Genomic DNA, 56,493 nt, shown 5'->3' on the forward strand with positions numbered 1-56,493 from the left:
AGCCCGCATTCTGGGGGACTTCCGGGGATTGGCTCCCCCAGAATGCGGGCTGGGGGGAGCCAAAAGCAGTCAGCCTCAGCTCAACTGCAAGATCTGGATTGACTCACAATTTCAAGCTTGACGCTGTACTAGGCTTATGCGAAGACCAAATCCGTGGTGGCAATCACAGAATCGTCAGCATTGAAGCGGACAAATTCAATGTCGATAAGCGTATCAGTGCCAATACGACGACCTGATACTGTGAAGCTATCGGCAGCACCTATGAAGGTATAGTCACTTTGAGATCCCCGGTATTCAACCACATCGGCTGTGACCTTATATGCGTCACCATTTAAGGCCATAAATTGAGTTTGACGATTGCGACGTCCCACTTCACCTTGACCATCAAAGACATTGTCCTTGCGATCGCCAATGAAGCGATCGTTGCGCTGTGTACCCGTTACATTCTCAATACTTCTGACGGTATCCAGCCAGGTCAGCGCATTGTTGGTTGAAGAGTGCTTAATCTTACGACTCATTAGATTGGCATCCAGACCCGCAATAGTGCCAAATACGCCTTTGATAACAAGGTCAGAGTAATCAGCAGTATCTATGCCGCCGTTACCTATTAGCCGATCATTGCCAACTCCACCATTCAGGAGATCATTGCCACCTCCACCTTTTAGTTCATCATCGCCGTCTTTGCCCAAAAGCTGATCATCATCAGATCCACCGTTGAGGAAATCTGAGTTGTTGCCGCCAATCAGCAAGTCATCTCCGGAGTCGCCAAAGATTTTACCGCCATCGCCGCCAAAGTCTTGGAAGCGATCAACTCGGTCAGCCGCTAGCACATCATTTCCAGATCCGCCTCGAATAATGTCGCGACCCCAACCGCCTTCAACAACGTCGTCACCACCACGGGCGCTGATATTGTCATCACCGTTCTTGCCAACAATGAAGTCAGCATCATTCGTTCCTCGTAATCTGTCATCATCAGCTGTTCCTTCAATCCGGTTCGGCTCTGTGGGAGCTAGCGTGATGCTGGCTAAGAGGGGATCGTGGTCGCTGGCGCGGCTGTCCGTCTCAGCAAACTCAGAGTTAACGTGAACGATGTCAAACTCGGCAGTGTCGGCGAGTCCTTCGCTGACTAGGATGTGGTCAAGGGCCTGGGAATTGCCTTGGAAGATAAAGCTGTAGCGCTCATCTTCAGGTAGGGTGTTCGTCAGGTTAGTGAGGTTGGTATTGTTCTCCAAGTCCTCTACGGGGGAGACAAACTCAAACTCGTTAAAGTCACCCACAACAACTACATTGGCATCAGGACTCAAGCCATTGACAAAATCTTGCACCGCTTGAGACTGGCGCTGGCGCTCATCCAGAGAACCGTTAACAGAGACATCTTCCTGACGCTCGTCAAACGGCTGTTCGATACCCAAAATGGGAGCGCTGCCACCCTTAGAGGAGAAGTGGTTGTTCACCACGGTAACATCCTGACCATTGAACTCGAAGGTTGCCACCAGGGGCAGACGGGCACCTTCGAACGCCTCTCCCGATCCCTGTCCACCAATGGTTTGAATCGAGTTCTCATCGACGCTGACTCGGTCAGGATTGTAGAGGAAAGCTGTGCGGATGTTGCCGCCAGGCTGACCACCACTCGCTTCGTCCGTGATGAACGTGTTGTCAATGAACTCGTATTGAGGACCACCAGCCGCCACGATCGCGTCAATCAGCTTCTGCAATGTGATATCCGCTGCAATCACATCGTCGACAATCTCGCCCCCCGTGTTGTCCTGAATCTCTTGAAGACCAATGATGTCAGGAGTGTTCAGGTTATTGACGATCTGCTGGGCGATCGCGTCAAAACGACCGTCACCCTCATCGTCATCGACATTGCGAGCTTCGCCATTGTTAGTCTTGGCCTGATCTTCAACGATGGGGTCGAGGTTTAGAACGTTGTAACTGGCAACCGTCAGCGTATCGTCATCTCCAGCAATGGTTGTGATTTCAGGCTGGAGATCTGACGCCGTGATATTGGCAGTAAAGTCCTCTGTCGGCAGAATCTCGAAATTACCAAAGCTGTAGCTGACAACCCCTGTAACGTCTCCTAAAACCGCACCTGCATCGACCTCTGGGAAGTCGAAGTTGAAGACACCGGAGTCTTCATCAATCTGAACTTTTTCAGGATTGAAGTCGTCGGGGCTGATGTTCAAAGTGCCGCGATCGCTGATACCTGTAGCATCAGTGCCACCGTCAACAACGGTGAAGATCTCACCAAAGCGGTTAGTGCCCGATACCGCTACAGCATTCTGCGCGGTTACCCGCATGGCCTCAAGCGATTCAAAGAAGTCAATACCGTCAGTGGTAGGCTCGTAAGCGCCAAAGGTATCATCATCAATGTTTTCGCTAGGGGGAACACGACCGCCTGCCCCGAGAATCACTGCGTCAGGCAGCGCATTGCCCGTGCTGAGAGTGGTCACAGTAGGACTCGTGAGTTGAGTCAGCGGCAGGTTGCGAGTGTCCGTGTCGCCCGGGAAGAACTCAGCAACGGTCCCCGCTACTTGCAATTCGTCGCCAACATTAACGCCAGGATTACTATCCGTGAAGACAAAAATGGCATCAGAGGTGGCAATGTTGCCGTCGCCTGTTGCGTCTTGCAGATAGAAGCCGTTGGTGTCTACCGCAGTCACAATTCCAGTCGTCGTGACATCTTCGCCGCTGATGTTGAAGGTCTCAGCAGGCAGCGTGTCAAAGAAATTCGCAACCGTCTGACCATTGGCTAAGACAAACGGAGAAACCTGACTTTCGCCCTGAATCTCGTAGATGCGAGTAATTTCAACAGGGCCAATGGGGTCACCATTTCCAGGTGATCCGACAGCAGGCTCATCATCGTTGAGGCCGCCAAAGACAGTCGTGGTGACTGCACCGTTTTGACCGGCAACGCTGAAGGCACTCAGAGCAACATCATAGGAAGCACCGCTGAACCCATCTGTGTCAGGGTAGGCTTCAGTGTCTGCAATGGTGTTAGGTGCAGGAGTGCCGACAAATAGGTTGACAGCATCGCCGCCTTGACCCAAACCAGCACCATCGGTAAAGCCAATCTCAACGTCAGCCAAGTCAATGACTTCACCCCAAACCGTCCGGAAAGCATCAGCATCGGCTGCGTTACCGACAACGACGATCGCCGCTTCACCTGGATCAAGTTGAGTCAGACCCAAGATAGGGTCAGCCGCTGCTGGATCAGCTGACTCATCATCATAGAAGAGGTCAGGATCAACGCCAGAAACCCAGGCATCAGCCCCCTGGTTAACGATTTCAAACCAGTCTTCAGTGACGTCAGCACCTTCCTGACCAGGCCAGATCTCCGTGATTTGCAGGTCAAAATCGTTAGTGGGGAAGGCATTCAGTTCACCTGGTGTATCCAAAGTCTGGTCGCCGAACTCTAGCGTCTGGAAATCGCCAGTGCCGTTGGGAATACGGGCTAAGCCAGCCGGTGGGAAGTTGCCGCTCGGGCCAAAGACCGTCTCGCTGTAGGAGAAGTCTGCGTTGCCATCTCCGTCAATTAGGGAGACAGAGTCAAGGACTGAATTCCAGGGCGTCGCGTCTAAAACGCCGTCATTGTCAGCATCCAGATCTGTCCCTTGCGACCCCGTGAAACCGTCGACCAGCAGGAATGTGGATGGGCTGCCGAAGAAGTCGAGGTCAGACAGCAAAACATCACCGCTGTCAGTAGCCGCAGCAGTACCATCATCAGCCACTAGCGCAATACCGTCGCTGTCGGTGGAACCGCCTGTCAAGTCAATTGCAAAATCAACCTGACCTGGCTCAAATTCACCAGAGATAACAATGACCGATAGCCCATCCAAAGCCGTGTTAGCATCGCCGAAGATTTCAACGAAGTTGCTCGTATCGTCGCTGCTGCTGGGGGAAGAAATTCGCAACTCATTGAGGACAAAGGACGGAGTTGGAGGCAATAAGGTACCCCCCGGAGAAGCAATGTCACTGCCAGAGTTGCCACTTTCTGCCGCACTCACGTAAGCGTCACCGGCAGGCGTCGTTGCGCCCTCTGTACTAAGTGCCCAGTTGGTACCGTCGTTGCTGTCAGCCGCTAGGTCAGTCAGGTAAATGGACGCTGCACCATCGTCGGTCGGCCAATCTCCCGCGTCGTCGTAATCTACGCGGGCAACGACATTGGCAAAGGTGGCCTCGTCACCACTGTAGCTAGCAAAGCTGTCCCATAGGGCAACGGTATCACCACCGTTATTGAGCTGTAATGAACTCCAATTCGTGACCCCGATTAGATTAATGCCCGTTCCCCAAGCTGCTTCGAAATCAGCTGCGCTGACATCATCGGCATTGTAGAGAATTGCGGTTTCGCCCGCTGCGATGGAGCCGCCAGCAATGTTCGCAGTGGTTTGGAGAACAGTGTTGCCATCATCCAGAACGTAGCCGGATAGATCAATAGCGCTGTCACCAGCGTTGAATAACTCAACCCACTCCCAGTTATCTTCAGTACTGGCAGGGTTGTACATGATTTCCGAGATGACCAAGCTGGATTCATCGGCGGTTCCCTGCACGTCGTAGACCGTCGTGGTGCCGCTGACTTCGTTGGAAACGACCAGTAGAGGCTTCCCGTTAGGGCTGTCCGCCGCTGCGATGAAGGTTAATCCTTCAGGACCCAGGTCACCCGCCGTGCCAGCCGCTGCATCGCCGCTGAAGTCGCGGTTGTTGACGTACTCAACGAAAGCAGCGTTAGTCGGGTCGGTAACGTCGTAGACCATGATGCCGCCGACGCGCTCTAGACCAACGAAGGCGTAGATTTTGCCATCCACTTCACCGATCGCCACGCCCTCTGGTTCAGGACCTTTGGCATCGCTGCGGCTGTCGAAATCGTTCTCGTCGTTGTTCGCGTTGAAGTTCGCGGGGAAAGCCGCTGCGGTGATCTGCTCAAAGTCGTCACCACTGTCGAACACCACATTACCGCTGGTGTCGAAGATAGTGAAGGAGCGAGAGCCATAGGCAAAGAGCTGATCGTAGTCGCCGTCACCATCGGTATCGCCGTCAATGGTGGACACTTCCAGTCGGCCTAAGTTCTCATCTAGCTGGAGAGTGGCCGCATCGGGGAAAGCCGTTGGATCAAGCACCAAATCCTTAATGCGAGCGTCTTCGTCACGGGCGTCGCCTTCATTGGCAGTAACGATGTAGGTCTGACCGTTGGCTTCGTAAGTGGCGATCGCGTCCGGCATGTACAAACCCAACACAGGCTGAGTCTGGATATTGATGGCGTTATCGTCATCGCTGGCGTCAAAGCCATTACCGGCTTGACTGTGGTCCTTAGTGCCCAAGGGAATGATGTCAGTGACGGTTGCAGTGGCGAGGTCAACCACGGCGATCGCATTGTTCTCTTGCAAGGAAACATAAGCCGTCGTGTTGTCCGCAGAAATGTATTCCGGCTCAACATCTTCAGCAACAGTCTTGCCAGGGAAAATACGAACCCCATCCGCCCGTTCGGTAGCCGCATCAAAACCAGTGAACGTTGCGGTTTGAGCGGTGAATGTTGCTATATCAATGACGCTGACCGATCCCTCAGGATCAATACCGCCATCCGGCTCCCCTTCGTTGGCAACAATAACCTTTGTACCATCAGGGGTAAAGGTCACCATGTCGGGCAGCGCTCCTACTGTGACCGTAGCAACCACAGTAGGCGATGCAAAATTAGTTTCGTTGGCGTTGAAGAATACAACGGAACCAGGATCCGTAACCGTTGCATTTTCAATCGCGACTGCAATCAGACCGTCTTTGATGGCGATGCTGTTGGCTCCGGCTCCAAACAGGGTCGCGTCAATTTCACCAGTCTTGATTGGATTGGCAGGATCGCTCACATCAAGAACATCAATCGTCACAGCGTTTGAATTAATCACGAACAAACGCTGTGTTGCCGGATCATAGGCGTTAATCTCCGCCGCTCCATCATCAAAAACACCTGTGGAAAACGTTCCAATAGGCTTTAGGTTTGTGGGCATGTTTAAAGTCCAAAAGGAATGACATTAAAAGATCGTCAAAACGGCTCTCCAGCTCGAATCGGTGAATGATCGGTGGTAGAAACCGTTCGAAATCGCTAACCAAGAAGTCGCGATCGCACCAGCGATGGTTACCGCCGGAACACTCTAAAGGAAGGTATCATTGGTCACATTGACAAGGCATGTCGCTTAGCCGACAACTGTCGTAAAGACTCAGTAAAGAAGTGTCTATGGAGCACTTCGGATATCCGTAATGTCAACCCAGTCAATCTGTTTTTGAATACTGTGTTTCAAAAGCGATACCGTTTCTCCACAGACTTCATCTATAGATAGCCCTGTAGAGAAACGGTCCAAGATCCACCCCGAGTCTTCGAATCACTACGCCGCTTCAACGGAATTGACAGTGAACACCAAGTCGTTAAAGTCAAAGTCGGTTAGGTCTTCAAAGGACCAGACATTGTCATCTCGCTGAATGCGACTGGAACCCATAACTGCGTCGTCAATTGTCGCTAAGTTGTTCTCATCGCCCTGAATCAGCAGCGCCGGAGCATAGTAGACGCCGCCTGCAAGCACCAACGTATCGTCCACACTCTCCAAGTTTTCAACGAGCAGAGAAGAACTCTCTAGCAGCACCTCGCGAACCGCATCCTCGTAGCCCTCTTGTCCTGGCAGAATGCCGTTCACAGCGCCGTTAGCGTCTGTCTGATAGAACTGCAGGATGTTGTCGTAGGCAGCCTCTCGGCTCAGCGTGACGCTGGCAGTCACCTCTCCGTCAAAACCAGTCAGGTCAAGTAATTCAGCAACTGGAGCAGCAGTCTCCATTTGGTAGACCGCGAGCGTACTGCTTTCCTCATTGGAAACCACCAGCAGAGTTTCACCATTGGGGCTATCCTCGGCACTGATAAAGGTGAGTCCCTCAGGGGCGATATCGGCATCATCGCGAATGTACTGGATAAATTCAGGCGCAGTCGGGTCCGTGACATCGTAGATTAGGACGCCACCACCCGCTCGCTCCAGTCCTACAAAGGCGTAGGTCTTGTCGTCAACCTGACCAATAGTGATAGCCTCGGGTTCAGCACCTTTGTCATCGGAGCGATCGTCAAATTCGTCAGGACTGCCGTCGTTGGCGTTAAACAACTCAGGAGTTAGCTCTGCGGTGATTTTGGCAATATCGTCAGAACTATCAAAGACTAAGTTGCCATTCTGATCCCAAATGCTGAAGGAGCGTCCACCATAGCTGTAGAGTTGATCAAAGTCGCCATCACCGTCTAGGTCGCCTAGCGTATTGGTGATTTTAAGCCGACCTAAATTCTCTTCAAGCTGAAGCGTAGCTGCATCTGGGAAGACAGTGGGATCAAGAACAACATCTGCAATCCGGTCTTCCTCATTGAAAACTGCTCCTTCCTCAAGAATGACGTTACCGTTTTCATCCTCTAAATCACCATCAGGACGAATGCGAGCATCACCCTCATTCGCAGTGATGTAGTAGGCATTACCCTCAAACTCATAGCTGGCGATGGAATCTGGCTGATACAGACCAAAAATGGGCCAATTTTGTAACTTAATTGCTCCATCTTCATTGCTGGCATCAAGCGTGTTGCCAGTCGCAAAATCGATGATGCCTAACTCAACGGCCTCTGCACCAGGTTCGAGTCCAAAGTCGTTGTCGTTGAGAACAGCTAGCCGTCCATCGGGTAAATAGGCCAATCCTTCTGGTTTGTCGGAAGGCAGATAGCCGATAGAAGGCAGATTGGTGACCTTGACCTTGTTGACAGGGGCGATACCCATTGCCGCTAGGTCATCTGGTGTCTGCTGCTCCAGAGTTTCTTCACCAAAGTCCATCCCTAAGACATCAGTGACCCCAGTGAGGTTCACCTCGAAGACAAACTTCTGCGCAGTTGGCTCCAGAGAGGAATCACGCTCCATCACGAAGAACTGACCATTGCCGGCATAAACCGCATCGCCAATCTTATCGACGTTGCCGCCCACATCAGGCTTTTGCAGCAGGTAGACATACTCGGATACAGGTTCCCCGGTGGCCGGATCAATTCCCAACATGCGAATAACGCTGGAGGCATCTCCGTCTGCTCCACTGGGATTGTTGAGGGGAGTTTGAATGAAGGCATAGAGAATACCCATATCAGTATCCAAGGCCATACCCTCGAACCCTCGGTTGCGACGGCGATTAAGGTATTCCGCGGGGAGAGTTTCGGTACCAAACGTGCCGGGGGCAAAGTCAGCACCAGGATTAGCTTCATTGGCGCTGTTGACCGTTCCTTCAGGCACAAAACGATTGATCAGGGTGCCATCGGGATTGAAGTGATAGATAGCAGGGCGATACTCGTCTACCATCCAAAAGGTGTTGTCAGGAGCGCGGACGATTCCCTCTAGGTCAGCACCGAAGGGATCATAATCGGAGCCAAACACAGAAGCGTCTAGCTGAGTCAGTTCTGGCAGATCGACAGACTGCTCCAAAGCATCAACGGCACGGCGATCGTCGTTGGGAATATTGGGTAGTCCCGTGATAGGTGTGCCGTCTGCTTGAGTCAAAAACAGCTCGTCAGTGAGGGTAACTTCACCGCTAGCCTCATCCAATTCGAGAGACACCACCCGAGCTTGGTAGTCGGGCAGTAAAAATGCACGGGCTTCGGTAGATCCGTCCCCATCCAAATCGAGCGGGTCACCGTTGGGACCGCGATCAGGGACCGCTAAGAACTTGAGATTGCCATTGTCAGCCACACCGTCGTACCACAAGCCAGAAAATCCACCTAGCTCAATCGTCTCGCCTGTTGCCGTGGTTAACGGGTCGCCACCATTGGTGATAGCTCCGCGATCGCTAATCACATAGGACGTCAGTGCCGGCTGTCCCTTGCTAAAATCCTTGACGCCTAAGGGAACAATGCTCTCCACAGTGGCCGTAGCGATATCAACAATGGCAACGGCGTTGTTTTCCTGTAGCGTGACCCAAGCCGTATCTCCATTGGGAGAAACCGCAATATATTCAGGCTCAACATCCTGAGCAACCGTAGCGTTGAGGCCAAAGAGTTTGACACCATCCGCTTGTAAGTCGGCTTTACGATCATTAAATACGGTGAAGTCAGCGGTTGTGACACTTGCACTCTCAACACCCGCACTAATATCAACGACGCTAACTGATCCCTCTGGATCGATGGTGTAGTCATCGTTGGGTTCACCCTCATTGGCAACGATGACCTTGGTGCCGTCTGGGGTAAACGTGAGCATATCCGGTAGAGCGCCCACAGTCACGCTACCCATGACACCGCTAGCATCCAAAAAAACAACGGCACCGTTATCGCCTGTGTTCTCAGCCTCAACAGCCAACGCGACCAAACCGTTATTGACGGCAACGCTGTTAACACCGCCCCCAAAGTCGCTTAAGTCAACGGTGAGTATAGCAACCGGGCTAGTGGGATCGCTAAAGTCAACAATCTGAACTTCGGGATCTCCAGAGACGACAAAGAGCTGCTGAGTCAGTGGATCAAATGCGTTAATCTCAGCACCGCCGTCTAAAACGGCATCCCCGATTTTAGAAAAAGAAACCATTCTTGAGTTCTCCTGAATTGTCCGACGTTGCTGAAGTTAGGAAAGGAGTTGGTCAGATAGTGAACTCGGTTGTTCCCCCCAAAAATCCTCGATCCTTGGAAAACTTCAAGCAACGCTAATTGTCCTAATCAGTGACAGCACGCTCGATTGAAGCAAACGGGGCGATCGCGGCTTTGCGTTCACAATTCGCCCTTGCTGACTCAAGCGCAGCGCTCTGCTGATCGATACCTCTGCGGAAAAATGTAGACTGTCAAAGCAACAGCCCCCTATTTTTGTCAAAACAGGAGACTGAAAACCCAGCAGAGTGCCGTCACTTGCTCTGACACTCTGCTGAATCTTGGTTTAAGTTGCTGCCGCTTCAGCAGAGTTAACGGTGAAGACCATGTCGTTGAAGTCGAAATCCTTCCAATCTTCGAAGGACCAAACGTTACCCTCACGCTGAATGCGGCTAGAGCCGACAACGGCATCACTGATCGTCGCGAGATCATCTTCGTTACCGCGAATCAACAGTGCCGGTGCATAGTACACACCACCTGCCAACATCAAAGTCTCGTCCAGGCTCTCCATGTTCTCGACAAACAGAGACGGACTCTCCAGCAGTACCTCACGAACGGCGTCCTCATAGCCGTCTTGGCCCGGCAGGATACCGTTCACGGCACCGTTAGCGTCAGTCTGATAGAACTGTAGGATGTTGTCGTAGGCAGCCTCTCGGCTCAGCGTGACGCTGGCGGTTACCTCCCCGTCAAAACCAGTCAGGTCAAGTAATTCAGTCACAGGACCGCCGCCACCCGTGGAACCCTCCAGAACGGTGTCATCGCGGAAGGCCAAGTTCTGCAAGCGAGTATCTTCAGCCCGTCCGGTGTCAGCTTCATCAAACGCAGTTTCAAAGAAGTTGTCGAACAGATATTCAGCCAAAGCATCCTGCTCAGAACCGTCTGGTGCAAAGGTCGCTTCACCTGTCCGAGGGGCGTCCTCTTCCTGCTCCAAATCTTGATAGTTGGTGCCAAATTGAGGGAACGGATAACCGTCGCCACCCAGTCCAGTGGGATTGCCGAGGTCGTCAGTCCGCTCATTCGCCAAAAAGCCCAAAGTGACGATCCGAACAGTCTCGTTGGGGTCACCCACCAATTCGCCGTTCTCGACTAAGACATCTAGAATGTTGCCGTCTTCGTCCTTGATAGCAGCAGATTGGATGCGATCGTTCGGCTCCGCAGTCAAGTCAAAGCTAAACTCCACACCGCTAACTTGAGGAAAACGACCCTGAGTATTAGAGTCGTCTGGACTGCTAGCTGCAACACCGTGCTCTAGGACAGCAACCAAGCCCTCGCGAGTAATATCTAATACGGTTAGACCGTTGTTGAAGCGCAGGGTATTCGCGATATCCGTTTCCGAGATGCCACCCTCAGGTTTTACACCGGGAATTTCTTCGTTGGGCAGCTCTTCAGCTTCTGTACCACCGGCAGGAACAATCACCCGGCCAATATCATCCCGGATGCCACCGCCGTTCTTAATCGAAACGAGGATGCTGTCATCACCAGTAATTTCTTTGGCAATCTCTAGGTTGGCATCAGCCGTCAAGTTGCCCAAGTTGGTTTCCTGGGTCCGCACGCTGCCGCGAGTACCGTCGAGATAAACCTCACTGATACCGAAGACATTGCTTTCTTTAGCTTCGATCACAACGCGCAGTGCGTCTACGATTTCCTGAATTTCAGGGTCAACTAAGTTTTCTGCATTTAGATCAGCAACTCCTTGCGCGTCTGTGGCATAGGCACCGCTGATTTCAGGATCATAGCTGTCAGGTTTGATGACGCCGTTCTCATCAAAATCGATGACCAGACGACCGACATACCTATAGTTGCCGTCGGTGTTAACAACCGCAACCGGATTGCCATCAGCGCCCGTTTGGATGATGGGATAAACGCCTTGAGCGGTGTCACCCTCGCGGAGGCGATCAGTCTCGTCTACCAAACGAGTATTAGAGCCACCGGCAACGATGATATCAACATCAGTTAGACGATTGGCTAACTCCTGCTCGATCGCAATCTGCTGCATGTGAGACAGCACAATCACTTTGTTGATACTGGGGTCAGTCGCCAATAGAGCGTCTACATCAGTCTGAATTTCAGCAGCCAAAGCGTCCAGCTGCTCAGGCGTAGGATTGCCATCGAAATCCCCGGGTCGAACAGTGACATCGTCGGGGCTAGCGATCGTGGTAATCGTAGGCGTGGTTGCACCAACTACACCGATCTTTTCGCCGTTAACGTCAATGACGGTGCTGGCCGCGATGCTGTTGGGTTGAGGAGCCGCTGCATCGGAGACCACCAAGTCAGCCAGGTTGGCATCCGTGCTGAAGTCAAGGTTGGCGCTGAGGTAAGGAAAAGCCGTACCGCCATAGGTTTCATCAATATCCGGCGTTTCAGGGTCGTCTTCCCCACCTGCAACTAAATCACGAATTAGCCCAGTACCAAAGTCAAATTCGTGGTTCCCCAGAGCGATCGCTTGAAACCCAAGCTCATTTTGAATCAAGATGTCAGCGCGACCTGGACCCCCATAAACCTCCTCAGACGCTGTGAAAAAGAGTCCGGGTAAAATCGCATCACCAGAGGACAGAATCAAAGTGTTATCTTCAATCCCATCTGCACCAATATCTTGTGCCTGTAAAGCATTCAGCACAGCCGAAAACTGAGGCGCATCGTCTAAAGCCGGAATCCCTGCTTCTTGGTCAGCCGTATGCAGTAGTTCAAGCGTAAAGTCCATATATCCCTCGTATAGTTGAGAAGCAGACAGCACAACAAGTCAGGACCGACTAAAATCGACACCCGTCCTGAAGTATTGACGAAACCAAATCAGCGCACAGCAATCAAAAGCCAGCACTACCCGGGGTGGAACCGAGACCTCACTTCAACGGCGCTCTTTAAAGCGACATTAGGCACACGCCGACTGGAGACAGCGAAAGCATCTCCCTCGCGGCCCTTAGCCAGAACCCTGGGCAACTATAAGACTTCCAATTGTGTTCACCAGTAACCTTCTCAGACGAAAGTAAAGCGACGGTAAAGCCACACTTAAGACTTCGTATAAACACGGAGCATTCATCATCGCTTTATAACTTTTGGAAGCAACTTGACGTGACCTTCACGAAGTTTCCCTATGGAAGACCATCAACTTTGCGAAGGTTAGCTATGACAACGTTACTTTCCTTGATGAATTGCTCAGGAATCCTCCTGTGTTTAGAAACAGTCTTTGCAGTAGATGTGACGAAGATTACTCTTACATAGCTGGCTGAGGTTAAGCCCTGATTAGCCAGTAGTCAATCTATAGCTTTAACTATCTAGTGGTCTGTCGCTCAGATTCAACCCCTTCTGCATGCCCATGCTGTGGCATCTCTTTGTGTACCAGAGGCGGGTATGTTCACAGAAACTATTTTGGGTAAAAAATGTAACGATTTAGGATCCGTGTGCGATCGCAAGATTCAGCATCTTTACCACAAAATTTTCTTGGAGATAAGGTCTCAAAAAGTCCCTTTTCACGAGGACATTCAATAAAAAAGTCAATCCAGTCAAGATTTAGAGGGATTAGAGACCAATTTCTTTAAACTTGCTTCACAGTCAAACTGCTACCGTTTGAATCGAAATAGCAGCTAGTACGGCTAAGTAATTTTAAGACACTCCACCCTGCGTCTCTACACGGACTTTTGTAAACCGATGGGCCATCTCACATTCACCTTTATTAAAGGCCACCCCTTATGTCTTTTACCCCCACAATTAACCTTTCAGATTTAGACGGTAGCAACGGCTTTGTCATCAATGGCGTTGATAGGGATGACCGTTCGGGTCGTGCTGTCAGTGACGCCGGAGACATCAACGGCGATGGCATTGATGATTTGATCATTAGCGCTCCCAATGCTGACCCCAGCGGTCGGTTTGAGGCTGGAGAGAGCTACATCGTTTTCGGCTCCGGTAGCGGCTTTGGAGCTAGCTTAGAGCTGGCTGTGCTCGACGGCAGCAACGGCTTTGTCATCAATGGCATCGATAGCAGAGACTTTTCCGGGGGGGCCATTAGCAGTGCTGGTGATGTCAATGGCGACGGCATTGATGACCTGATTATCGGTGCGCGGGCAGCTGACCCTAACGGTATTGATAGTGCCGGAGAGAGCTACGTCGTTTTCGGCTCTAGTAGCGGCTTTAGAGCTAGCTTAGAGCTGTCTGAGCTCAACGGCAGCAACGGCTTTGTCATCAACGGCATTGATAGCGAAGACTCTTCGGGTGATACCGTCAGCAGCGCTGGAGACATCAACGGCGATGGCATTGATGACATCGTCATTGGCACATCCTCTGCTAACCCCAACGATATCGATAACGCTGGCAAGAGCTATGTGATTTTTGGCTCCACAGCAGGGTTCGGGACTAGCCTCGAACTGTCTGAGCTCGATGGTAGCAACGGCTTTGTTATCAACGGCATTAATAGTTATGACTCTTCGGGTGTTGCTGTCAGCAGCGCTGGCGATGTGAATGGCGATGGCATTGACGATCTGATTATCGGCGCACCTGGGGCTGACCCCAATGGCAATAACGGCGCTGGAGCAAGCTATGTTGTCTTTGGCTCCAGTAGCGGCTTTGGGGCCAGTTTAGAGCTGTCTGCGCTCGACGGCAGCAACGGCTTTGTTATCAACGGCATTACGCCGTTGGACAGTGTAGGTACTTCTGTCAGCAGCGCTGGCGATGTGAACGGCGATGGCATTGATGATCTGATTATTGGCGCACCCGCCGCCGACCCTAACATTGATGTTATTATTCCATTTCCCAGACCTACTCCAAGCATCGGAGAAAGCTATGTTGTCTTTGGCTCTAGCAGCGGCTTTGGGGCCAGCTTAGAGCTGTCTGCGCTCAACGGTAGCAATGGCTTCACTGTTATCGGTGAGGGGGGCAATGATTTAGGTCTGTTTGTCAGTGGTGCCGAAGACGTAAACGGCGACGGCCTTGATGACCTGATTATTGGTGCCCGTGGAGAGAGCTATGTGATTTTTGGCTCCACGGAAGGCTTCGGAGCCAGCCTAAAACCCTCTGATCTGAATGGCAGCAACGGCTTTACCATCAGCGGTTACTCTACTGCTTTAAGCGGCGCTGGAGACGTTAACGGCGATGGCTTCAACGACCTGATTATGGGCTCATCTGGAGCTGACATCAATGGTGTTGACTCTGCCGGACAGAGCTATGTGGTCTTTGGCGCAAGCCCTGAGTCGATATTCGCTTCGAATTTGGTATTCACTTTTGAACAGTTTGTTCAGTACCAGGCCATCGATGAAGGTTCCACTTTGCCCTTCAGTGAAGACCTCTATTTACTGGCTAACCCTGACGTTCAGGTGGCTGTGGATCAAGGAGGCTTCACCAGTGGCTTAGAGCACTTCACGCAATTTGGTGACGCTGAGGGACGAGCAACATTGCCGTTGGATCTTGAGGTTGGCGGTCTTCGACTATCGGCGCTCTTCGATGAAACTTACTATCTCAGTCAGCATGGTGATATTGCGATCGCGGTAGAACAGGGCGTCTTCAGTAGTGGCTTTGAGCACTTTGTCCTATCCGGTGTGGCCGAAGGACGTAGCCCCAGCAGCTACTACGATGAAGCGATCTACTTCGCCAATAACACCGACGTGGCCGCTGCCGTGAATAACGGCACGATTACCAGCGGGCTGATTCACTACTTAACCACCGGCCACATCGAAAACCGTACTGCTAGCGCACTGTTCAATCCCCAAGACTATCTGCTCAACAACGGTGATGTGCAAGCGGCGGTGGAGGCTGGCGCTTTTGACAGTGCCTTTGATCACTTCATTGAGGCCGGAGCCGAAGAAGGTAGAGTCTCGCCCCTGCTGTTTGAAGAGGCGTTTTACCTCTCTCAGAATCCTGACGTCGCGGCGGCTGTTGATGCGGGTAGCTTTGCTTCCGGCTTTGAACACTACGTCAGCATTGGGCAAGGAGAGGGTCGCGACCCCAGCATCTTTTTTGATGAAAGTACTTATCTGGAGGCCAACCCAGACGTGGCTGAGGCCGTTGGCAATGGTGCTTTTTCCAGCGGCATGGAACACTTTTTCCGCAGCGGGCGGGCTGAAGGCAGACCCCTGGGATAAAAAAACTGCTCTCTAGACAGCTGAACCAAGAAGGTAGCAGCTGATGGAGCCTCCTCTAATCTCAACACGGCCATCTCATACAGAATCACACATTCAATGGGTCGTCTCACGTATCCCTCTATCAAAGGTCAATCCTTATGTCTTTTCCCTCCACAATTAACCTTTCAGAGTTAGACGGCAGTAACGGCTTTGTTCTCAACGGTCTCGGTAACGGGGATAGATCAGGCACTGCTGTTAGCAACGCCGGAGATATCAACGGCGACGGCATCGACGACCTAATTATCGGTGCTCCCCAAGCTGACCGAATGTTTGATGTAAAGACCGGCAAGAGCTATGTCGTCTTTGGCTCCACGGACGGTTTCAGCGCTAGCCCAGATCTCTCTGCACTCGACGGCAGCAATGGTTTCACGATTCAAGGTTTTAACATCATTGACTCTGCTGATGACTTTAACTACTCCGGTTATGACGTCAGCAACGCTGGAGATATCAACGGCGACGGCATCGATGATCTGATCATTGGTGCCCCTCAGACTGACGTCAATGACAACCGCAATGCTGGAGTGAGCTATGTGATTTTTGGCTCCACAGCTGGCTTCGAAGCCAATCTGGAATTGGCTGCACTCAACGGCAGCAACGGTTTTGCCATTAACGGCATTGATGGCTACGACTACTCAGGACGTGCAGTGAGTGGTGCTGGAGACATTAATGGCGATGGTTTTGATGACCTAATCATCGGCGCAGATTGGGCTGACCCCAACGGTAACTCTGGTGCTGGGGAGAGCTATGTGGTCTTTGGCTCCAGCGGCGGCTTTGGGATTAACTTTGAGCTCTCTGCACTCAACGGCAGCAACGGCTTTATCATCAACGGCATCGACAGCGGTGACTATTCAGGACGTACGGTGAGCGGCGCTGGAGATATTAATGGCGACGGTCTCGATGACCTGATTATTGGTGCCCGTAGAGCTGACCCCAATGGGATCCCCTTGGCCGGAGAGAGTTATGTGGTCTTTGGCTCCACGGATGGCTTCGGCGTCAGCCTAGAGCTCTCTGCACTCGACGGCAGCAACGGCTTTGTCATCAATGGTGCCGATAGGGGCGACTTTTCGGGACGTGCCGTCAGCGGTGCTGGAGATGTCAACGGCGATGGCATTGATGACCTGATTATTGGTGCCGATTTTGCTGATCCTAACAACGTTGACTATGCCGGAGAGAGCTATGTAGTCTTCGGCTCCACGGACGGTTTCGCCGCCAACCTAGAGCTCTCTTCGCTCGACGGCAGCAATGGTTTTGTCATTAACGGGATTGATCGCAGTGACTTTTCAGGACGTGCTGTCAGCGGTGCTGGAGATGTCAACGGCGATGGCATTGATGACCTGATTATCGGTGCCTTCAATGCTGACCCCAATGGGCAAGATCAGGCCGGAGAAAGTTATGTTGTGTTCGGTTCCAGAATCGGCTTCGAGGTCAGCTTGAATCTGTCTGCCCTCAACGGTCGCAACGGCTTCGTCATGAACGGCGTTGATCGCAGCGACTATTCAGGCTATGCCGTCAGTGGTGCTGGAGACATTAACGGTGACGGCCTCGATGATCTGATCGTGGGTGCTTTCAATGCTAGTCCTGAAAATACCTTCAACTTTAGTGGCGGAAAGAGCTATGTAGTGTTTGGCTCAAGAATTGCTCCGGTGTTTACCTTTGAGCAGTTCTTTCTGTATCAGGCCCTTGATGAGGGCACCAACCTGCCCTTTAGTGAAGCCCTCTATCTGCTGGCCAATCCTGACGTTCAAGCAGCGTTAGATCAGGGTGTCTTTGAGAGTGGTTTCGAGCACTTTACTGAGTATGGCGAATCCGAGAGGCGAGCAACAATACCGCTGGATCTCGAAGTCGGTGGTCTCCGGCTCGCAGCACTCTTTGATGAGACGGACTATCTCAGTCACAATGCCGATATTGCTACCGCAGTCAAACAGGGTGTCTTCAGCAGTGGCTTCGAACACTTCGTCCTGTCCGGGCTGGCAGAGGGCCGCAACCCCAGCAGCTACTATGATGAGGCCACTTACTTCGCTAACAATGCTGATGTGGCGGCGGCTGTGGAGGACGGCGCATTCACCAGTGGCCTGGTTCACTATCTGACCATCGGCCACATCGAAAACCGCGTCGTTAGCACACTGTTCAATCCCCAAGACTATCTGCTTAACAACAGTGATGTACAAGCGGCGGTTGATGCTGGAGCCTTTGACAGTGCCTTTGAACACTTCATCGAGGCGGGTGCAGAAGAAGGTCGGGTCTCAACCCTACTGTTTGAAGAGGCGTTTTACCTCTCCCAGAATCCCGATGTTGCAGCTGCTGTCGATGCGGGCAGCTTAACGTCCGGCTTCGAGCATTACGTCAGTGCCGGACAAGGAGAGGGGCGCGACCCCAGCGCCTTGTTTGATGAAAGTGCTTACCTAGAGGCCAACCCAGACGTGGCTGACGCTGTCATAGCGGGTGCTTTTTCTAGTGGCTTTGAGCACTTCTTCCGCAATGGTCGGGCTGAGGGCAGGCCCTTAGCGTAGTTAGTCCGAGTTCGGGATAAGAATTAAAGGGGTTACTAGGAGACTTTAAGGGCCAAATCCCGTCTCGGGGGGGGCGCAGGACGGGGTGAGCCTTTCCGAGGACTTAATCCACCCCGTCAGTCCCTCCCTGAAGAGGAAAGTCACGGGCTTTCTCTTAACCCGGACTGAAGTTAGTTAGAAATGGGTACCGCATTCTGAAGACTGTGCACTTAGTGCTTTGTCAATATCCAAAAGGTGTGTATTCATAGGTTGGCGTAGAACGAAGTGAAACCCAACCTTGACAAGGGTTAGGTTGGGTTTTCTGACGGCAACCCAACCTACAAATTGAAAACTGACAGACCACTAGTAGTCTGTCGAAGCTAAATTTCCGGGTTGAGATAGGGGTAGGGGGATAGTCCCAGGGATCGCTGCATCAAATCATAAGAGGCTGAGTAAACACCCTTTTCCCTCCCTTTTATTCTTGACTGAACACGAGGTGGGTACCCTTGAGGTAGAGTCACCTCGGCCTCTGTTTCCAAGATTTATTTGCCACATTTAAGCTGATTGCCTTTGCCACCATGACCTCAGCATTTCCAACCCCTGCACTAAGCCTAACCGCGTCTCGGCAGTTCACCGCTTGGCTAGCGGCTCAGACTGCCAGCATTGCTTTCACTACCTACCAGGCAGGAAAAGTATTCTTCATCGGCTTACAGCCAGACGGTAGCCTCTCGGTTTTTGAGCGCACCTTTGAGCGGTGTATGGGTTTGGCGATCGCGGGCAACAGTCTCTACATGAGTTCGCTCTATCAACTGTGGCGTTTTGAAAATGTGCTGCTCCCTGGACAAAAATATCAGGGATACGACGCCCTCTATGTGCCCCAGTTCAGCTTGATTACGGGTGACCTGGATATTCACGACATCGTCATTCCAGCAAATCAGCATTCAGCAGAACAGACGCCAACGCCTATCTTCGTCAACACGCTGTTTAGCTGTTTAGCCACCACTAGCAAAACCCACAACTTTAAACCCCTGTGGCAACCGCCCTTTATCTCTAAACTGGCGGCTGAGGATCGCTGCCACCTCAATGGTCTGGCCATTAGAGAGGGACAACCTCGCTATGTCACCACCGTTAGCCGTTCAGATATGGGGGAAGGCTGGCGCGATCGCCGCTTGGATGGGGGTTGCGTCATCGACGTGCAGAGCAACGAGATCATCGCCAGCGGCCTCTCCATGCCCCACTCTCCCCGCTGGTATCAAGATCGGCTCTGGGTGCTGAACTCTGGCTGTGGCGAGTTTGGCTATGTTGACTTGCAGACGGGCGACTTCCAGCCAGTGGCCTTTTGCCCTGGCTACCTACGCGGCTGTGCTTTTGTGGGTGACTTTGCGATCATCGGCATTTCCAAACCCCGCAACAACCAAACCTTCTCTGGATTGCCTCTGGATGACCTGCTGATTGAAAAAGACGCTGAACCCCGCTGCGGTCTACTGGTCATTGATTTAAACACGGGCGATGTCGTCCATTCCCTACGCATTGAAGGCGTAGTCGAAGAGCTATACGACGTGCAGGTGTTAGAGAACATACGCCGACCGATGGCGATCGGTATTCGTAGCGACGAAATTCGCCGCTTCATCCGCGTAGACGATACACCCAGAGTTTGATCCGGCTGTTTCCATCGCTATCTCGCCATCGTCTAGAGTATGCAACTAGTGATCTGAGGGGCGTCGCTGCGCTACTCTATGAAACATCTTGGGGAATTAGCTCAGCTGGTAGAGCGCTGCGTAGGCAAAGCCTAGCCGAAGGCTATTCGCACCGCAAGGGGGCGTCGCTGCGCTACTCTGGTGAGAATCTTGGGGAATTAGCTCAGCTGGTAGAGCGCTGCGATCGCACCGCAGAGGTCAGGAGTTCGAATCTCCTATTCTCCATTCTCTTATAAGTCATATATATCAGAGGTTATATCGCCCATCAATAAATTGATTCAGAGCTTTGCCGAGTGCCTGAGGTCATGAGCAGTTACACCACTTTCGACCATTTTGGTTAGAACTTGGATCGAAAATTGTCCAATCAGATGCAAGCCAGCGGTGATGACCTCTAAGGCAGATTGATATTTCCCAGTGGCAATTTGACGTTGGATGAGCTGTTGAGAAACACTTGCATGACGGCCTGAGAAAGGCAATTTTTCTTGCCTCTGATTCTCAGACGTAGGTTCGAACCAAGGATTATTGCCTGAAACCACCGTTCTCGTTGAGCTGTGACAAGTATGGGCCAAAAAGAGATGGATTAGAATGACGGCATACTGTCATCCCTTTATTTGACCAGATGGTCAGACGGGCGGATAGGCTGACGCCACTACGGACTGATCGAAAATGCCATGATGATTCCGGCTGTCACGCGAGACCTGACCTTTGAAGCGTTCATTGACGTTGAGGATGGTACTGAACTCAATGAATTTGAACTGGTCGATGGGAGGCTGGTGCTCATGCCGGAGCCGGATGATTGGCATGAAGAGATTTTAGAGTTTCTCTCGTTTATGCTTGAACTGCAGTATTGACGCATGAGATTGCGGTACTCGGTGCGAAAGCGGAATGCATTGATGATTGACAACACGAGAGGCCGCCGCCCTGATGTGGCAGTGATTGATCGTCCTGCAACCCGACGGGAAGATCGGCAACCGGGGATTCGCAGCGTTCCTCGGATGATTGTGGAGATTGCCTCGGGAAACTGGAGTACGGACTTGGTGGAGAAGCAGGAGGAGTATGAGGCGCTACAGGTGCCAGAGTTCTGGATTGTGGATTACCGGGGGCAGATTCCAGCGAAGTATTGTCAGCGGGGGAAGGGAAAGAAGGTGATTGTGCTGACGCTGGTGGATGGGGTTTATCGGAAGGCGGAATATGTGGAGGGGGAGGCGGTGCCGTGTCTAACGTTTCCGGAGTTGGAGTTGACGGTGGAGCAGATTTTGGCGGCTGAGGAATAAGTCAAAGGTTTTACAAAGCTGCAAAGTACCGCCAGCAAGAAACTGCCAATCTGGCAAATTCGCTTCCATAGATGCCCTGAAGTCCATTCTCGGCAGCGATAGCGCTTGGAATCAAAAGCTAACTCAGCAGGTGTTTTTATGTGTACTGTATTTCTCTTAAATAATCGTCATCCGATAACCTAGTTCTCTCATGCAACGCAAGTATATAATACCAATGTACTAAATAGGGAGTTCGAGTGTTACATCGGCAGAAGGCGCTACTTGCAATTCTTCAACAGGTGGGGGGACAAGCAACCACCCTTCAGTTGATGAAGTGGGCATTTCTGCTGGGTCAGGAAACGCAATCTCGTGGTGGTAAGACTTTTTACCAGTTCTTGCCTTTTCGCTATGGACCCTACTCATTTACCCTGAACCGTGAAGCAGATACGTTGGTTCGCAACGGCTTTATGGAGAAGGCTGCCGATAGGCTTTGGCAGTTGACGTCTTTAGGAAGTCAACAGGAAGTTAAGCTGCCTAGAGCGATCGCTCAAGACATTACGACTGTCACTCAGCAGTACGGCAGTTTTTCTGGCTCAGCTTTGATCGAGACTGTCTATGCCAACTATCCCTGGTTTACGGTTAACAGTGATTTGCCGGGACAACGCCGAGAACAGCGCCCCATTGCTGATCCGGCAATTTACACCGCTGGTTATGAAGGTAAGACCGTTGATGAGTTTTTGAATCTGCTGATGCGATCGGGTATTCGTCGGTTGATTGATGTGCGTTACAACCCGATTTCCCGTCGCTACGGTTTTCACAAGAGCACGCTACAGCGGTTATGCAACGCGCTGGATATTGATTATCAGCATTTGCCTGAGTTGGGGATTCCGGGGTCAGCGAGAGCCAATTTGTCTTCAACGGATAGCTATGTGGCTCTGTTTAAGGAATATCGGTGTGGGTTGCCGGATCGCTGGGATGACTTGCAAAGGGCAATGTCGTTACTGAAGTCTGAGCCGAGTGTTTTGGTGTGTATGGAAGCGAATCCGGAGTGCTGTCACCGGAATGTGCTGGCTCAGCATTTGATGGGCATGATGGAGTTGCCAATAAAGCATCTCGGATAAGCGGCATGAGCGATCGCCCGATTAACACGAAAGTTCTGATTACGGTGATGACCTATCCTCATCCGTCGCGAGGATATCAAGAACTGGTTTGTACGGCGGGTATTACTGAAAACGATGAATGGGTGAGGCTGTATCCGATTGACTATCGGTATCGACCGAGAAGTCAGCAGTTTCGTAAATATCAATGGGTGGAGATTGACCTGTTGCCACGTGGTGACAAGAACGATCGCCGCAAAGAGAGTCGAAAGCCGTTTTTGGATTCTTTACAGGTATTGGGGGAGCCGTTATCGACCAAAAAAGGCTGGCAGGAACGGCGGGAAATCATTGACCGAATGCCGACTTATACGGTGAAGCAACTGCGGGAGCTACATGAAACTGAACGCATTTCACTGGGGATTGTGCGCCCGACGAGGGTGCTGGATCTCAAAATTGAGCCGGCTGAATCGGAGTGGAAGCCGGAATGGCAAAACCTGTTTGACCAACTGACGCTATTTGGTCCGGTGCAAAAGCCGCTGCGCAAAATACCGTACAAGTTTAGCTATGTTTTTGAGTGCGAAGACAGCCACAGACCGCACAATGCCATGATTGAAGATTGGGAATTGGGTGTGCTTTGGCTGAATGAGGTGGCTCGATTAGGGGATGAAGAACAGGCGGCTTTGAGTGTGAAGCGAAAGTTTTTTGATGAGATTTGTAGCGATAAGAAAGACACACTGTTTTTTATGGGAACGGTGTTTCCTTACAATACTTGGGTTGTTTTAGGTATCTTCTGGCCACCTAAGCAGTCAAAGCCGGATTTTATTCAAGGTTCACTATTTTAACATTTGTAAACTGGCAAAGTGTTTCAAACCTGACATTGCGGCTCTGCAATTTACAGATACAACCTAAGCACAGATACCAGTTAACGGTTGGCGGAAACCCTCGTTTTGGCGTTGAAACCCACATTTCGCAGGTTGAAAAATAGAATTAGGTATTTTATTGGATACCCTGAAACGCTTGCCATGTAAGCATTTTACCATTTTTTGGTTTTTGCATCCCTCACCGCTGAAAACCAGACTGACATTGGAGCAGAGCTTTCGGCCCAACCATCAGTGACACTTACCTTCCAGTCCAATTTGCCAACTACGATCGTGGATAGAAAACCGTGCCAATTGTTCCTGAAACCCACATTTCGCAGGTTGAAAAATAGAATTAGGTATTTTATTGGATACCCTGAAACGCTTACCGTGTAAGCATTTTACCATTTTTTGGTTTTTCCATCCCTCACCGCTGAAAACCAGACTGACGCTGGAGCAGAGCTTTCGGCCTAACCACCAGAGTCACTTAACTCTCAGTCTGATTTGCCGACCGCGATCGCGGTTAGGAAACTGTGCCAATTATTCCTGAAAGCGATCAGATTGATGCAGAAAGTGCCAAACCTGGGATCATCGCGATTCAGACATTATCCTTAAAAGGCTTATGGGACAAGGCTTTCAAAAACCTTTGATCTCCTGAGGGAACCTGCGAAATGTCGGCTGAAAGCGACCAGATCGATGTAGAAAGCGTCAAATTTGGAATCAACGCGATTCAGACACTATTCTTGAAACACTTATGGGACAAGGCTTTCAAAAACCTTCGATCTCTTGAGGGAACCTGCGAAATGTCGGTTGAAAAACAACCGGAAATACTTTCAATAGATCGGGCTGAAGCGCTTATCTGCTACAGCTTACAAGTCTGGACGCGAGAGAAGAGAATCTATCACCCCCAACAATTTCTCCACCTCCCGGTCTTCTCCCTTCAAAAATACTCCAAAACATCCCCCGAAATACGCACGCGCCGGGAGGTGCCCGTCCGGTGCTGTCATGTTAAAAGTGAGATTTGAGTATAACTTCCATTCTGCTCCAATGCTAAGGAAGCCTTTTGAGCGCCATCCTACGGCAACACCAAACTTTTCCCAACTACTACCGTATGAGGTTGGGCTGCCACAGCTTTCCCAAATTTTCTTTTGCACACTAAAGCCAAACTTCCCCTGGCCATATTTCACCCACAGGCGATCAATATTGTGCAAATCCAGGCAAGGAAACGTCTTGATATCTTCATGTCGTAACCAGCCTTTTTTTTGCTGATCCATCACCTCGCACATACGGTAAGCAGTTTCCTGATCGGCGGCTTCCCATTCTTGGGCGGCTAGCAGGTCGCGCAGATTGCCATAGTAGTTAGCACCAAACCGCTCAGAGCTGAGAGTCTCATCCACCTCATTCATTAGGGGCGGTTTTGCACCTGTCAAAACCTGAACAACACGTTGCTGAAAAGCCTCCAGGCTGTTCCACGTTTCTTGAAGCTTGCTGAGATTGGCAAGAGAATAAGCTGTTCCGCCCCCAATAGTAGGTGGCTCGAAACCGATAACGTCTCTTTGATGGGGCAGTTGAGACCAATCTTCTTCCTCTGGCATCCAGACTATTCGTACCCATCGGAAATAACCTGCTTCGTTTTCTCTCACCTCATCATCCAGCATTTCAACGATATGGGTAATCTTGGCAAATTGGTTCAGAAGCATCAGATCGCCTTTTGATGCTGTTTTTGCGCCTCGGCTAGTTGATAACCAAAACAACTCGAAAACTCGGCTTTCAATATCACCGCCTCCATTCTGGATGCGTTCGACGGTGTAGGCCCAGACACCATTTGGATCTCGAACATTTTTGAGAAAAAGAATTTTTGAAGGTTCACACTCACTCAACTCTTTGCGGTTGACTTCCGGTAGCGACGGTTTTTGAGGCTCAACTTCCGCTTCGGAAACAGACGTTTCTGTAGTGTCTAAATCCTTATGGCTTTCGCTTTCGTGTTGTCGCTGGCGTTCGTCCTCCGACTTTTGCCTTTCGGCTTCTTGCTGCAAAGTTGCTTCAATCTCTTGAGCTTCTTCATCACTGAGTCCTAAAGTGCTTTGAAACCGCTGCATCCGACGACGCATAGCTTCGCTAGGTGGATTTTCATGATTCAGGGCATCAGCAAAAACGTTTGTGTATTGCTCAATCGCCTCGGCCTTAGCTTTGTATGGTTTTAATTCTTCCTGTTCAACCGCTTTGGCTTCTTCAAAGGTCAAACCAAAAGTGGTGCGGTAGCCATCTAAAATGCTGCGACTGAAAGGGGAAATTTCGCCTCCATCATCTTGTAAACATAGGCGCACTTCGTCGCGATACTGTTCTAGTTTCTGCCTCACCTCACCATACTGAGACGATAGTCGCGTCACGATGGGGGCAATATCCATTTCGGTCAAGCCCAAAGCTGTCTGCAATCGATCTAGCTTGTTTTGGTTAACGTCACTTAAGGGATATTCCTGCTGAATAGCTTGCTGATAGGCTGCTTCATACTGGCTGAGTTTGGCCTGCTTAACCGCTTTGAGCTTTTGCCGAACATCGTCAGCAGCCTTCTTGATGCCTTCAGCAATGTTAGTAAAGGCGTCGTCTAAAGTAGGCCAAATATTGGTGTCGGCTACTGGAGCAGCGTTTTTAGGTAAAGCCTGAAGTTTACCAAAGGGAGCTGACGTCCATATACATCGGCGTAAAATCACCGGAATTACGCAAGCTTCTTCAGCTTGATGGCGTTCTATTGCCCGTTTAATTTCAATATCACGGCAGTAGCTAGAAGCGATGAAGTCTGAGCTGATCAGCAGCAAAATAATTTGAGCCGAATTCAGATTGTCTTTAATTTCGCGATCCCATTCATCGCCGGGTAGGATTTTGCGATCGTGCCAAGCACTGATATCACCGCACCATTTCAGTATTTCTAAATGGTTTGCTAGTTCATCCCGCAGCGTTTCATCTTTATGAGAATAGGAGAAAAAGACGGTTACTGCATCGCTTGACATGACTGGACTCTTAGAATGACGATCGCTTTCTTCCAATCATATTCTCCTGTCGAGAGGAGAGCCACCCAACCCCAGGATCGGATGGCTCAAAGGCCAGATATTAACTTCTCTGCTGACAGCACCTCAACAGACTAAACACCTATCCCTACTCCGAAGTTATGAAAATTCCTGTCTTTGGAAAATGCGAGTATAGCAGGCACTAAGTTCGCTAAGTATTCGGGTTTCGCACTATCTACCCCTTCAACCGCTTCTGCATCGTCTCCAACTTCCGCAAATCCACTGCCCGTTTCCGCCGTTGATACCGCTCCTTCGCGATACCATTCACCACCTTCATTACCTTCGGATGCTCCGCTAGATACTGATACGCCGCCTCAAACCACACCTCCTTGGTGATCTTCTCATCCATGCAGAGATGCCGTAGCGCTTTATCAATATCCGCTTCCAACCGCGTAGTCGTGCGCACCAATTGCGGTAGGTCCGACCCTTCACCCTGACTCATAGACATGCTGACGTCAACACCCGCCGACTCATCAGAGTCACTGTATCTTGATGTCACGGCTGCATCTGCATCCGGTTGACGAGACTTCACACGGGACGTCTCCTCCAGCCCATCAGCCCGTGGCGGCACGGTCGGGCGCTGCTGTTGCATCAGTCTCTCTAGCGCATCTTCATTCATGGCCTACACCTGCTCCAAGATCTCAATCACCCGCCGCAGCAGTAATTCCAACTCCCCATACCCCAACTCTGCCAATAACCGTCCCTGCCGAATAGCTTGCCTACAGCGCTCACTCACCAAAACCGATTTGGGGGAGCTGTATGGTCTAGCGTGAACCGTTCGCGTTTTTGGGGCGTTTTCGACTTGGAGTCTGTAGCCACATAAGGATGCCTGTAATCAACAGCGTGAGAAGACCTAAGGCATTCAGGAAAGGATAGACAAAATCTAGGTTGATTTGACCGAACTTGCCTCGGTGCAGCTCCAAAAGCCAGAGGAAGTCGTTGGCGCGTTGGTCGGAGACCGGCCTCAGGCCATCGCTCGCAACCGCAAACTGAAAAAGAACACCTGTTGTTAGCGTCAGCAACAATGGCAGCACCATCACGGGTACTAAGGCTCTATGGAGTTGCCGCAGACGAAGCTGGTTGAATTTCATCGGTCAGGTGGGCCTCAATGCCTCTGTATGACAACCTTCGGGAAGACCATTAGGCTTGCAGCCTCTTTTTTGTGAGGGTGACCTTCATGGGCCAGGGCATTTGTCGAGGCAGCTAGCTGTGTTCCGATAGCTACAGTACTACTACCCATCACTGTCCAGTAGTGACTTTCCCAGCGAGTCATTGCGACCTAATCCTCTGTTCTGCTTGTCTGGTTCAGGCTAATGCGGTTGCAAAGTTCAACTCTTCACCAATACGAATCAAGCGTAATCGATCGTCAATGATCATGCCGCAACGAAGAACACCTGATTCTATATCAGCCTCAAACCGTCGGTTGCAGTTTCGCATCTAACGATGAAATGGGGATGAAATCGACCCGATGCATCAGTGGCAGCAGGCGTGGTACGGGTAATAGATTTATAGACGATGGAGCAGAAAACCATCGCCGCGTCTTCTGTCACTTGACCTTCCAGTTGACCCAAGGGTTTAGCTTACAGCTAGGCAGCATTGAGGGGTCATGTCATGGACGCTTGGGTCAATCGCTTCAATCTTGAGCAGCACCCGTGGGTAAGCGGGTTGATGCCGTTTGGGCTGGGTGTTGCCCTGGCTGGTTTAGTCGGTTTGCTGCTTCATTGGGTACCGTCTCAACCGAGATTGGAGGTATATGCGGTGGCGCTGTCGGCAATCGGAGCGGTCTATATTGGCTCAGCGCTGGCGGAAAAACGAGGGCGGAGCATTTTTTTGGAGACAGCGATCACGATCGCCTGTATTGTCCTCGCTCTCACGGGTTTGTGGGTCTCTCCCTTGGCGCTGATCGCAGGCTACGTATTGCATGGCGTGTGGGACGTCCACCCCATTCACGTCGGGACACAGATTCCCCAGCGCTGGTATCCGCCATTGTGCGTGGGGTTTGACTGGGCGATCGCAGTCTTGATTTTCCTTCAGTATGGCGTTGGATAGCCCTACTCAATCAGCGATCGACTTTTCTGAATCTTGCTGATGCTGATACTAGTGAGTGTGCTGGTCATGGGTAGACGTATCCGCATAGCCTCTCAACTGGTCATATCGTTCGATTTGGTCATCTGAAAGCAGAGGGGTAATCTCCAGGTGAGCTTGCAGATGAGTCGCCCGCAGTTCACCGTACAGACTGGCTAATTCCGCCGTCTGTTGGTCTAGAGTTGCGGGGGCGATTTCCTCCATCGCAAACGACTGGCTGAGCTGCGCTTCCTGCTCAACGATGGTCTCTCCCAACTGCTGAGCCCGACCCTGCATCGCGTTGAAAACGGTTTGAATGGCTTGTTCCTGTTCTGTTGAGAGCGCTAAATCCTCTTTCAAATCCAGGACGTGGAGAGGGCCAGGAAAGCTGTTCAACTCAGCCATGCGGGCATATCCTGCCCCCTGACCCTGCAGAAGGTCATCCACCTCTTGGGCGCTGAGACCTCGTACCGGACTATCGGTTTGCCCAGTGTATGGCGATCGATGAGACGTTGAGAGAAAGATGCCTCCCCAAACCCCCATGCCAATGCCGAGAGTTAATCCACCCAGACCTAACAGCCATGTGCGTTTTTGATTCATCGCAACTTCTCTCAGTACTGATCAAGAATGTTTGGCAAAGGCGGCAGTCTCTCCCGACTCGGTGAAGGAGAAGACGGTGTAGGGTTCGACATAGTCGCCAGCTTCCATTCCAGGAGAGCCGATAGGCATTCCGGGAACGGCGATACCTGCGACGTCCGGTTTTTCAGCCAGCAACCGCTGCACGTCTTCAGCAGGAATGTGTCCTTCCACCACGTAGCCATCCACAATCGTGGTGTGGCAAGAGGCCAGATTGGCAGGAACGCCATATTGCTCTTTGATGGCGGTCATGTCTTCGGTCAGGTTGTCTTTGACGGTAAAGCCAGCCGCTTCCATGTGCTCAATCCAAAGTCCACAACAACCACAAGTTGGGCTGCGATAGACGGTAATTTCGGACGTCATTGCTACTTGTTCAGCAGCATCTGTCCCCGGTTGGGCGTTGGGGTCTGGAACCAGGGAACACCCAGTCGCGGCAATCCCCGTTGAAACCAGTCCTACTGAAATCAGCGCAGACGTAAACGAACGACGATTCATAAATTTCTCCCCACCAAAACCTTGGGCTCGTCAGCCCTTTCTACGATAGTTCAGCTCACCAGCTTGACGCACAATCATGAAATGGAAATGAAATTGAGGGCGATCGCCCTTGGCTCATAAAACAGTTCGAATTTGGCCGTTAAGCCGCCAATTCAGTTTTGGCTGAGATCCGGTTATAGTGACGACGCTCGGTTGAACGAGTGCCTCCCGCCATTTCATATTCAGAGCTATTGCGCCCATGAACAATGGCAATGGCTTGCAGCATTTTGGTCGACTTCTCAGACCACTGCTGCTGGGTGCATCCCAGCTATGCAATGAGAAATAATACTTAGATGTTAGAGCTAGGCTTTGGGCAGTTGACCTTACCCTGATAGCCCTATGGATGCGTCTACGGGCACCTCGATTAATTGCTTTTTGATGAGGGGTGAGACTCATCTAAGATCGCGGAGGTTGGCTTGAAGCCACCAGCTATTTCCTGCAAACGTCCTTCTTGAGCCAAACAACTCGATTGTCTCCCCCAAATTCTCGTGATAGAGACAGTTATCCTATGGTTTCAGCAATCATCGCCTGAGTGTCAAGAAAGGCAAGACGCTTGAGGTTGTACACCAAATTCTTCAAGCTAGATTCGTCTTGGCTCGCGTGATGTCAATCGTGCGCAGCAGTTTGCTACCGCCCTCGGTGATCCAACTGCCAAAAACGTGTTCTACCCAAGAAGTCTTTTTTTGCTCTCAAGTTTTTGTTGGCGCGATTGTAAATCCCAGAACCCTTGCTGTCCCATTCGCCTCAGCCACTAGCTTTGGTACTCACATTCCGCAGGTTGACAGATATTTTTACGTGTGCGTCTGCCTCTCAATCTCTGAAAACCTCATGAACACGCAATCTTTGAATATGTACTTTTCTGACGCGGATGCTTGCTGCAACACTTCTAAACAGTTTTCGCTTTAGACGCCGAGTTGCCTACAGCCTTGCCGATAGGGGGTTCTTTGAAGTAAAAGCTTGATGCGCACCAACAATTAAAAGTCAACCTGCGGAATGTCGGTTGGGACATCTTAGGATCTCATAGTGAGATCATCTTGACGATTTTTCGAGGTGCCTTTAAGGAAGCGACATCAAGCAGCAATTCAAAATTGACTCGCAAAACTTCGGCCCAGTTACTTAGGGGAAGGCTCGATGTTTTGCAAATCTTGGAGGGTGTTTGAGATAAACCTCTTAAATTTTGCTTTGTGTTTCAGCTGTACGAGAAGTTGGAAGCCTTTGGAGAACCTTTCGGAAATTGCCTAACAAGCGACCCAGGCTATAATCTTGTCAGCTTTAAGTGAACTTCTCTCAAGCTACTTTCCATGCCTAGCAATACTATTACTGTTTATGTTGCCTATGCTCGGAAAGATGAACCGCTCTTAACTGAGCTAGGCAACCATCTCAGTATCCTCAAAAATCAAGGTGTTATTACCAGTTGGGATAATCGTGATATTGAAGCAGGTGAAGAAACAAATTCTCTGACAACACGTAATCTGGCAAGGTCACAGATAGTTTTATTGTTGATCAGTTCGGATTTTCTAGCCTCAGATGAATTATGGCAATTAGGTGTAACACAAGCAATTTCACGGCATGAGTCAGGAGTTTCAAAGGTCATTCCTATCATCTTGAGACCTTGCGACTGGGATAGCGCTCTATTTGCCAAACTAAAAGCATTACCAAAATACGGCAAACCAATCACTACTTGGGATAACCAAGATGAAGCATTTTTAGATGTTGCCAAAGGTATACGAAAAGCAATTGAGAACTTATGGCAAGAACCCGAATTTACGAGGCTACAGCAATTAGGAAATACTGAAGAAGAAGTATGTCCTTATCGAGGACTGGAAGCATTTAATCCTGACACAGCTGAGTTCTTTTTTGGCCGACAAAAAACTGTAGAACTCATTGCTCAAAAATTGTCTGCGGCAAACTTCGTTCCAGTTATTGGACCTTCAGGAAGTGGAAAATCATCAGTTGTATTAGCGGGCTTGGTTCCTAGTTTGGAAAGTGACTGGTGGGTGCTAGAAACCATAAGACCAGGCGTTGAACCTATGGCAGAGCTTCGGAAGGTGATGAGAAGCCTGTTCGAACGAAAAGCAGACCTGAATGAAATCACGTCACGCTTGAAGACTAAAGGTTTAGTTTCTGTATTAGAGCTACTGCCTAAATCTCATATATTCCAGACTGGAAAGCGTAAGTTATTACTTATAATTGACCAATTCGAGGAGGTGTTTACGATTTGTTCTTCAGAAGAAGAACGAGCAAAGTTTGTTGATTGTATAACAGAAATTCAGACAGCACAAGACTCACCCTTGTCTATTATTACTACAATGCGTGCAGATTTTGTAGAACAATGGCTTGGCCATGGGGATTTGGTACAAACAATTCAAGAGCACGCAGTATGGTTGGGACCATTGCAAAGAGATGACCTAATTCAAGCTATCACTCAACCTGCCAAAAATCAGGGCTATAACTTTGACCCAGGATTGCTAGAACTGATTTTAGAAGATGTAAAAGAGGAGAAAAACTGCTTGCCTTTGCTAGAGTTTGCTCTGACAGAACTTTGGAAAAAACGGGATTTCCAACAATATAAGTTATCACTGGAAATCTATATGGATATGCAACGTTTGAAGGGTGCCTTAAATCAGAGGGCAGAAGAAGTTTATCAACACGATCTGAGAAGTGATGCAGAGAAGATTTGGGTTAAGCGTATTTGTTTGAGTTTACTAAACATTGGGTTGAACATGAAAGATACGCGCAAGCGTCAGCCCAGGAAAACACTACTGGATATGGGCGACTCTAAAGATACCAAAGATCTCATAAATGATGTGATTGAAATTTTAATTAAAGGGAGACTGCTAGTTGCTACTAAGGATGATGAAATTGACTTGGTACATGAAGCTTTGATGAATGGATGGAACCGCTTTACTGATTGGAGACGGGAAGATCGAGATCTGTGGCGTATGCTTGATTATGTCAAGAGGGAATTCAATTTTTGGTTAAGCCATGAGCAATCTGATGACTTTTTGATGCAGGGTGGACGCTTATCCGAAGTCACTCAAAGATGGCAAGAACTTAAGCCTCACTTATCTATTCAAGCTCAGGATTTCTACCAACGAAGCCATTTTAGTAGAAGAGCTAATAGATCTTTCCAATCAAACATTAATGAATACAAAGAGAAGCTCTCAAACCTCGAAGCTAAACTAGCTAAAAGACTTCAGGAGCTTGAAGAGACTTTGGATTTATCTCAGGACAACTATGCTGAGCAACTTCAAAAGCTCCGATCAGATATTCGAGAACTCATCAGAAAAGCGGATCGATTTGAAGATCGAATGCAAGCTTCTCACGTAGCTTCAGTTTGGCTACTAGAAAATAAAGCCGAGCTGGTTCAGTTCATAATGAAATCTATTTCAAGAAGCCATCCAGAATTCACTCGACCTGGTGGTTGCTTCTACCACACGGACAACCTCCAAGAGGTCCATCAGGATATAGACTATTACGTGACATGGTTAGTTGACAGCCTAAAGAGAGGAGAACCTATTGACAATGAGCTAAAGAAAAATATTTTCTTAGATAAAAGCATATATGCCAAGGCTTTCGAGGTGCTTCAAGAAAATCTCTCACTCAATTCTGTTTCTGATAAAGCAACTGACGAACTTGGATTATATTTAGATTTCTTAGTTGCTTACTTCAGATTTCTAGCTTAGAGCGTGTTTTAGGGGTTCGGATATAGTGTCTTTAACTGCAAATTAAGTAACATGAAATCAAAACCTACGGTGTGACTTTTGACTTTAAAAATTGCCTATTAGGTAGGCTCGACAATATCATTTTCGAGTTGACTTATTGTCTCAAGCACCTGATTCTTACTCTCATTCAGGATCTCTTCTGTATCAGACTCAGCCGTCGTAGGTATCTGACGTTTTGCATTGTTCAAATCTTGCTTGAACTCACCCAGCGGAAATTTATCTTTACTAAATGGACAATACGGGTCCCTTTTTGGGCAGTTGTATCGATTTGACCTAGGTCCTCTGCAATCGCCTCTTCCTTTGGCGCAGGCCATAGATTAGTCTCCTGAAGAGCAAAAGTACAATTCACTCTTCAAAAAAAAGACTTTTCGTCAGGATGATTATCAGTACTAGTGTTTGATTTTTGACGACTGATTAGTAGCAGTGTCGATGATGCCCATACCTATAATGTTGCCCCGAGGCCAAGCAAGCTGAATTGGAACGTCAAGAGTTTCTTGCCACATTTAGCGGTCAAGCTTAGATCCAGCATCCTTTGCCCTGAGTACGGTATCCCTTAAGGCCTTGTCGTTTCCGAAATCTTTCTCGGCTTTGTCTAAGCTAGACTGCATCTTTTTAATAGATTCATCAAATTCTCGACGTGGAGACTTCTCACTTCTAACCATTTAATTGTAGATATGTCACTGCCTTATATTTTTCATTGACTGAAGAGCTAATCAGGATACTCTTGACTGAAGTAGATCAAGAATACTACTATAGAGCAAGCTAGTGCGATTACAGATCGCCGTAACTAAGTTGACACCAGCAAACCGAGCATTTCTTCACTGTTCACAGGTCTCTAATCGGTGGATTAATTAAATTGCCAGGAATGGAATTGTGCTTGGTGTATTGAGAGACTTCATTCTGGCTATCCCACCCATCTCTCCCTTGACCCTACAGCCAGCTATAAGGTTTAGACTGAAGCCAGAGCTAGCGAAGAACAGCTATGGCCGTCATTACTGGATTTGAAAATTGGGGAAGTCGCGAAGCAAGCTGGTGTTGCCGTAGGCGCGTTGCGGTATTACGAGAGTCTGGGGCTCATTCAGTCAGAGCACGGTGAGAACAGCTACCGCTACTATGCGCCCGAAACCGTGCAGCAGGTGCAGTTTATCAAGAAGGCCCAGGTGCAGGCGGTATCGATCTTTGGGGGGTATCGGCGACAGTTGCAGGTAGTGGTTGATCGTCAGCAGCTAGCAGCTTACGGCCTGTCGATTTTGCAGGTGCGCGATGCGATCGATGCCAACAACATCAGCCAAGGCGCGGGGGTCCTGACCCAGGGTGATTCCGAAATTTTGGTGCGGGCCGATAAGCGAGCGCTCAGTGCCGCCGATGTGATGGACTACCTATCCTGGAGCAGGACGGCCAGGTGGTCTACGTCCGCGATGTGGCTACGGTAAAGGATACCTTTGAGGAGCGACGCAGCGGCTACCGCTACAACGGCGAGGCTGCCCTTGCCGTCAACGTCATTCAGAAGCCGGACTCCAGCTCACCCCAGGTGATTAAGCAGGTGCGGGCCGAGCTAGAGAAAATTCAGGCAGAAAATCCCGGTCTCAGCTTTGAGGAAGCCTACGACAACTCCTATCTGGTCAATATCATCTTCGACAGCACCTTTCAAGAGCTGCTGATCAGCGTGCTGCTGGCGGGCATCGTGATTCTAATCTTTTTGGCAGACTTTCGGGCCAGGGCAATCATTATGATCTCGATTCCCACATCCCTGGCCCTTTCCACACTGCCTTTCATGCCCATTGAGATGTCGCTCAACTCTTCTATCCTGATTGGCATGATGATGGCGATCAGGAAGCTGGTGGATGACTCGATTATCGTCATCGACTCCATCGATCAAAAGCTGCGTCAGGGGTTGCGACCGATGCAGGCAGCGATTCGAGGTACCGGAGAAGTATTTCTCGCCAGTGCGGCAGCGAGCTGCGTGATGATTGCAGCACTATTACCGACAATTCTTGCCGGAGGACTGACTGGGCTGATGTTTGTGGGCATCGGCTGGCCCATGGTGTTTGCCTTCATCGCCTCGCTGATTGTCTCGGTGACGCTGATTCCCCTAATTGCCGCTTTCGTCCTGAAACCACCTCAAGAGCGACGACAACGACAAACCTGGCCGCAATGGTTGACCACGCCAATGCGGGTGGGCTTCCAGAAACTGGAGCAGGGCTACGGCTGGCTGCTCGATCGCTGCATGAACAATCGCGAAATTACGCTAGCGATCGCGGGGTCTGCGATTGTGCTGGCCATTGCTATTTACCCCTTCGTGCCCCAAGAAATGATGCCCCTGGGTGATTCCGGCCAGTTCATGGCCTCCCTGGAAATGGAAGCCGGGACCTCCTTCGCGAAAACGGACGAGAGCGTTTACCAGCTAGAACAACTCCTACTCGCCCAACCCGATATTGCCAAAGTCTCTGCCCAAACCGGCTTTGAGCTGACCCGCAACAGCACCTATTTCACCGGCTACAGCATGGGCAGCGTCAACTCGGCGTCACTGATTGTCACCCTGGAGGATGAGCGCGAGCGCGACATCTGGGAAATCATGGACAGCGTCGAAGCCGAGGCCCGTCGCACCATTCCCGGCCTGCGCCGCATTGCCTTCAAAGAGATGGGCGTGGACGTCATGGCCACCTCCGCTGCACCGATCCAGCTCGCGGTTTATGGCGAAGACCTGGACGTATTGCACCGTCTAGCGGAAGGTGTCCTTCGCATTGCCGAAGACACTCCCGGCCTGGTGATGGCCCAGATCAGTTCGGCCCTGACTCAGCCGGAATATCAGCTCACGGTTGATCGCCGTCGGGCAGAAGAATTGGGATTAGACGTGCGGATGGTGGCCCAGCAGGCCCGCTATGCCCTGAATGGGGGCTTCACCCAGCGCTACTACAACCGCCCGAACCTGCGGCAAAACTCGATTTTGGTGCGGTATGAAGAAGAAGATCGGGGCACCGTAGACAACTTGGCTAAAATCTATATTACCACATCCGACAGGCAGCAGGTGCCGCTAAACACCGTCGCTACCTTAGAACGTCAAAGCGGCCCGACTCTGATTGAGCATGTGGGCGGTAAGCGGGTAGTGTACGTCAATGGCTACTACCGCAAAGGTGGCCCTGCGTCGATGGATTTGTCGATGGCGATCGCTATGCGGGCGGGGCAAGAACTCAACTTTCCTCCGGGCTACGGTGTTGACTCCATGGGCGACATGACCGACATGATGATCGAGTTCGATCGCCTGCTCAAGGGATTGCTGGTATCACTAATTTTGATCTACCTGATTCTGGTAATTCAGTTCGGCTCCTTCATCCATCCCCTAGTCATGATGCTTTCGGTGCCACTGCAACTGGTGGGCGTTTTTGGGGGACTAATCCTAGCTCAGCAAACCCTGTCGAGTGTATCAATTCTGGGCATCGTGATTCTCTCAGGGCTATCGCTCTCCGCTGCCATTCTGCTGCTAGAGCTAATTTTGGCGAAACGAGCTGAAGGGGTACCTCGGGATGTCGCGATTCGTATGGCTGGCCCAGTGCGGCTGAAAGCGATCACCATGACCACCCTCACTACCGTAATTGTCATCGTGCGGCTGGCCTTTTTCCCCGAAATCGGCATGGATGCCTACTCACCCATTGCTACAATGATTTTGGGCGGACTGCTGCTCTCCACGCTGCTGACCCTGGTGGTGGTGCCAGTGGTGTATTCCTTCGTCGACGATGCGACCGAATGGCTGAAGCGACGGGGACGGCAACGCAAAGTAGTTAGGCGTTCAAAAACAGTTGATTTGCCAGCAAAGTAATTAGGTCTGATTATAATTATGCTACGAGAGATTTGCTGGAGTGCCGTACATAGTACCCATCGCGAAAATTATTTTTTCAAAAAGCCAGGGATTCTAGAAAGTTTTCGCACTCTAAAAAAGCCACTTCCAAGCTTATTTCATAGAGTACTTTGTAAACATATCCAGGATCAAAGATATACTATTGCTCAAGGATTATAGAAAATGGAACTACATGCATACACTAGAACAATTTCCGATCTTTTCTCTGTCAAAAAGAAATATGTCGTCCCTAGATTTCAAAGAGAATACTCATGGACGAAAGAAAAAGTTTCTGAGTTATGGGATGACATCGTTTCAAGTATTCTCATGAACGAAGACGGTGAGTTAACTCATGAAGAATATTTTATTGGCTCACTTGTTCTCGTAGGAGATGACAAGTCTGTATCGATGCAAATCGTTGATGGTCAACAGCGCCTTACAACACTTACAATCCTGCTTTCCGCTCTCTGTCAAAGGTTTGTGGAAATTGACAGAAAGAACTTGGCTGAGTCCATCTATGAAAACTACATTGCAGGAAAAGATGATGATGGCAATTATTACTTTAAATTAGAAAACGAAACACCTAAACCTTTTTTTCAAACAACAATTCAGCATATTGACAAAAGAGGAGAGTTGCCATCTTCAGAAGAAGAGAATACTCTTTTAAATTCATACAATGAATTCTATTCTTATACTTCCAAGAATCTCTTAGCGAAGAAGTTTAGACAGCTTGATATAGATGATGAATTGTATGAAAAGCTTTTGAAAGCAATTAGAGATCAAGTTGTCAAGTATCTCAAAGTCATCTTTATAACTGTCGGAGAAGAAGATGAAGCCTACACAATATTTGAAACTCTCAATGCGAGAGGAATGGATTTAAGTTTTGTAGATTTAATAAAAAACAAAGTATTTAAAAGTTTCAACACGATTCATCCTGACGATTTTGCCAAAACCAAATGGAAAGAATTACGGAGCGTTATAACATCGAGAGATGGTGTAGGTAGCTTGGAAACCTTTGTAAGACATTGGTGGATAGCTAGATATAACTACACAAGTGCAGACAACGTTTACAAGCATTTCAAAAAACTTTGGAATAGTGGCGAAATAGATTCTAAAAATTTTTTGGAAGAGTTAGTCTGTGATGCCGCTCTTTATGCAAAGATATCTTCCCCCATTTCAGAAGACTTTAAACAGCAAGAAGAAAAGGATATATATAAATCTTTGGCTGCACTCAAGATCTTCAACATCAGTCAGCAAAGACCTTTTATACTAAGCCTTTTCAAGGCTTGGCAAAGAAAGTACTTGAAGTTGGGTGACGTTAAGAATACGCTGTCCTTCCTTGAGAAATTCCATTTTTCTTTCAACGCGATTTGTTCTATGAGACCTTCAGGGATTGAAGGGAGTTATTCTAAAGCCGCAAGACAATTGATAGAAGCAACAGATAAGCATTCAGCCAGAAAAGTTATTGAAGAACTTATTCAACAATTAAGTGCAAGAATACCTGACAGAGATAGTTTCAGTGAAGGCTTCTCTAAACTGAAATTCCTTAAGGGTAAGACTACGCAGAAGAAGCTTATTCAATACGTTTTCAATTATCTTGAATCCATTAAGCAAACAACTAACGAGTTTAAGCCTGACAGCATCACATTGGAGCATATATTATCTCAGTCATCCAGCTCAGGCGGTTTTGTAGGCTCCATTGGTAACTTATTGCCAATAGGTGAAAAACTAAATGAAAGTGCTGGCAACAAGAGCTTTATTGAGAAGTTGGAGATTTATAAGCAATCTAACTATGCATTAACTCAAGAATTCACAAAGAATCCTCCTGGAACATGGGGAAAGGAAGAAATCGAATCTAGAACACGTTCTTTAGCGCAGGATTGTTATGACTCTATGTGGAATTTAGATGAGTCGAGCCCTGAAGACGCATCAAGCTAAAAAATAGTCAAGCTAACGACTATGCGTATCTTGCTAGTTGAAGACGAACCCGATTTAGGCAAAGCCATCAAGCGGACCCTGACCCAGGAAGCCTATGTGGTGGATTGGGTGCAGTCGGGAGATGAGGCATTTTCCTACCTGGAACACGATCTGTCCCTCTATACGGTGGGCGTGTTTGACTGGATGCTGCCAGGAAAATCGGGCATTGAGCTGTGTGAGTGGCTGCGATCGCACCACCACGCTCTCCCCGTCCTCATCCTTACCGCTAAAGACCAAATCGCCGATCGCATCACAGGCTTAGATTCAGGAGCCGACGATTATCTCGTCAAACCCTTCAGCATGGCGGAACTGCTAGCCCGGCTGCGAGCCCTACGACGGCGATCGCCCGACCTCAAACCGGCTCACATTCAAATCGGGCCACTAACACTGGATTGCGATCGCCGCGTTGCGTTTCTACATCACAATGAAGCCTCTGAGCAGCGCATTGAACTGACGCAAAAAGAGTTTCAACTGCTGCAATATATGATGGAGCATCCCAACCAGATTCTCACCCGTGATCAGGTGCTCAATCAGCTCTGGGAAATTGGAGCCGAACCCAACAGCAACGTAGTGGCCGCGCAAATGCGCTTATTGCGTCGCAAGCTGGCTCAACATGAGTGTGATGATTTCATCGAAACCGTCTATGGCATGGGATATCGCTTCAAAACCGAATAGACTGTTTCGCCGTAGTCGTTGGCAACTCACCGCTTGGTATACGGGCGTGATGGCTGTCGTGCTGGGGCTGAGTGGGTTGGGCGTGTATGAAGCGATCGCCCACGCCCATCGAGTGACCGCTGACCGTGAACTCAAGTCAGTCGCTGAAACGGTTCATGATGCGGTGGAGGAAACCCTGACCACAAATGGCCAATTAGAAACCGTCTCCCAAACGCTACTGCCCAACCTGTGCGTCGCTGGCGAAGACTGTCTAGTCCCTTTCGAGCCGTCTCAAGGTCATCCAGGACATCAAGATGGCACGCTTTATCATGGTAGCTACTACATTCGAGTCCTGGAGCCTGATGGGACGCTAATGGCAACAGCAGGCTTTTATCCTGAAGGATTGCCGGTTGCTAGCATCGAGTCATCCTGGCAAACCCTGAGGGACAGTGAAGGCAACCAGTATCGCCAGATCACCTTGCCGCTGTCTGCCCTAGACGACCAAACCCCGTTGGGTAGCCTGCTGGTAGGGCGTTCTTTCAGCGACTTTGCCGCCTACCTCGCCACTATTCGCTGGATCATTGCGTTGAGTTTACCCGTAACAATGGGGCTGATTGCCGCCGCTAGTTGGTGGTTAGCCGGTTTAGCGCTGGAGCCTGTGCAGGTGTCCTATCGCAAAATTCAGCAGTTCACGGCTGATGCCGCCCATGAATTACGGACACCCCTCACCGCTGTTCAAGCCACCGCTGAGTCAGTGATGCGTTTACCCAACATCTCTGACCCCGAAGCACGAGAAACGCTACAGGTGATTACGCGCCAAAATCAGCGGCTAACAACTTTGGTCAGCGACCTGCTACTGCTCTCGCGCCTGGATACCCAAAGTCCCGCTCCGATGGCTGCCTGTTGTCTGCAGGATGTGCTCAGTGATATCGAAGAGGAGCTGGCTGCATTGGCGATCGCCAGTGATATTCACCTGATACTTGACCAACCGGCACAACCACCGATTACCGTCATGGGTAATGAAGCCCATCTCTATCGGCTGGTGCTTAATGTCGTCAGCAATGCCCTCCAGCACACGCCTGCTGACGGCAAAGTGATGATGCAACTACGGCAAACAGACAGACAAGCTGTCATCACGGTACAAGACACCGGCATTGGCATTGACCCTAAAGATCAAGCCCATATCTTCGATCGCTTCTACCGCGTCAATAAAGACCGCTCTCGTCAGAGTGGGGGAGCCGGGTTGGGATTAGCTATTGCAAAGGCGATCGCTCAAGCCCATGGTGGCGATATTCAGGTGCAGAGTCAACCTGGCAAGGGCAGCACGTTTACGATTACCCTACCCACTTCGTCTTAAAGGGACTTCTGCGATTCCGCAGCGTTCGCTAGATTAAGAGTGTCAGTCATGTCTCGATGGAGCGATCGCCACGATGATTGCGATTCCGGCTGGGTTTAGCTCTCAAGAATACTTGGCGATGGAGCAAGAGAACACCATTCGCCATGAGTATCGGCGGGGCTTGGTTTATGCAATGGCGGGTGGCAGCGACGACCATAGCCGCCTCAGTATTAATCTGCTGACAGAGATCAACCTGCATTTACGAGATAGCGACTGCCAGTTTTTTTCGGGGGATGTCAAGGTCAACTATGCCGATGACTTTTTCTATTATCCCGATGCGTTTGTCACCTGCGATCCACGAGATCGGGAAGATCGCTACGTGAAGCGCTTCCCGAAACTGATCGCCGAGGTGCTATCTCCTTCAACGGAGGAATTTGACCGAAGCGTCAAGTTTGAGGATTATCAGTTGCTGGATTCTTTGGAAGAGTATGTGTTGATTTCTCAGGATGAAATGTGGGTCGAATGTCGGCGGCGAATTTCATCGAAATCCGACCAATGGGAGACTGAGACTTTTGGTGCAGGAGAGCCAGTATTGTTGAAAAGTATTGGATTGAAGGTTGCGATCGCTGGCTTGTATCGTGGTGTTAGCTTAACTGAAGCTACACCAAATGGTAGCAATTCAACTTAATCTCAAGGTGTATCGGGGAGCGAGAAAATTAGACATTGCCAAAGAAGATTCGAGAACTTAAGGCTATGCTCAGAAAAGCGGGTTTCACTGAAAATTCTGGTAAGGGAAGTCATACGAAATGGCTCCATCCGCTTTATCCAGGTCGGGTAACTTTATCTGGCAAAGATGGCAATGATGCCAAGCCTTATCAGGAAAAAGAAGTTACAGAAGCGATTAAAGTCGTCAAACAACGAGAGGGATAAAGTATTGTGAGTACTCTTCGATATCAGATGGTGATTACCTGGTCAGATGAGGACAATTGCTATCTAGTGCATTTGCCTGATTTCCCAGAACAAACCCATCGCACACATGGCGACAGCTATGAAGAAGCGGCTAGAAATGGCGAGGAGGTTTTACAACTTTTACTTGAGGAAGACGGATTATCCTTGCCTAAACCCAATCCTTCTGCAGCATAGCTATCTTAGGGACGAAAGCAATTGCCAACCAACTGTTTAGTACGGTGCTTCATTATGAATTTCCTGGGCCAGTTCCTTAAGCTTAGAAGATAGGTCAGGAAAGCGCCCTTGCACTTTTAGCCATGATCCGGCACTTCCTATTTTTTCTTGACCAGTAGCTGACAAAACAGCCCTTTTAGATTGGCGACTCTCATGAGCTGCGTAATTCCTCAAAGCACAAAGCTTCTCCAAAGGAGCTTTATATATCGGTTTTCTAACTACAGTGACTAGATAGTGAGTGTCTGGAACATATCTCTTTAAATTTCTGATTAATCCATCCCTACCTTTAAAGTCGAAATACCCGCCACTCAAAACTAAGTACTCGCATACTTCATCTGTAAGATGTTTAGGGAATTTTATGCCAGCAACTTCAGAAATTGTTTCGGTATTATTATTAATTGCTCCAATAATACCTGCGAGCATTATTTTCTCAAACTCCCTATACAAACGAATAATTGCATAGTCATGACTCCACGACTTATGTTCGTCAGACATAGATGAAATTGAGGTACTCAGAAATGAGTCAAGCTCATCTATTTTTGACATAAAATCCTCTGCGGATTTTCTTATGCTCTTTTTTCGAGACACTAAAATTTCCTTGTGTGGCTAATAATGATATGTTCAACGTTAAATCTGACCCTACACAACAGAGGGATTGTCCGTCGTTTGTGGCAAATAGCACTCCAAACTCAGATATTATCCGTCAAATCAGCTTTGCTCGTCGTAGCATCACGGCGTTGAGGGCTAAAATCACCGTGGGAAAGCTCATATGCTAATGCTTCCTTCACTCCAATACGCTTCACCAGGCTAAACATACTACTGCTTTGCCCGTCACGTAAAATCAAGCTATCAGGCATCTTCTAGCAGAGCGGATTACTCCTATGCCCGAAATCGTCGAAATTCCGATTGAACTGACTCAGTTCCAGCTTCCCCAGGCAGTCCAGGCGCGGTTGCAACATCTGCTCTATCGCCAGGACGGGGGCACTGTCCTCTCGCAAGCAGAGCGTCAGGAAGCGGAGGGCTTAGTTGAGCTGGCAGAGTTCTTATCCTTGCTGCACCTCCGCTCAAACCGAGTGACCAGGCAGGCTTAGATGAGTATGATTCCGGCTTCTCTACGCTAGCTTGGCCCGACGCAGCATGACGGCATTGATCGCCACAATTACCGTCGTAAGGCTCATCAACAATGCGCCCACCGCAGGCGAGAACACAATCCCCCAAGCCGACAGCACCCCGGCTGCTAGCAGAATGGCGATGACGTTGTACCCCGTCGCCCAGAACAGGTTTTGAATCATCTTGCCGTAGGTCTGTTTCGCCAATACCAGCGCCTTCACCGCATCTAGAGGGTCGTCTTCTACCCAGTACCAGGTCAGCCGATTCGATCGCCAAATTCGTCCCCGCGCCGATCACTAGCCTCATGTTGGCTTTCAGCAACGCCGCTGCATCATTGATACCACCATTCACAAAAGCGATCGCGCTCTTCACTCTTCCACAGGCATCAGCAGTTCTAATCGCTGCGATCGCTCAGCGAGCACTTTTTGTTCTTCGAGTTTGGCCGTATCAGACGTGGCCGCAGACACCAGCAACACAGCGCCCATCACGATCATGATGGCGTTTTCCAAAAAGCTAACGACGCCGAGCGGGGCACGCGAATTGCCGCCCACACAGGCACAGTTGAGTTCTAGCTTGTCGATGTAAACGGCTTTGAACACCGAAACTGCACCGCTTGTGCCCAGCACCAAAGAGCCAATGCCAGTGGCGATCGGGGCGACCCCCGATAGGAATCCTAACCCCAGCAGCAATTCTAGAAAGGGAAACGCCTTGCCGTAGGGTTTGACCCGCTGAGTGATGAGGTCGTATTTCTCAAAACTTTCCGCAAAGGATTCTAGATCCATGAGTTTGAGCGATGCCAACATCGACAGGGCCACACCCATGAAACCACTCGTGCCTAGGGAAGCCGCTAGTGAGATCAGGGCGGCGGTGGAGAACAGAGCTACCACTGGCGTGTAGGAGTAGTCGGCTTTCTCGGCTTCAACATCGAAGTAGTCCGCCAGATCGCTGTAGCCGCCGATGCGATCGCTGCCAAAGAAAATTTGTGGCGTCGTTGAAACGTTGTGCTTCGCTTTAAACGCTTCGACCTCTTCCTTAGACGTCAATTTGTGATCTTCAAATTCAATCTCCTTTTCATTAAGCAAATCGACCGTTCGCAGCCCCCAAGGACATTCATGATCTGGCAATGACATGCGATAGAGGCGAACAGTTTGATCGGTTTTTAGCGCTTTGGGCTGAGTAGCAGTCACAAAATCCTCCTTTAAATTGATATGAGGTAGACAAAAAGGCGTCGATATCTATTCGGGAGTGGGGGCAAATTCCGGCATTTCCCGTCCGTTCAGCTCGACTTGGGTGGTAACCAAGCCATTGTCTCGAATATCAGAAATCAGCCATTCCATCTCTTTAATCTCGCGGCGTTGAGCTTCAATGATTTCGTCCGCCAATTCGCGTACCCGAACATCCTCAATTTGAGCCCGCTCACTGGTTAAAATCGCAATAGAGTGGTGAGGAATCATGCCTTCCATGTAGTCCACATCGCTGACCGTTACCTGGCTCCGTACCAGCCAGAGGGCTACGCCAAACAGCAAAATAGCGCTGACATAGATGGCAATATTGACCGTTTTATTTTTGTACATGTGCAGCATGTACGACAGCATAATCACCATCATTGCGGCTCCCATAATCAGGGTCATAAACAGCCGCGTTTCACTAAACCAAGCGTGATCCAAAATTTGATAAGAGTGCAGATACATCAGGAAAAACATCACCACGATGGAGGTGCCAATCATGGCAAAGTATCGAACGTAGCTGCCTTGCATCCCGCCCTGATCCTGAGCGTCTGAATGGTTTTGAATGGCGTTTTCTTGAGTATTCATCTTCATTACCGTTTAAGAGCATTACTTGCCTTACCCCATGAGGCTGTCTCATGAGACAGCGCTGACAACAAGGCTGCACTCGGACAACCTTATGGCACAAGGGCTTAAAATTAAGCGGTTGCCATTGCTGCATGAGTAACTTGGCGACACATTTCTGCCGTTTCACGACAGGAACGAGCACATTTCTGGCAGTGCTCCATGTCATGCTTCTCGCATTCCTGAGCACAGGCCATCGCCTGATCAAAACTGGACTGATAGTCTTCGTGATTAAGCAGCATTTTTTTGATTTAAATAGCGATGTTCTAGGAATAGCGAGAAGCCGCTCTGCTTATCACCTATCAAAGGCAAGAACCACATATTCAACCCCAAGAGTTAGGGTGATTTCATCCTGATTTCATCGACAAATGTTAGTTCGACTCCAAAGCTGTCAATTTAGTTTCCACAGCTATCATTTCATTGCGATTTCATAGTTATTCCTTAGGCTAACGATTGCAGTGTTGATTCTCATGTAGTGGTTTTGGCCCGATAGCCAGCTAGAAAATCGAGGATGCTATTACGCTCCAGGGATATTGCATGAACGAATTTCCTAGAGAGCATTTTGGAGAGTTGGTTCTCAAAGAAAGTTTGAAGGAGGAGCGATCGTGGATGCCAAAGTTTTAGCCGCTAGCTCACCTGGATTTGAGATCGGTGTTGTTGCGACCTTGCTCGTCGGCACGTCGGCAGAATCCGGTAGTGGATTTCGCCGAATTGAGCAGCCTCTATGGACCAAGGCCCTTGTAACCACAGGCGGTTTAGACCTTATCGGATTACAGCTTTGGTGGTTTCTCTTTAGCCAACCTAAAACCGGCAAAGCGAGAAATCAGAACGGGGTACAAGAAGTCACTGTCAAGGTAGATGGCGGCTACGAACCGAACCAAATTGTAGTTCAAGCGGGTTTACCCGTACGGCTTAACTTCCACCGTACTGACCCCAGTAGCTGTCTGGAAGAAGTTCGCTTTCCTGACTTTCGCATTGCGAAAGCACTCCCAGTCAATCAGACGCCTGCGATCGAGTTCACCCCTAGTGAGCCAGGACGCTATGAGTTTGCCTGCGGCATGAATATGTTCCGAGGCACCGTCGAGGTTGTGGACGACTCGGTGAAAATCCAATTCTACTGATTTGGCGACAGCGGCTAAATCCCCTTGATTATGTTGACTTTGGAAGGAATATAGCGAACATCGGGTGGGCAACAGCCAACCCCAAAATCCCAGCGAAGCTACCTAACCCTCCTTGTCCACCTCAATAATTTGGATGTTCAATTTCCAGTTTCACAGCGGTTTTATGACAGTCAAGAAAACGATACGGCGACGAGAATTTTTGGGATTAAGCCTCGGAGCGACAGGGGCAGTGCTGCTATCTCAGTGCTCCAGAGGGTCGTCACCATCTTCCGCACCAGGTTCACCTATAACTCAATCGCCGGTCTACAGCAGCGAAGACGGATTGCTCAGCTTCGATTTCGTGGCTGAGGCGCAGCAGGTAAAACTGGGAGATCGCAATGCCAACCTGCTCACCTACAACGGTCAGGTTCCTGGCCCTCGTCTGGAAGCTAAACCTGGTGACACAGTGCAAATCCGCTTCACTAATCGATTAAGTCAGCCCACCAACCTGCACTACCACGGGCTGCACATTCCACCCACCGGTACCGGAGACAATGTTTTCCTCGAAATTCCGCCCGGTGAAAGCCATACCTACGAGTTCCAAATTCCGTCAGACCATCCCGCCGGCACCTTCTGGTATCACCCCCACTACCACGGGCTGGTGGCAGAGCAGCTCTTTGGTGGGTTAGCAGGACTGTTTGTGGTGCGCGGCGAACTGGATGAAATCCCCGAAATTCAAGCCGCTCAAGAGGAATTCCTCGTCCTCAAAGACTTTGCCCTCGATCGCAGCGGCAATATTCCCGACCCCGGTCATATGGCCCAAATGACCGGGCGCATCGGCGATCTACTAACAGTGAATGGGCAGTTCAATCCATCGCTGGAGATTCCTCAAGGGGGACTGCTGCGACTGCGATTGCTGAATGCGTCAACGTCCCGGTTTTTTGCCCTGTCTTTGGAAGACCATCCCTTTTATCTGATTGCTACCGATGGCGGCGCAATCGCGGCTCCCGTTGAGATGAATGAACTGGTACTGGCTCCGGGGGAGCGGGTAGAAGTCTTGGTGCAGGGTAATCGCGAACCCGGCCAGTATCGCCTCGTCAATCAGCCGTTTAATCCTGCTCAGGGCATGATGGGGCGCGGCAGAATGGGGGGTGGCATGATGGGCGGTTCGCAGCATCAGAATACTGCTGAAACCATCGCAACTCTGACCTACAACGGCACCACCGAACCGCTGCCGTTACCCAATCAACTCATCGCTGTTGAGTCTCTGCCCGAACCGCAGACCACCCGTCAGTTCACCCTCAACCACGGTATGGGCGGTGGCATGGTGTTTTTAATCAATGGCCAAGCCTTTGACCATAACCGCATTGATACTCAAGTGCGTCTCAACACTGTAGAAGACTGGGAAATCGTCAACACTGGCACGATGGCTCATCCCTTCCATGTCCATACCAACAAGTTTCAGGTGATTAGCCACAACGGTCAGCCTTCGCCCTACGCCGCTTGGAAAGATGTGATATCAGTGAGCCCTGGCGAAAGCGTTCGTCTCCGGATGGCTTTTCGCGACTATGTCGGCAAAACCGTTTACCACTGCCATGTCTTGGACCATGAAGACCGAGGCATGATGGGGATTCTCGATATTCAACCAGCTTAAAACGAACTGGCTAGCAGGCGGACGATGATGATGAGCCAGATCAGGTTTTGCAAGGGGCCAGGTGAGGTCGCCTTCGACAATGAGCTGTCGTCCAAACTGGACGATGAAGAAGATCCGGGCACCGGCAGCAAAGATAGCGGCAGTCTGGTTGATGGCGACGTAGAGGGTGCGATCGAAGATGGTCAGCCACTGCTTCAGGATTGGGCAATGCTTTGGGAGGTATCGAGTCCTTGTTGGAGAATTTGGGTTGCGCCGGTGACGGCGAGCCAGGGGCGGGTGAAGACTTCACAGCGATACTCGCAGAGCGAGGGTGAGGGATATCACCTCAGGCTAGGGAGCAAATGTGACTGGGAGATGGAAATTAAGAGGGACGGTTATGATGCTTAGCTGGTTTGTAAAGATTGAATATTGCCAGCAAGACTACACAACCCATTGATAAGGAAAAGCCATCAACAGAGTGGTGAGCTAAGATTCACTAATAATATATTTGTTCTTAGCTCACTTCCACCTCATCAAGTCAAAGATCATGCCCTTATCTGGAGGAGAAGCCGATAAACTCGGCAATCGATATGAAGGTCGATGGACTGTTTTCAGCATGATTGATGTCATGGAGGAGAAGGCAGATTCCATAAGACTTGAACAGCCAGGAGAAGATGCTTTCGAGTTTTTCGTCTTTCGAGATGGTAGAGCAGAGTGTCATCAGGTTAAACGACAGAGAAGTGGTCGTGGAAGTTGGACTTTAAGCGCTTTAGAAGCTAATCAGGTAAAGGTTCTCTCAGGTTTTTGGAAAAGCCTTAATGATCCATACAAAAACTGCTTTTTTATCTCAACTCAAGATGCAAATGAGCTAGGAGAACTAGCAAGTCGGGCAAGAGACTCGGTCTCTTGGCAAGAGTTTGAGGAAAAATATTTAAATAAGACCCAATCTGGAAACTTTTATAAGCTTCGTCAAAAGTGGGAAAATTGTTCTGAGCTAGAAGCTTATGAAGCACTCAAACGAGTTTTTGTTCAAACTGTCGGAGATGATATTCTCGCAAACATTATCGAAAATCGTTTGGAAGCACTCTTAGAAGGTGATCCGAAGACTATTAGACTAGAGTTGGCTGAATTTGTCTTAGAAAAAATTCATCATGAATTGACTGCGTTTGATATTTGGCATTATTTATTGGAAGAACGAGGTTATTCCCGTCGAGAATGGTGCAAAGAACCCAGTGTTCTATCAGCTATTGAAAGGGCCAATAGAGTTTACCTATCTACGCTTCAGGAGGCAAAAATTGGTGGAGAAGTTCTACCAAGCAGTGAAGTTCCAATAATTCTTGAAAAAATTACTGCTTCAAGCGAAAAAGGGAGTGTTCTAGTAGTTGGTGAAGCAGGCATTGGGAAAAGCGGCGCTATCTCTCAAGTTCTGGATATGCTGAAGGACGGTGGAATTCCATTTCTTGCCTTCCGCATAGACCGTTTGGATCCTGAAGTAATACCTGATGCAGTTGGGAGACAATTAGGATTGCCTGCTTCTCCTCCAACTGTCTTGGCAAACATTGCCCAGAATCGCGACTGTGTACTGGTAATAGATCAATTAGATGCAGTCAGCCTGGTCTCTGGCCGTAACCCCCAGTTTTTCGACTGTATTTCTCAGCTAATTAATCAAGCTAAAGCTCATCCTAACATTCATCTACTCTTAGCTTGCAGAAAATTTGACTTGGAAAACGATAATCGATTCAAACATTTAACAGGGCAAGATGGTATCGCTGAGGTAGTTAACATTTCAAGGTTGTCTATTTCAACAGTAAAAGAAGTAGTTAGAAAATTGGGTATAGAAGCATCGAGATTAAATGAAAAACAGCTAAACTTACTTTCACTTCCTCTACATCTCAGCTTGTTAGCCGAATTAATTGTAGAACCGAATGAAGATGTCCTCAATTTTGAAACGGCTAAAGATCTATACGATCAATTTTGGGACTATAAACAAAAGAAAATTAGAGAACGCCTTGGCCGCTCAATACAGTGGACACAGGTAATTGATATCCTCTGCAATTATATGAGTGATCTTCAGGTTTTATCTGTCCCAGAAATATGTCTAGACGAAGTTGCTGAAGACGCTGGAATCATGGCATCTGAACAGGTGTTATTAAAAGAAGACAAACGAATATCATTTTTTCATGAAAGCTTCTTTGATTATGCTTTTGCTCGGCGCTTTTTTGGGTGTGGAAAAAGCCTTTTGCCTTTTTTGATAGATAATGGGCAACACTTATTTCAGCGATCTCAAGTTAGACAGATTCTTCTTCATGAAAGAGATTTTGATTTTGAGCAGTACAAAAATGATTTAACAGAACTACTAAGCAGCTCAAGTATTAGATTTCATATAAAGCAGGTAGTTTGTTCTACTCTTACTTTAATCGCCTCTCCTCAGGATGATGAGTGGGAAATTTTGACTATGTTCTTTAAGGATGTTTCTTCATCTATCAGTAATGAAATATGGAAACTGTTAAACAATTCATTAGCCTGGTTTAATCTCTTAGAGAGCAAAGGAGTGATCAAACAATGGCTTGACAGTGAAGAAGATATCGTTATAGCTCGGGTTGTTAATCTTTTGTCTATCATGCAGTGTTTGCTCCCAGGCAAAGTCGCTGATTTGGTTAGACCTTATATCAACACATCAAAAACTTGGAATGATAGACTAATATCTTTGGTTGAGTGCATAAAACTTGAAACCGCACGTCCAATATTTGATCTTTTCCTAGAACTATTAAGTTCAGGGGCTTTCGACAAACAAGAAAGCGATATTTTCTTTGTTAGTGATGAAGTATGTAATATTGCTTTTTCTCTCAACAAGCATTTTCCTGACTGGTGTTGTGAGTTTTTAGAGATCTACCTAAAACGCCTTTTGCAGCTAAGTTTTGCTTCAGGCAATGTTAATCCCTTTCCTCAAAGGAGAGGCTGTTCTCAAAATATTGGAGATAGTTACTCAACTATTCTTGAAACTGCAAACTCTGTTCCAGGATTGTTTTGTCTGCGAATAATTCCAACAGTATTAGAAATTATTAGCTTGAACAAGAAAGACGATGAAGAAGCGCCTTGGCAGGATCTAGTTTGGACCAATTCATTCGATCACCAGAAGAATGATCCTAACCAGGTTAAATTTCAAATTGTTATTGCATTAGAGCAAGCTTTATCAAAGCTTTCGCAAGAAGAATCTGTATTTTTAGTAGATTGCATTCATCTTCTCAGGGCTTCGAGTTTTGAATTACCTCAATATCTCCTGATTCGCACGTATACGGCTTGTGGAGAAAAATTTGCAGATGAGGCAGTAGATTATCTTTGCGAAAACCCTTCGAGGCTTAAGGCAAGCTATTCCTATGAGCAATTTTGGGCTGCTCGAAAATTAATTGAAGCTATCACTCCTTTCTGCTCAAGTCAAAAGTTGGAGCGATTAGAAGTGATGCTTCTAAAATATTATCCTACTTGGGAAAAAGGCCGAGGAATACAATACGGATATCATGGTCATGCGCAATTTATATTATTGGATGGGATAGAAGTTCCTCGAAGATCTCAAGAAGTTGTTCGACGACTAGATGAACTCTACAGAAAATTTAACCGACAACCACAACTCAGATACAAGGGAATGACCATCGCAAATATTACGCCACCTGTTATTCCAAAAAGTGCTACTGAAAAAATGAAAGATGAACAATGGCTGAAAGCCATCGCGAAGTATGATCTTACTGGCGTCAGTCATGATAAGGATGGCTCTCTTTTGGATGCTGGCGCTTTATCAAAGTTCTTAGAAGAACAATCTAGTCAAGATCCAGAACGCTTTTCTAAGCTATTATTTGCTTTCCCAGACAATACAAACGCACGCTACTACGAAGCAATTCTATATGGAATTTCTCAACATACGTCTTTTATATGTTTGCAAACTCTACAGGGAATTCTACATAGGTGTCATAAGCTTCCTGGTCATCCCTGCGGAAAGGCAATTTGTTCGCTCATCAGAAAATTTACTGATTTAAATTGGAGTCAAGAGGATTTCAATGTTGTCAGCTGGTATGCTCTAAACTCTTATGACCCGAAAGAAGAACTCTGGTGTAAAAAAGCTGAAGATGGACAGCCATACTACTGGGGTAATATTCATACTGTAGGTATTAACTCTGTAAGGGTTAGTGCTGCTATGACAATCGCAAGGCTCATTTATTCTGAAAAGAGTCGAGCCGTAGTATTTTGGGATACCTTACAAAACATGCTTCACGACGCCTCAATCGCAGTGAGAGCATGCATTATTGAAGTTCTTATGGCCACATTAAATTATGATCGTAATTTGAGTGTCAAAACATTCTTGAATCTTTGTGATTCAGAGGATCTACTATTAGGTACACAGATTGCTGAAGGCTTTCTATACTACGCTCTTCAAACCCACTTCGTAAGTCTGAAGCCAATTGTTGAGAAGATGCTCAGTTCGGATTTGCCTAGCGTGGCAACAGTCGGTGCGCGGCAAGCTTGTGTCGCTGCTATGCATACCGAGGAAGCCTTGCCGCTAGCAGAACTCTGCCTTAATGGAACACAAATTCATCGCTTAGCTGCTGCCGAGATTTTTGTGGCGAATTTGCGTTCTGCCTATCTAAAGGAATTCTGCGAAAATTCGCTGATTCAGCTCTTTAGCGATCCTAGTTCAGAAGTTCGTGCTAGAGCTGCAAAATGCTTTTTTCGTCTTGAAACAGATCTAGGTAACTATTCCAACTTAATTGACCAGTTTGTTGAAACTGAAGCGTTCTCTGATGGGGAACATGATTTGATATGGGCATTAGAAAAAACAACCTCTAAACTTCCCAAGTCAACTTATCGAGTCTGTGAGAGGTTTATGCAAGGTATCACCGATGAAAATGCTCAAAAGAGGTCGGGAGCTTTAAGAGATATCAGTTCTGTGAGTCAGTTGCTAGTTCGTCTTTACAGCCAAAGCAACAGAGATCCTGCGATACAGTCTCAATGCCTTGACCTAATCGATCAGATGATCGAGATTGGTGCGTATGGTTTAGAAACATCCTTGGCTCCGTTTGAGAGATAGGCTGCGGAGCTTGATAGGTAGTGAAATTTTCTATGCTTATGGATTTCAGAACACGTATGGGAAAATTGGAGGATTAATTCTTGTCTCCAGCAAATACATATTCGCCGCCGCCTGCACTACCAGCTGCGCCCCTGCCATCTCTTCCATATGCTCCCCCGATTTCCCTCCAAAGCCTCCGAGATATTCGCCCCAATCAAATTCGTCATCGCTACCTGCCCCTCCGTCTCCAATACCGAAGTCGCCATACTGCGGACACTTTCGCGATCTGTTGCATTCGCTAACGACTGCTGCAACACCACCGGATTGGCGTTGAAATTATCCAGCCGCTGCGACTCTTCCCAACACTTGCCCCGTCACATAACCCAGTCCGTCGCCTCACTTTGGGAAAGCCTTCCGGTCTTTGCCCCCTATGCCTTACTGCTGCTCTGTCCCTTAATGCATCTTTTTCTGCATGTCGAATGCACTCCCATCAAGACCATTGAAGTAATGGACATTACTCTCTTTATTGGTTTTATTGTGCTGCTGGTATTGCTGCCCTGGGACATTCGTCGTTACAACTGGTTTAGTCTGCGCGATATGATTCGGGTCGAGTAACTATCAAAATGAAACGTCGTCAATTCTTAAGCCTCATGGCTGCTGTATCCAGTGCGCCGTTATTTTCTCGCTGTGCTCCCAACCAAAAGAATCACATCCGCCGCCTTGTCAGCAGCAACGGTCTACTAGAACTCTCTCTCAAGGCTCAATCTGGAAAGCACGCGATCGCCGGACAGGCAATCCAATTGCTTACCTACAACGGTCAAGTTCCAGCTCCCATCCTTGAAGCGAATGCAGGCGATACGATCCGTTTGACCCTCACCAATCAACTAGATACCCCCACGAACCTCCACTACCATGGCCTCCACATCTCACCTCAAATTGACGATGTCTTTCGCAAGGTGGCCCCTGGCGAGAGCTACACCTACGAATTCCAAATCCCCCCGAATCATCCGGCTATCACAGGTTGGTATCATCCCCATTATCACCTCAACGTAGCTCCACAGGTGTTTGGCGGACTGGCTGGCCCCCTGATCATTCGGGGTGACCTGGACGAAGTTCCCGAGTTACGCGAGGCTGAAGAGTCTCTGTTGGTTTTACAGGACTTCGACCCTCAAGGAACGCTTCGTGAGCCCCATGCCCTTGGCAAAAAGTGGGGTCGTGAGGGAAGCTTGCTGACGGCGAATGGACAGCAAAATCCCGTCATTAACCTGCCCCAGAATGGCTTGCTGCGATTGCGGCTCATCAATGCCTCCGCTTCACGGATTTACCAACTCCAGTTGCCGGAACATCCCTGGTTCTTAATGGCAACCGATCGGGGGGCGATCGCTGAACCGACAGAACTAGAAACCTTATCCCTCTCACCGGGCGAACGAGCCGAACTCTTGATTCCCGGTCAACAAGACCCAAAAGACTACGAAATTTTGAGTCTCCCATACGATCGCGGTATCACCGACATCGTGAAGTCCTTGGGCGATGAGGTTGAACAGATACCAGGGGTCGTGCCACCGACCCAAGCAGTGATGGCGACATTGCGGTATGAACCGAGCGATCGCGTTTCGCCCTTACCCGTGCCACAAAAGCTGATTCCCGTAACCCCCTTGCCTGCACCCCAGATAACTCGCGAGTTTGTTCTCAATCACGGTATCGATTCGACAGCAGGATCAACGGGCTTCATTATCAACGGTCAATCTTTCGTCATGGATCGGGTCAATACTCAGGTTCGCCTCAATCAAGTCGAAGACTGGTACATTATCAACAAGGCCAGTATGGATCATCCCTTCCATCTGCATACCAACCGCTTTCAAGTCATCGAACGGAACGGCCAGCCCGAGAGGCTGCTGACTTGGAAAGACACCGTCGCACTCAAGGGCTATGAAACGGTCACCATTCGGGTACGCTTTGAGGATTTCATCGGGCGCACTGTATACCACTGTCACATCCTCGATCATGAAGACCAAGGCATGATGGGAATTCTCGATATTCAGCCAGCATATGGAGATTGACCTAAGAGGACTAACCACTCCAAGCATCATTTCTACTACTCAGAGATTGGCTGAGAGCATATGTCCAAACTATGGTGGGGATGCGGCAGGGGATATATCGGCTATTGTCTTTGCCGCAGTCGTATTCTTCCATCATCCAAGCATTGCGGATTTTGGGGGCATGGCGCTTTCGAGCAGATCTATCAACTAGATAAAAACTCCAATCACCCGCTCTGCTGATTTACCCTAGATACTATAGGTCGTGCTGACCAAGGCATAGTCCAGATGGGCCGAATCTGAGCTGCTCAGGCTTTCCGTTTTTCCGCTGCCATAGCGAACAAAACCTGTTCATCCTTGATGCTAAGGACTTCAAACTCCTGGCCATTGCAGCGGTCCAGCGTGGCCTGGTTCTTCGTCCATTTCAAGCGATCGCCCATCGCCACCTCAATCTCCTCCACCTTGTACACCGACTTCTTCCTGACCCCAGCCGGGTCGCGAGTGGTCGCCGCTAGCAAAATTCCCTCGTACTGACCTTGTGTTAATCTCTGATTCTCTAGCGTTGCCATCACTCAGACTTCTTGCCTGTAGATGTCAATGAGGAAGTGATGTGTTTAAATGCGATCTCGTTGCTGAATACTATAAACGCGTGAGTATGCGTCGATAAGACGCTCACAAAAGCCATAAACACAACTGAGAATTAATCTTGCCGGAACGTTGTGCGGTGAGTTGCTGGATTTGAATTTGGCCCTTTAACTTTGTTATCAAAGTTGAGCATTCGTTTGGCTGGATTGCCTTTTTGGGAGTCGATACCAAGCTCTTCGCAATCGCGATCAGGTGCTTCAACCATGCTAGCCGGAAGTACGGTATTGCAAAGTTTCGCATTATTAAGGTTTATACTGCCTAGCTCAGCACCTCTGAGGTCGGTATAGCAAAGGAGAGTGCCGTCAAGGCTAGCGTCGTTGAGAATAGTGCCACTAAGGTCAGCATCTGAGAGATTGGCGTCTTTTAATGATGCATCAGTAAGATCGGCATCAGTAAGATCGGCAAAACTGAGGTCTGCCTCTCTAAGATATGCGTGTGTAAGATTAGCGTTTCTTAAGTAAGCATTCCTAAGATTTGCCCTTCCAAAGTCAGCACCGCTGAGATCGGCACCACTGAGATCGGCACCGCTAAGGTCGGCGTCCCTGAAATGGGTGTGACTAAGGTACGCTCTATTGAAGTTGGCCTGTCGAAAATCAGCCTGACTTAAAATTTAGCGTGATTAAGATCGGTATACCGAAGGTTAGTACAACTAAGGTCTAGTTTTGCTTTGCTGAGAACTTCAGCGTCTGCCAGAAACCAGATAACATCACTCTGACGTTCTACATCATTTTCAAACCGCCGGAGAATAGATAGGGTCCGTGCTCGAATAACGTTACGAGCTGCTTCTAATTGCTCTTGGGAATGCGCTCGGAAATAAGATACCAGTCATCTTGACCGAGAGGCTGTGAGATAAACTGGCAGGCTAGTCCTCTTGGGTGAAATCGCACCATGCTTGAAGCAACGGTTAAATCAACTATTCGAGATGCCGCTCAAAAGCTA

42 protein-coding genes and 1 tRNA gene are annotated in these 56,493 nt (G+C 49.0%); 25 read left to right on the plus strand and 18 right to left on the minus strand.

Annotated elements, in window-relative coordinates:
* Positions 1-134: 134 nt before the first annotated feature.
* The 3 genes from PN498_RS17980 to PN498_RS17990 all read right to left on the minus strand — a co-directional run bounded on the left by PN498_RS17980 (position 135) and on the right by PN498_RS17990 (position 12,314).
* Positions 135-5,996, minus strand: coding sequence for a choice-of-anchor I family protein (locus tag PN498_RS17980; protein ID WP_272064487.1), 5,862 nt, complete (start codon positions 5,994-5,996; stop codon positions 135-137).
* A 375-nt stretch (positions 5,997-6,371) separates the two neighbouring features.
* Positions 6,372-9,557, minus strand: a complete 3,186-nt coding sequence (locus tag PN498_RS17985; RefSeq protein ID WP_272064489.1) for a choice-of-anchor I domain-containing protein — start codon at positions 9,555-9,557, stop codon at positions 6,372-6,374.
* A gap of 342 nt (positions 9,558-9,899) precedes the next feature.
* On the minus strand, positions 9,900-12,314 hold the full coding sequence (locus PN498_RS17990; protein WP_272064492.1) for a bifunctional metallophosphatase/5'-nucleotidase: 2,415 nt from the start codon (positions 12,312-12,314) through the stop codon (positions 9,900-9,902).
* Positions 12,315-13,299: 985 nt separating this feature from the next.
* On the opposite strand from PN498_RS17990, the gene PN498_RS17995 reads away from it, so the two are divergent.
* The 4 genes from PN498_RS17995 to PN498_RS18010 all read left to right on the plus strand — a co-directional run bounded on the left by PN498_RS17995 (position 13,300) and on the right by PN498_RS18010 (position 20,131).
* Entirely contained in the window at positions 13,300-15,681 is a 2,382-nt protein-coding gene (locus tag PN498_RS17995) for an FG-GAP-like repeat-containing protein (RefSeq protein ID WP_272064494.1), read from the plus strand.
* 137 nt (positions 15,682-15,818) lie between these two features.
* Entirely contained in the window at positions 15,819-18,230 is a 2,412-nt protein-coding gene (locus PN498_RS18000) for an integrin alpha (protein ID WP_272064496.1), read from the plus strand.
* Positions 18,231-18,787: 557 nt separating this feature from the next.
* The gene (locus PN498_RS18005) at positions 18,788-19,867 is read left to right on the plus strand and encodes a TIGR03032 family protein (protein WP_272064497.1); all 1,080 of its coding nucleotides are present in this window, start codon (positions 18,788-18,790) and stop codon (positions 19,865-19,867) included.
* Positions 19,868-20,058: 191 nt separating this feature from the next.
* Positions 20,059-20,131: transfer RNA gene (locus tag PN498_RS18010), tRNA-Ala, on the plus strand.
* A 53-nt stretch (positions 20,132-20,184) separates the two neighbouring features.
* On the opposite strand, the gene PN498_RS28630 is transcribed toward PN498_RS18010, so the two are convergent.
* Complete coding sequence (locus PN498_RS28630; protein WP_442951431.1) at positions 20,185-20,442, minus strand: type II toxin-antitoxin system ParD family antitoxin; 258 nt, start codon at positions 20,440-20,442, stop codon at positions 20,185-20,187.
* Positions 20,443-20,577: 135 nt separating this feature from the next.
* Between PN498_RS28630 and PN498_RS28510 the strand changes: the two genes are divergently transcribed.
* From PN498_RS28510 to PN498_RS18025, 4 genes are all read left to right on the plus strand, one after another.
* Positions 20,578-20,757 (plus strand): hypothetical protein, encoded by a 180-nt coding sequence (locus PN498_RS28510; protein ID WP_334312268.1) that lies wholly within the window; start codon positions 20,578-20,580, stop codon positions 20,755-20,757.
* Between the two features lie 3 nt (positions 20,758-20,760).
* Positions 20,761-21,180 (plus strand): Uma2 family endonuclease, encoded by a 420-nt coding sequence (locus PN498_RS18015; RefSeq protein ID WP_334312269.1) that lies wholly within the window; start codon positions 20,761-20,763, stop codon positions 21,178-21,180.
* Between the two features lie 236 nt (positions 21,181-21,416).
* Positions 21,417-22,280, plus strand: coding sequence for a DUF488 domain-containing protein (locus PN498_RS18020; RefSeq protein WP_272064498.1), 864 nt, complete (start codon positions 21,417-21,419; stop codon positions 22,278-22,280).
* Positions 22,208-23,098, plus strand: coding sequence for a hypothetical protein (locus tag PN498_RS18025; RefSeq protein ID WP_272064500.1), 891 nt, complete (start codon positions 22,208-22,210; stop codon positions 23,096-23,098). Before PN498_RS18020 ends, PN498_RS18025 begins: the two co-directional genes overlap by 73 nt.
* Positions 23,099-23,982: 884 nt before the next feature.
* Here the strand turns inward: PN498_RS18025 and PN498_RS18030 are convergent.
* The 4 genes from PN498_RS18030 to PN498_RS18045 form a co-directional block, all read right to left on the minus strand.
* Complete coding sequence (locus tag PN498_RS18030; protein WP_272064501.1) at positions 23,983-26,121, minus strand: GUN4 domain-containing protein; 2,139 nt, start codon at positions 26,119-26,121, stop codon at positions 23,983-23,985.
* A 232-nt stretch (positions 26,122-26,353) separates the two neighbouring features.
* Positions 26,354-26,797 carry a hypothetical protein gene (locus PN498_RS18035; RefSeq protein WP_272064502.1) on the minus strand — a complete coding sequence of 148 codons (444 nt, stop codon included), beginning with the start codon at positions 26,795-26,797 and terminating at the stop codon, positions 26,354-26,356.
* A gap of 145 nt (positions 26,798-26,942) precedes the next feature.
* On the minus strand, positions 26,943-27,269 hold the full coding sequence (locus tag PN498_RS18040) for a PepSY domain-containing protein (RefSeq protein ID WP_272064503.1): 327 nt from the start codon (positions 27,267-27,269) through the stop codon (positions 26,943-26,945).
* 309 nt (positions 27,270-27,578) lie between these two features.
* On the minus strand, positions 27,579-27,749 hold the full coding sequence (locus PN498_RS18045; protein ID WP_272064504.1) for a hypothetical protein: 171 nt from the start codon (positions 27,747-27,749) through the stop codon (positions 27,579-27,581).
* Positions 27,750-27,789: 40 nt separating this feature from the next.
* Between PN498_RS18045 and PN498_RS18050 the strand changes: the two genes are divergently transcribed.
* Positions 27,790-28,227, plus strand: a complete 438-nt coding sequence (locus PN498_RS18050) for a DUF6010 family protein (protein WP_272064505.1) — start codon at positions 27,790-27,792, stop codon at positions 28,225-28,227.
* A 48-nt stretch (positions 28,228-28,275) separates the two neighbouring features.
* Here PN498_RS18050 and PN498_RS18055 read toward each other — a convergent pair whose 3' ends face one another.
* The 3 genes from PN498_RS18055 to PN498_RS18065 all read right to left on the minus strand — a co-directional run bounded on the left by PN498_RS18055 (position 28,276) and on the right by PN498_RS18065 (position 29,638).
* Entirely contained in the window at positions 28,276-28,842 is a 567-nt protein-coding gene (locus PN498_RS18055) for a hypothetical protein (protein ID WP_272064506.1), read from the minus strand.
* Between the two features lie 21 nt (positions 28,843-28,863).
* Positions 28,864-29,373, minus strand: a complete 510-nt coding sequence (locus PN498_RS18060) for a DUF411 domain-containing protein (RefSeq protein ID WP_272064508.1) — start codon at positions 29,371-29,373, stop codon at positions 28,864-28,866.
* Between the two features lie 139 nt (positions 29,374-29,512).
* Positions 29,513-29,638, minus strand: a complete 126-nt coding sequence (locus PN498_RS18065) for a hypothetical protein (RefSeq protein WP_272064510.1) — start codon at positions 29,636-29,638, stop codon at positions 29,513-29,515.
* A gap of 1,075 nt (positions 29,639-30,713) precedes the next feature.
* Between PN498_RS18065 and PN498_RS18070 the strand changes: the two genes are divergently transcribed.
* The 9 genes from PN498_RS18070 (at position 30,714) to PN498_RS18110 (ending at position 42,082) form a co-directional block, all read left to right on the plus strand.
* Positions 30,714-33,098 (plus strand): nSTAND1 domain-containing NTPase, encoded by a 2,385-nt coding sequence (locus PN498_RS18070; protein ID WP_272064512.1) that lies wholly within the window; start codon positions 30,714-30,716, stop codon positions 33,096-33,098.
* A 1,040-nt stretch (positions 33,099-34,138) separates the two neighbouring features.
* Positions 34,139-34,570: an efflux RND transporter permease subunit gene (locus PN498_RS18075; RefSeq protein ID WP_272064514.1), complete on the plus strand. Its 432-nt coding sequence runs from the start codon at positions 34,139-34,141 to the stop codon at positions 34,568-34,570.
* On the plus strand, positions 34,540-36,954 hold the full coding sequence (locus tag PN498_RS18080; RefSeq protein WP_272064516.1) for an efflux RND transporter permease subunit: 2,415 nt from the start codon (positions 34,540-34,542) through the stop codon (positions 36,952-36,954). Before PN498_RS18075 ends, PN498_RS18080 begins: the two co-directional genes overlap by 31 nt.
* Before the next feature lie 201 nt (positions 36,955-37,155).
* Entirely contained in the window at positions 37,156-38,910 is a 1,755-nt protein-coding gene (locus tag PN498_RS18085) for a DUF262 domain-containing protein (RefSeq protein ID WP_272064518.1), read from the plus strand.
* A 21-nt stretch (positions 38,911-38,931) separates the two neighbouring features.
* A complete protein-coding gene (rppA, locus tag PN498_RS18090; protein ID WP_272064520.1) occupies positions 38,932-39,624 on the plus strand; it encodes a two-component system response regulator RppA in 693 nt (230 codons plus the stop codon).
* Positions 39,593-40,960: a two-component system sensor histidine kinase RppB gene (gene rppB / locus PN498_RS18095; RefSeq protein ID WP_272064522.1), complete on the plus strand. Its 1,368-nt coding sequence runs from the start codon at positions 39,593-39,595 to the stop codon at positions 40,958-40,960. Before rppA ends, rppB begins: the two co-directional genes overlap by 32 nt.
* Before the next feature lie 73 nt (positions 40,961-41,033).
* The gene (locus tag PN498_RS18100; RefSeq protein ID WP_272064524.1) at positions 41,034-41,627 is read left to right on the plus strand and encodes a Uma2 family endonuclease; all 594 of its coding nucleotides are present in this window, start codon (positions 41,034-41,036) and stop codon (positions 41,625-41,627) included.
* A 35-nt stretch (positions 41,628-41,662) separates the two neighbouring features.
* On the plus strand, positions 41,663-41,869 hold the full coding sequence (locus tag PN498_RS18105; RefSeq protein WP_272064525.1) for a type II toxin-antitoxin system HicA family toxin: 207 nt from the start codon (positions 41,663-41,665) through the stop codon (positions 41,867-41,869).
* A gap of 27 nt (positions 41,870-41,896) precedes the next feature.
* A complete protein-coding gene (locus PN498_RS18110) occupies positions 41,897-42,082 on the plus strand; it encodes a type II toxin-antitoxin system HicB family antitoxin (protein ID WP_334312270.1) in 186 nt (61 codons plus the stop codon).
* A gap of 36 nt (positions 42,083-42,118) precedes the next feature.
* On the opposite strand, the gene PN498_RS18115 is transcribed toward PN498_RS18110, so the two are convergent.
* Positions 42,119-42,709, minus strand: coding sequence for a hypothetical protein (locus tag PN498_RS18115; RefSeq protein WP_272064527.1), 591 nt, complete (start codon positions 42,707-42,709; stop codon positions 42,119-42,121).
* A 293-nt stretch (positions 42,710-43,002) separates the two neighbouring features.
* Here PN498_RS18115 and PN498_RS18120 point away from each other — a divergent pair, with 293 nt between their 5' ends.
* Positions 43,003-43,212 (plus strand): hypothetical protein, encoded by a 210-nt coding sequence (locus PN498_RS18120; RefSeq protein ID WP_272064529.1) that lies wholly within the window; start codon positions 43,003-43,005, stop codon positions 43,210-43,212.
* Positions 43,213-43,233: 21 nt separating this feature from the next.
* Here the strand turns inward: PN498_RS18120 and PN498_RS18125 are convergent, their stop codons facing one another.
* From PN498_RS18125 to PN498_RS18140, 4 genes are all read right to left on the minus strand, one after another.
* Entirely contained in the window at positions 43,234-43,452 is a 219-nt protein-coding gene (locus PN498_RS18125) for a hypothetical protein (RefSeq protein ID WP_272064532.1), read from the minus strand.
* 147 nt (positions 43,453-43,599) lie between these two features.
* A complete protein-coding gene (locus PN498_RS18130) occupies positions 43,600-44,418 on the minus strand; it encodes a glutaredoxin family protein (protein WP_272064534.1) in 819 nt (272 codons plus the stop codon).
* 48 nt (positions 44,419-44,466) lie between these two features.
* The gene (locus PN498_RS18135; protein ID WP_272064536.1) at positions 44,467-45,045 is read right to left on the minus strand and encodes a DUF305 domain-containing protein; all 579 of its coding nucleotides are present in this window, start codon (positions 45,043-45,045) and stop codon (positions 44,467-44,469) included.
* A 110-nt stretch (positions 45,046-45,155) separates the two neighbouring features.
* The gene (locus tag PN498_RS18140) at positions 45,156-45,323 is read right to left on the minus strand and encodes a hypothetical protein (protein ID WP_272064537.1); all 168 of its coding nucleotides are present in this window, start codon (positions 45,321-45,323) and stop codon (positions 45,156-45,158) included.
* Between the two features lie 363 nt (positions 45,324-45,686).
* Between PN498_RS18140 and PN498_RS18145 the strand changes: the two genes are divergently transcribed.
* The 6 genes from PN498_RS18145 to PN498_RS18170 all read left to right on the plus strand — a co-directional run bounded on the left by PN498_RS18145 (position 45,687) and on the right by PN498_RS18170 (position 54,933).
* A complete protein-coding gene (locus PN498_RS18145; RefSeq protein ID WP_272064539.1) occupies positions 45,687-46,202 on the plus strand; it encodes a cupredoxin domain-containing protein in 516 nt (171 codons plus the stop codon).
* A 163-nt stretch (positions 46,203-46,365) separates the two neighbouring features.
* Positions 46,366-47,835 carry a multicopper oxidase family protein gene (locus PN498_RS18150; protein ID WP_272064541.1) on the plus strand — a complete coding sequence of 490 codons (1,470 nt, stop codon included), beginning with the start codon at positions 46,366-46,368 and terminating at the stop codon, positions 47,833-47,835.
* Positions 47,836-47,865: 30 nt separating this feature from the next.
* Positions 47,866-48,222, plus strand: a complete 357-nt coding sequence (locus PN498_RS18155; protein ID WP_272064543.1) for a hypothetical protein — start codon at positions 47,866-47,868, stop codon at positions 48,220-48,222.
* Positions 48,223-48,361: 139 nt separating this feature from the next.
* On the plus strand, positions 48,362-52,894 hold the full coding sequence (locus tag PN498_RS18160; RefSeq protein WP_272064544.1) for a hypothetical protein: 4,533 nt from the start codon (positions 48,362-48,364) through the stop codon (positions 52,892-52,894).
* Positions 52,895-53,041: 147 nt separating this feature from the next.
* Positions 53,042-53,488, plus strand: coding sequence for a DUF2933 domain-containing protein (locus PN498_RS18165; protein WP_272064545.1), 447 nt, complete (start codon positions 53,042-53,044; stop codon positions 53,486-53,488).
* 35 nt (positions 53,489-53,523) lie between these two features.
* Entirely contained in the window at positions 53,524-54,933 is a 1,410-nt protein-coding gene (locus tag PN498_RS18170) for a multicopper oxidase family protein (RefSeq protein WP_272064546.1), read from the plus strand.
* Between the two features lie 284 nt (positions 54,934-55,217).
* On the opposite strand, the gene PN498_RS18175 is transcribed toward PN498_RS18170, so the two are convergent.
* Positions 55,218-55,478: a hypothetical protein gene (locus PN498_RS18175; RefSeq protein ID WP_272064547.1), complete on the minus strand. Its 261-nt coding sequence runs from the start codon at positions 55,476-55,478 to the stop codon at positions 55,218-55,220.
* 131 nt (positions 55,479-55,609) lie between these two features.
* Positions 55,610-56,164, minus strand: a complete 555-nt coding sequence (locus PN498_RS28635; protein ID WP_442951432.1) for a pentapeptide repeat-containing protein — start codon at positions 56,162-56,164, stop codon at positions 55,610-55,612.
* Positions 56,165-56,493: the final 329 nt, after the last annotated feature.

The organism is Oscillatoria sp. CS-180, from assembly GCF_028330965.1.
Classification (GTDB): domain Bacteria; phylum Cyanobacteriota; class Cyanobacteriia; order Phormidesmidales; family Phormidesmidaceae; genus Halomicronema.

Coding starts and splice junctions, on each gene's coding strand:
- PN498_RS18060 (WP_272064508.1), bottom strand. CDS start 29,373: ATGAATCGTCGTTCGTTTACGTCTGCGCTGATTTCAGTAGGACTGGTT.
- PN498_RS28510 (WP_334312268.1), top strand. CDS start 20,578: ATGATGATTCCGGCTGTCACGCGAGACCTGACCTTTGAAGCGTTCATT.
- PN498_RS18085 (WP_272064518.1), top strand. CDS start 37,156: ATGGAACTACATGCATACACTAGAACAATTTCCGATCTTTTCTCTGTC.
- PN498_RS18140 (WP_272064537.1), bottom strand. CDS start 45,323: ATGCTGCTTAATCACGAAGACTATCAGTCCAGTTTTGATCAGGCGATG.
- PN498_RS18000 (WP_272064496.1), top strand. CDS start 15,819: ATGTCTTTTCCCTCCACAATTAACCTTTCAGAGTTAGACGGCAGTAAC.
- PN498_RS18055 (WP_272064506.1), bottom strand. CDS start 28,842: ATGAATCAAAAACGCACATGGCTGTTAGGTCTGGGTGGATTAACTCTC.
- PN498_RS18035 (WP_272064502.1), bottom strand. CDS start 26,797: ATGAATGAAGATGCGCTAGAGAGACTGATGCAACAGCAGCGCCCGACC.
- rppB (WP_272064522.1), top strand. CDS start 39,593: ATGGCATGGGATATCGCTTCAAAACCGAATAGACTGTTTCGCCGTAGT.
- PN498_RS18155 (WP_272064543.1), top strand. CDS start 47,866: ATGAGCCAGATCAGGTTTTGCAAGGGGCCAGGTGAGGTCGCCTTCGAC.
- PN498_RS17990 (WP_272064492.1), bottom strand. CDS start 12,314: ATGGACTTTACGCTTGAACTACTGCATACGGCTGACCAAGAAGCAGGG.
- PN498_RS18120 (WP_272064529.1), top strand. CDS start 43,003: ATGCCCGAAATCGTCGAAATTCCGATTGAACTGACTCAGTTCCAGCTT.
- PN498_RS18100 (WP_272064524.1), top strand. CDS start 41,034: ATGATTGCGATTCCGGCTGGGTTTAGCTCTCAAGAATACTTGGCGATG.
- PN498_RS17995 (WP_272064494.1), top strand. CDS start 13,300: ATGTCTTTTACCCCCACAATTAACCTTTCAGATTTAGACGGTAGCAAC.
- PN498_RS18030 (WP_272064501.1), bottom strand. CDS start 26,121: ATGTCAAGCGATGCAGTAACCGTCTTTTTCTCCTATTCTCATAAAGAT.
- PN498_RS18110 (WP_334312270.1), top strand. CDS start 41,897: ATGGTGATTACCTGGTCAGATGAGGACAATTGCTATCTAGTGCATTTG.
- PN498_RS17980 (WP_272064487.1), bottom strand. CDS start 5,996: ATGCCCACAAACCTAAAGCCTATTGGAACGTTTTCCACAGGTGTTTTT.
- PN498_RS18135 (WP_272064536.1), bottom strand. CDS start 45,045: ATGAATACTCAAGAAAACGCCATTCAAAACCATTCAGACGCTCAGGAT.
- rppA (WP_272064520.1), top strand. CDS start 38,932: ATGCGTATCTTGCTAGTTGAAGACGAACCCGATTTAGGCAAAGCCATC.
- PN498_RS18040 (WP_272064503.1), bottom strand. CDS start 27,269: ATGAAATTCAACCAGCTTCGTCTGCGGCAACTCCATAGAGCCTTAGTA.
- PN498_RS18150 (WP_272064541.1), top strand. CDS start 46,366: ATGACAGTCAAGAAAACGATACGGCGACGAGAATTTTTGGGATTAAGC.
- PN498_RS17985 (WP_272064489.1), bottom strand. CDS start 9,557: ATGGTTTCTTTTTCTAAAATCGGGGATGCCGTTTTAGACGGCGGTGCT.
- PN498_RS18170 (WP_272064546.1), top strand. CDS start 53,524: ATGGCTGCTGTATCCAGTGCGCCGTTATTTTCTCGCTGTGCTCCCAAC.
- PN498_RS18070 (WP_272064512.1), top strand. CDS start 30,714: ATGCCTAGCAATACTATTACTGTTTATGTTGCCTATGCTCGGAAAGAT.
- PN498_RS18165 (WP_272064545.1), top strand. CDS start 53,042: ATGCTCCCCCGATTTCCCTCCAAAGCCTCCGAGATATTCGCCCCAATC.
- PN498_RS18050 (WP_272064505.1), top strand. CDS start 27,790: ATGGACGCTTGGGTCAATCGCTTCAATCTTGAGCAGCACCCGTGGGTA.
- PN498_RS18015 (WP_334312269.1), top strand. CDS start 20,761: ATGAGATTGCGGTACTCGGTGCGAAAGCGGAATGCATTGATGATTGAC.
- PN498_RS18005 (WP_272064497.1), top strand. CDS start 18,788: ATGACCTCAGCATTTCCAACCCCTGCACTAAGCCTAACCGCGTCTCGG.
- PN498_RS18160 (WP_272064544.1), top strand. CDS start 48,362: ATGCCCTTATCTGGAGGAGAAGCCGATAAACTCGGCAATCGATATGAA.
- PN498_RS18175 (WP_272064547.1), bottom strand. CDS start 55,478: ATGGCAACGCTAGAGAATCAGAGATTAACACAAGGTCAGTACGAGGGA.
- PN498_RS18065 (WP_272064510.1), bottom strand. CDS start 29,638: ATGCTGCAAGCCATTGCCATTGTTCATGGGCGCAATAGCTCTGAATAT.